The following is a 55,500-nucleotide window of genomic DNA, read 5'->3' on the forward strand; positions in this document are numbered from 1 at the left end:
CCCCGTCGCTCACGATCCCACCGCCTCCCGGAACCCCTCCTCGACGATCGTCACGACCTCGTCGATGTCGTCGGTGAGGTGCACGAGCTCGACGTCCCGGCGGCTGATCGTGCCGGCGTCGAGCGCCGGCCCGGCGAGCCACTCGAGCAGGCCGCTCCAGTAGTCGCGCCCGAGGAGCACGACCGGGAACCGCGTGACCTTGCCGGTCTGCACCAGCACGAGGGCCTCGAAGAGCTCGTCGAGCGTGCCGAACCCGCCCGGCAGGCACACGAACGCCTGGGCGTACTTCACGAACATCGTCTTGCGGGCGAAGAAGTAGCGGAAGCCGACGCCGAGGTCGACCCACGGGTTGAGGCCCTGCTCGAACGGCAGCTCGATGCCCAGGCCCACCGAGAGCCCCCCGGCCTCCGAGCACCCGCGGTTGGCGGCCTCCATGATCCCGGGGCCGCCGCCGGTGATCACCGCGTAGCCGGCGCGGGCGAGGGCGCCGCCCAGCTCCACCCCTGTCTCGTAGTCGCGGTGCCCGGGCCTGGTGCGCGCCGAGCCGAAGACGGTGACGGCCCGCGGGATCTCGGCGAGGACGCTGAAGCCCTCGACGAACTCGGCGTGGATCCGCTGCAGGCGCCACGCGTCGGAGTGGACCCACTCGGCGGGACCGCGGGAGTCGAGCAGGCGCTGGTCGGTGGTGGAGCTCAGGCGCGCCGGGTCCCGGTGCTCGGGACGCCGCTTGTCGATGGTCGTCGGCCGCGGCGTCGTGAGGTCGTCGTCGTAGTGGGGCCCGGTCATGGTCGCCAGCGTAGGGAGGCCCGTCGGTGGCGCATGCCGTGGTGGCCGCGAGGCCACGCGTTGTTCGCCTGCTCGCTCCACGTGTCCCGACGCCGTCCTCGGGTAACCGGTTGAAGAAGCAATCATTTTCCGTCGAGGAGGGCATCCCCCGTATGGCCACGAAGGTCGCCGTCATCTACTACAGCCAGACCGGCACGATCCACCAGCTGGCCCAGGAGCACGCGGCAGGGGCCGAGAAGGCCGGCGCCGAGGTGCGGCTGCGCCACGTCGCCGAGCTCGCGCCGCAGCAGGCCGTGGAGTCGAACGAGAAGTGGAAGGCCCATCGCGAGGATTCCGCGGACGTGCCCGAGGCCACCGCGGACGACGTGCTCTGGGCCGACGCGGTGGTCTTCGGGTCGCCGACGCGCTACGGCAACGTCGCCGCCCAGCTCAAGCAGTTCATCGACCAGCTCGGGCCGCAGTGGGCGCAGGGCCAGCTCGCCGACAAGGTCTACAGCGGGTTCACGTCGTCGGCGACGCTGCACGGCGGCCAGGAGTCGACGCTGCTCGCGCTCTACAACACCATCCACCACTTCGGCGGGTTCATCGTCTCTCCGGGGTACACGGACCCGGTGATGTTCCAGGTCGGCAACCCGTACGGCGTCTCGCACGTCGACGGCCAGGGCTCGATCCCGATCGCCGACGAGACCCGCCAGGCCGCCCGGTACGCCGGGGAGCGCGTCGCCGGGGTCACCGCGCAGCTGCTCGCGGGTCGGGACGCGGCGCTCGCCGCCAGCTAGGTGCGCTCCGCGCTCGGCGGCACCAATCCGCCCTATGACACGGATCAGTGCTCACGAGCCGAAGGCACCCAGGTAGCGGCGCAGCGTCTCCGCCCCCGCCGTGATGCGCCGGACGTCCACGTGCTCGTCGCGGGTGTGGGCGAGGTTCGGGTCGCCGGGGCCGAAGTTGACCGCCGGGATGCCGAGCGCCGAGAACCGGGAGACGTCGGTCCAGCCGTACTTGGCCACCGGCGTCTCCCCGCTCGCCGCGACGAACTCCGCCGCCGCCGGCGCCGAGAGCCCCGGCAGCGCGCCCGGGGCGGCGTCGGTCACCCGCAGGTCGAACCCCTCGAGCACCGATCGCACGTGGGCCTCGGCGTCGGCGAGCGACCGGTCCGGCGCGAACCGGAAGTTCACCGTCACCTCGGCCTCGTCGGGGACGACGTTGCCCGCGACCCCGCCGCCGATCCGCACCGCCTGCAGCCCCTCGCGGTAGACGCAGCCGTCGATGTCCACGCTGCGCGGCTCGTACGACGCCAGCCGCGCGAGCACCGGGGCCGCCGCGTGGATCGCGTTCTCCCCCAGCCACGACCGCGCCGAGTGCGCCCGCCGCCCGTGCAGGGTCACGACGACGCGCATCGTGCCCTGGCAGCCGCCCTCGACCAGGCCCGACGTCGGTTCCCCGAGGATCGCGAGGTCCGCGTCGAGCCAGTCGCGCCGCTCGCGCTCGACGCGGTTGAGGCCGTTGCGGACGGCCTCGACCTCCTCGCAGTCGTAGAGCACGAGCGTGACGTCGTGGGCGGGCTCGGCCAGGGCCGCCGTCAGGTGCGCCATCACCGCGACGCCGGCCTTCATGTCCGAGGTCCCGCAGCCGTAGAGGAGATCGCCGTCGCGGCGCGAGGGCACGTTGTCGGCGATCGGCACGGTGTCCAGGTGCCCGGCGAGCAGGACCCGGCGATCGCGCCCGAGCGCGGTGCGGGCCAGCACCGTCTCGCCGCAGCGCACCACCTCGAGGTGCGGCTCGCGCCGAAGCGCGGTCTCGACGGCGTCCGCGAGCACCTTCTCCTCGCCGGAGACGCTGGCGACGTCGACCAGCGCCGCGGTGAGGTCGATCGGGTCGGCGTGCAGGTCGAGGGCTGCGCTCACGGCGCCACCCTAGGAGGCGCCTCGATAGGCTGGACGGCGATGAGCACCCCGACCGCCCAGACCCCCACCCGCGCCGTCGGCGTCGGCCTCGCGACCGTGGCGCTCGACGGCACCGTCCTCGACACCTGGTACCCGCTGCCCGAGCTGGCGGAGCACGACCCGGTCACCGAGGAGCCCGGCACCGTCGTGGTCCCGGCCGGGGAGCTCGAGCCCTCGCTCGTTGACGCGCTGGGCACCGACCAGGACCGGGGCGTCGAGGTCGTCGCGGTGCGCACCGTCGCCGACCTGTCCGGTCCCCCCGCCAGCGCCTACGACGTCTACCTGCGCCTGCACCTGCTCTCGCACCGCCTGGTCCGCCCGCACGGCGTCGACCTGACCGGGACCTTCGGGCTGCTCGCGAACGTGGTGTGGACCAACCACGGCCCGTGTCCCGTGCCGGGCTTCGAGCAGGTCCGGGCGCGGCTGCGGGGGCGCGGGCCGGTGACGGTGTACTCGGTCGACAAGTTCCCGCGGATGGTCGACTACGTGATCCCCTCCGGGGTCCGCATCGGCGACGCCGACCGGGTCCGCCTCGGCGCGCACCTCGCCGAGGGCACCACCGTGATGCACGAGGGCTTCGTCAACTTCAACGCCGGCACCCTGGGCGCCTCGATGATCGAGGGCCGGGTGTCGGGCGGGGTGGTCGTCGGCGACGGCTCCGACGTGGGCGGCGGCGCCTCGATCATGGGCACGCTCTCCGGGGGCGGCAAGGAGGTCATCTCGCTGGGCGAGCGCTGCCTGCTGGGCGCCAACGCGGGGATCGGCATCTCGCTGGGCGACGACTGCGTGGTCGAGGCCGGCCTCTACGTCACCGCCGGCACGCGGGTGACGCTCGAGGACGGTGCGGTGGTCAAGGCCGTCGAACTGTCCGGCCGCTCCGGCCTGCTGCTGCGCCGGAACTCGACGACGGGCGCCGTCGAGGCGCTCCCGCGCACCGAGGGCGCCGAGGTGGAGCTGAACGAGGCCCTGCACGCGAATTAGGTGCGCTTCGCGCTTGTGAGCACAAGGCCGAAGGCCACCTATTCACGCCACGCCAGCGCCAGCATGAGACGCGCCCGGACCGCCGGGTCGTCCAACGATTCGCCGTAGAGCTCCTGGAGCCGGCCCATCCGGTACCGGACTGTCTGCGGGTGCACGTGCAGCTCCTCGGCCATCGTCTTGCGGTCCCCCATGTGCCGCAGCCACGAGCGCAGCGTCTCGCGGAGGCGGTCGCGGGAGGACGGCGGGGACTGGTCGAGCGGGGCGAGGACCTGGTCGCCGAGCGCGTCGAGCAGCCGGCGGTCGCGGTGCACGATGATCGCGTCGAGGTGGTCGGCGACGAAGACCGGGTCGTCGGAGAGCAGGTGCTCCTTGGTCAGGCGCGCCGCGATCTCGGCGAGGTCGAGGCTGCGGGCCAGCTGCTCGGGCGGCACGGCGGCCCCGACGGTCGCGTGGGCGCCGCGCAGCAGCCCGGACAGGGCCGCCCGTTCGGCCGACCGCGCTCCGCGGGGGACCACGGCCCCGAGCAGCGGGGGCCGCCGGATCGGCAGCGAGCGGCCGTCGAGCCGGGAGAGCGCGCGCCGCCCCGAGGCGTCGTCGGGCTCGACGAGCACCACCGACACCTTCTCCGGCATCGGCCAGTCCGCCCGCCGGGCCGCCGCACGCACGGCCGCCGGGTCGCTCGACTCGGAGAGCATGAGGTCGACGAGCTCCTCGCGGTGGCGTTCGCGCAGCGCACCCGCCTCCTCCTGCTCGAGCACGTAGCCGTGCGCCGAGGCCGAGGAGAGCTGGTCGACGAAGAAGAAGACGGTCTCGGCGAGCGCGGCCAGGGCGTCCGGGGCCAGCCCGACCTCGAGCGCCGCCGCGGCCACGTGCCGCCAGAAGACCCGGGTCCCGATCTGGTAGACCGCGAGCAGGTCGGGGAGGTCCCGGCCCTCCCGCCACTGCGACCGGCCGAGGTCCTCGAAGAACTCCCGCTCCGCGCTCCGGTCGGTGGTGTGGTCGTTCGCCTGCGAGACGACCCGCCCCAGCATCGCGAGGACCCCCGCGGTCACCTCCTGCTCGTGGTGGGCGAGGAAGTCCGCGTAGTCGGGCACCCGCTGCGCCAGCGCCTCGCGCACCTCGACCATGAGATCGGGCACACGTCGCCCCACGGCCGCCGTGAGGGCGTCGAGCGACGGCGCCGAGATCTCGGTCAAACCCCACCCCTGCCTTCCGACGGGCCGCTGAGCTGCGGCGGCCCTGCCGCAGCCGACGATAATCCGCTGCTCCCTGTGTCGCGATGACAAAAACGGGCGTTCGAACTGATCGTCCGGGTCAAGACTTGTCGCGTCCCCCACAAGCAACATCGGGCCCATGGAGGATCGCTCGTCGGCCCTCGTCGACGGGGTGTCGCGATTACGTGCCGCGGAACGGGGGGAGAACTTTCCCGTCGCGCTGCGCGTGATCCCCGCCCGCCACCGCGCGGTGCTGCGCAGCATCTACGACGTGGTCCGTACCGTCGATGACCTCGGCGACGAGGGGGACCTCACCCCGCTCGACCGGCTCGCGGCCCTCGACACGCTCGACGACGACCTCGATCGGGTGTTCTCCGGGGCGCCCGCGCACGTCCGGGTGATCGGCGCCCTGGGGCCGCACGTCGGCCTGCTGCCCGCGGCGCCCTTCCACGACCTCGTGGAGGCCAACCGCGTCGACCAGACCGTCACCCGCTACGCCACGCGCGAGGAGCTCCTCGGCTACTGCCGGCTCTCCGCGGTCCCGATCGGCCGGCTCGTCCTCGCCGCGTTCGAGGTGGATGCCACGCCCGAGATGCTCGACGAGTCCGATCGGGTCTGCACCGCCCTGCAGCTGCTCGAGCACCTCCAGGACGTCGCCGAGGACCGCGCCCGGGGGCGGGTCTACCTCCCGGCCGACGCCCGCGACGCGGCCGGCGTCACCGAGGACGACCTCGACGCCCCCGACGCCTCCCCGGCGCTGCGCGGCCTCGTCCTGCGCGAGTGCGCCGCCGCCCGCGCGCTGCTCGACGAGGGCACCCCGCTCGTCGGGCGCCTCCACGGCGCGGCCCGCCTCGCCGTCTGCGGTTACGTCGCCGGCGGCGCCGCGGCCGCCGACGCCGTCGACCGCACGGGGGGCGACGTGCTCGCCCGGACCGCCCGCACCCGCCGTCGGGACGTCGCCCGTCACCTGGCCCGGCTCGCGCGCCCAGCCCGCGGCACCCGCAGACGAGGAGGTCCCCGCCCGTGACCATCGTCGAGTCCGACCCGCGCACCGCCCGCGCCTACGCGACCTGCGAGGCGATCACCCGGACCCAGGCCCGCAACTTCCACTACGGCATCCGGCTCCTGCCCCCGGAGCGGCGCGCCGCCCTCTGCGCGGTCTACGCGCTGGCCCGCCGCGTCGACGACCTCGGCGACGAGCACGGCGAGACCGCCGCCAAGCAGGTCGCCCTGGCCGACCTGCGGGCCCGGCTCGCGACGCTGCCGGACCAGCCGGCGCCCCGGGACGGCGACGACCCGGTGCTGGTCGCGGTCGCCGACGCGGCGCGCCGCTTCCCGATCCCGCTCGGTGCCTTCGACGAGCTGGTCGACGGCGTCGAGGCCGACGTCGCCGCCGACGACGCCCACGCCCGGACCGGGGTCCCCTCGGCGCCGTACCGGACCTTCGACGACCTGCTCTGGTACTGCCGCTGCGTGGCCGGGTCGGTCGGGCGGCTGTGCCTCGGAGTGTTCGGCACCCGGCCCGACGCGGACCCCGACGGCCGGGCCCCGCAGCTCGCCGACGCGCTCGGGCTCGCCCTGCAGCAGACGAACATCCTGCGCGACGTCCGCGAGGACCTCGTCCACGGCCGCATCTACCTGCCGACCGCGGAGCTCGACGCGGCCGGAGTGACGCTGCGGCTGCGCTCCGACGGCGCGCTCGACGACCCGCAGGGTGCCCTCGCCGACCTGCTGCGCGACGCCGCCGTCCGCGCCCGCGGCTGGTACGACGAGGGGCTGCAGCTGGTCGGGATGCTCGACCGCCGCAGCGCCGCCTGCACCTCGGCGATGGCCGGCATCTACCGGCGCCTGCTCGACGACATCACCGCGGACCCACGCGCGGTCTACGACCGGCGGCTCTCGCTGTCCGCGCCGAAGAAGGCGCTGGTCGCCGTCCGCGCCCTCACCGGTCTCGACGCGCCGACCGTCGGGAAGGGGCGACGGTGACGGGCCCCGGGGCTCCCCGGGTCGCCGTCCTCGGCGGTGGGCTGGCCGGGGTGGCCGCCGCGCTGCGCAGTGCCGACGCCGGGTGCGAGGTCACCCTGCTCGAGCGGCGCGCGCGGCTCGGCGGGCTCGCCGGGTCGTTCCGGCGCGGGGACGCGCAGGTCGACACCGGCCAGCACGTGTTCCTGCGCTGCTGCCACGCCTACCGCGGCCTGCTCGACCGGCTCGGCGTCGCGGGCTCCACGACGCTGCAGGACCGGCTCGACGTCACCGTCCTGCGCCCCGGCCGCCCGGCGGCCCGGCTGCGCCGTGACCGGGTCCCGACGGCGTTGCGGGTCCTGCCCGGCGCGCACCTGGCGCGGGCGCTGCTGCGCTACGACGCGCTGCCCTGGCGCGAGCGGCTCGCCCTGCCGCGGGCCGCGGCCGCGCTGCGCCGCCTCGACCCGGCCGACCCCGCGCTCGACGCGCGGGCGTTCGGGGACTGGCTGCGCCGCCACGGCCAGGGTCCGGCGGCGATCCGCGCGCTGTGGGACCTGATCGGCACCCCGACGCTCAACGCCGGCGCCGACGACGCGTCCCTCGCGCTCGCCGCGACCGTGTTCCGCATCGGGCTGCTCGGCGACGCCGACGCCGCCGACATCGGCTGGTCGGCCGTTCCGCTCGGCGACCTCCACGACATCGCGGCCCGGCGCGCCCTCGACGCGGCGGGGGTGCGGGTGGCGCTGTCCTCCCGCGTACGGGACGTGGCCCGGGTCGACGGCGGCTGGCGGGTCGCGGTCACGGGTCGCGACGGCGCCGGGGACGCCCTCACCGTCGACGCCGTGGTGTGTGCCCTGCCCCCCGAGGTGGCCGCGGCGGTGCTGCCCGAGCCCGTCCGGGGGCCGGTCGCGGAGGCCGCCGACGCGCTCGGCGCGAGCCCGATCGTCGACGTCCACCTGGTGCTCGACCGCCCGGTGCTGCCGGTCCCGTTCGCGGCGGGGCTCGACACGGAGGTGCAGTGGGTGTTCGACCGATCGGGGGCACACGGGGCCCTGCCACCGGGCGCGCAGTACCTCGTCGTGTCACTGTCGGCCGCCGACGCCTACCTCCCCCTGGGGGCGGAGGCGCTCGTCGACCGGTTCATGACCGAGCTGGGTCGGCTCCTGCCCGCCGCGGCCGGGGCCCGACTCCTCGACGGCTTCGTCACCCGGGAGCCCCGGGCGACGTTCCGGCCGGCTCCGGGCACCGCCGCCCACCGCCCGGCCGCCAGGACCGCGCTGACCGCGCTCGCGCTGGCCGGCGCGTGGACCGACACCGGATGGCCCGCGACGATGGAGGGTGCCGTGCGCAGTGGAGAAGACGCGGCGGCGGTGGTGACCGGAGGGCCGGGCGCCGACGACCGGGCCCGGGCCACCGACCGGGCGGGGGCCGCGGCGTGACCGCGGCGGCGACCGGGGGTCGCGCCCCGGAGGGGACCGTCACCGACCCGACGACGGTGGACGTGGCGGCGGTGCTGCGTCGCTGCCGGGACCTGGTGGACCCGGCGCTGCGCGCAGCAGTGGGGCGGCTGGACGCGACCAGCGCCGCGCAGAGCGCCTACCACCTGGGCTGGGCCGACCGGGACGGGAAGCCGGCCGAGGGCGGGGGCAAGGCGCTCCGCCCGGCGCTGGCGCTGCTCACCGCCCGGGCCTGCGGCGCGCCGGAGACGGTAGCCGTCCCCGGCGGGGTCGCGGTGGAGCTGGTCCACAACTTCTCGCTCCTGCACGACGACCTCATCGACGGCGACACCGAGCGCCGTCACCGCCCGACGGTGTGGGCGGTCTGGGGCGCGGCGTCCGCGGTGCTCTCGGGCGACGCGATGCTCGCGCTGGCCCAGGAGGTGCTGCTGGAGGCGCCGTCCGCGGGGGCCGCGCCGGCCGCGCTGCTGCTCGCGCGGACGGTGCGCGAGCTGGTCGGCGGCCAGGTCGCCGACGTCGCCTTCGCCGAGCGCGACGACGTCGGTGTGCAGGAGTGCCTGACGATGGCACACGGCAAGACCGGGACGCTGCTCGGCGCGAGCACCGAGGTCGGCGCCGTGCTCGCGGGAGCGCCCGCCGCGGCCCGCGCCGCGCTGCGCACCGTCGGCGAGGAGCTGGGGCTCGCGTTCCAGCTCGTCGACGACCTGCTCGGCATCTGGGGCGACCCCGCCGTCACCGGCAAGCCGGTCCTCGCCGACCTGCGCGAGCGCAAGAAGTCCCTGCCCGTCACCTGGGCCGTCGTGAACGGGGGCGATGCCGGCCGGGACCTCGCGGCCTGGCTCGCGCGCCCCGACTCCGGCCCGGCCGGGGACGACGAACTGACCCTGCGCCGCGGAGCCGCCCTCGTGGAGGCGGGCGGCGGCCGCACCTGGGCGCGCGCCGAGGCCCGTCGTCGGCTCGACGCCGCCGAGGCCGCCCTCGCGACCGTCGCCGACCACCTGCCCACCACCGACCCCGCGACGACGCGGGCCCGTGCCGAGCTCGTCGCGCTCGGCCGTCACCTCGCCGACCGGGAGGCCTGAGTTGACCCTGTCCGTTCCTGCCACCAGTACGGACACCACGACCCGCACCGTCGAGGACGCCCTCGAGGCCGGGATCGCGCACCTCCGCGCGCGCCAGGACGCCGCCGGGTGGTGGAAGGGCGACCTCGACACCAACGTGACCATGGACGCCGAGGACCTCCTCCTGCGGCACGTCCTGGAGATCCCCGACCCGCAGCGGACCGCGGGCGCCGCCCGGTGGATCCGCTCGCAGCAGCGCGCCGACGGCACCTGGGCCAGCTTCCACGGCGGTCCCGGTGACCTGTCGACCACGGTCGAGGCGTGGGTCGCGCTGCGGCTCGCCGGCGACGCACCGACCGCGCCGCACATGCTCTCGGCCGCGGCCTTCGTCCGGGAGCAGGGTGGGGTGGAGCGGACGCGGGTGTTCACCCGCATCTGGCTGGCGCTGGTCGGGCTGTGGTCCTGGGACGACCTGCCCGCCATGCCCCCCGAGCTGATCAACCTGCCCCGCTGGTTCCCCTTCAACGTCTCGGACTGGGCGTGCTGGGCCCGCCAGACCGTCGTGCCGCTCACGGTCGTCTCGACGCTGCAGCCCGTGCACCCCGTCGACTTCGACATCGAGGAGCTGCACGTCCGGGGACCGGCGCCGGCGCGGGACCCGATCTGGACGTGGGGCGGCTTCTTCGCGCGCCTCGACGTCGGGCTGCACGCCTACGCGCGGGCGGCGCGCAGCGGTCCGTTGCACTGGATCCGCCGCGGCGCGATGCGCAAGGCCGGCGAGTGGATCCTCGCCCGGCAGGAGGCCGACGGCGGGTGGGGCGGCATCCAGCCGCCCTGGGTGTACTCGGTGATGGCGCTCGTGCTGCTCGGCTACCCCCGCGACCACCCCTCGGTCGTCGCCGCGATCGCCGGGCTCGACGGGTTCACGCTGACCACCGACTCCCCCGACGGGCCGATCATCCGGCTGGAGGCCTGCCAGTCGCCGGTGTGGGACACCTGCCTGGCGGTCAACGCCCTGCACGACGCCCGCGTCCCGGCGCACGATCCGGCCGTGGTCGCGGGGACCCGCTGGCTGCTCGACGAGCAGGTGGTCGCCACCGGCGACTGGGCGGTGCAGCGCCCGACGCTGACCCCGGGCGGCTGGTCCTTCGAGTTCGCCAACGACGTCTACCCCGACACCGACGACACCGCCGAGGTCGTCCTGGCGCTGCGCCGATCCGAGCACCCCGGCCTCGACGACGCGGAGCGGGCCCGGCTGCGCACCGCGGTCGACCGCGGCCTGGACTGGATGGCGGGCATGGTGTCCGCCGACGGCGGGTGGGGCGCGTTCGACGCCGACAACACCCGCGAGCTGGTGAACAAGCTCCCGTTCTGCGACTTCGGCGAGGTGATCGACCCGCCGTCGGCCGACGTCACCGCGCACGTCGTCGAGGCGCTCGCCGCCGAGGGCCGCGCCCACTCCGAGGTGTGCCGGCGGGGGGTCATGTGGCTGCTCGAGCACCAGGAGGCCGACGGGTCGTGGTTCGGGCGCTGGGGCGCCAACCACCTCTACGGCACCGGTGGCGTCGTCCCGGCCCTGGTCGCGGCCGGGGTGGATCCGGGCTCGGCCCCGATCCGCCGCGCGGTGCGCTGGCTGCACGCCCACCAGAACGACGACGGCGGGTGGGGCGAGGACCTGCGCTCCTACGTCGACCCGGCGTGGATCGGCCGCGGGGAGTCGACCCCGTCGCAGACCGCGTGGGCGCTGCTGGCGCTGATCGCGGCGGGCGACCGGTCCGAGGCGACCGCGCGCGGCGTGCGGTGGCTGGTCGACACCCAGCGCCCCGACGGCGGCTGGGACGAGGAGCAGTTCACCGGCACCGGCTTCCCCGGCGACTTCTACATCGCCTACCACCTCTACCGGGTCGTCTTCCCGATCTCCGCGCTGGGCCGGTGGGTGCACGGCTGGGACGGCGCCGCATGACCGGCACCGGACCCGTCGTCGCCACCCCGCTCGCGATCGAGCGGCGCGCCCTCGCGGGCCCGGGCGACGTCCGGGTCCCCACGGCGGAGGTGGTCACCACCGGCCCGGGGCCGCGTCGCTCGCGGGAGGCCGCGCGGGGACTGGCCGGGCGGGCCGTGGTCGTGGCCGGGGTGGCGGGCGCGCTCGTGCGCGGTCTCGCGCCCGGGGACCTGGTGGTCGCCGACGAGGTCCGCGACCGGCACGGGCGGTCGGTGCGGCTGGCGAGCGCACCGTTGCTCGCGGCGGCGCTGCGGGCGGCCGGGTTGACGGTGCACGTCGGGCCGGTGCTCTCGGCCGATCACGTGGTCACCGGGGCCGAGCGGGCGGCGCTGGCCCGGCCGGGGGCGCCACGGGTGAACGGCGCCGTTCTGGCATCTGACGCCAGCAATGTGCCGTTGCTGCCACGGGACAGGTCGGGCCCGGCACGGAACGGGTCGGCCCCGCCGCGGGTGAACGGCGCCGTTCTGACGTCAGATGCCAGGAACGTGCCGTTGCTGCCACGGGACGGGGAGCCGCCGCCCCGGCAGCCCCTCGTCGTCGACACCGAATCCGCCTGGCTCGTCCCCGACGACGCCCCCGCCGCCGTCGTCCGGGCCGTCGTCGACACCCCGGACCACCCCCTCGTGCGCCCCGGCACGATCACCCGCGGGATCGCCGCCCTCACCGCGCTGCGCCGCGCGGCCCCGGCGATCGCCGCCTGGTGCGCCGCGCTCGGCCCCCGCGAGGTGCTGCTCGCCGAGCCCCGCTCGTTCTGCGCGGGCGTGGACCGGGCCATCGCGACCGTGGAGCAGGCCCTCGAGCGCCACGGCGCCCCCGTCTACGTGCGGCGCCAGATCGTGCACAACAGCCACGTCGTGGCCGACCTCGAGCGCCGCGGGGCGGTGTTCGTGCAGGAGGCCGACGAGGTGCCGGCGGGCGCGACGCTCGTGCTGGCCGCACACGGCGTCGCACCGTCCGTGCGGCGCACCGCCGCCTCGCGCCACCTCGCCGTCGTCGACGCCACCTGTCCCCTGGTCACCAAGGTCCACGCCGGGGTCCGCCGCCACGCCGTCCGCGGCGCCACCGTCTTCCTCATCGGGCACGCCGAGCACGAGGAGGTCGAGGGCACCGTCGGGGAAGCGCCGGAGCACGTCGTCGTCGTGGGCACCGAGGCGGAGGCCGAGACGGTCACCGCCGCCGATCCGGCGCGGGTCGCGTCGGCGGTGCAGACCACGCTCGCCGTCGACGAGGCCGAACGGATCGCCGCGGTGCTGCGCCGCCGGTTCCCGGCGCTGGCCGAGCCCCGCTCGGCGGACATCTGCTACGCCACCACCAACCGCCAGGCCGCGGTGCGGGCGGTGGCCGCCGAGGCCGACCGTCTCGTCGTCGTCGGCTCGGCGAACTCCTCGAACTCGGTGCGGCTGGCGGAGGTCGGCTTGCGCGCCGGCACCGACGCCCGCCGCGTCGACCGTCCCGACGAGCTTGACCTGTCCTGGCTCACCGGGGCGCGGCGCGTCGCCCTCACCGCGGGCGCGTCGGCTCCCGACCACCTCGTGGACGGCGGGGTCGGCAGCGTCGTCGACCTCCTGCGCGGGCTCGGGCCCGTGACCGTCACCCCCCGGCCGACCACGACCGAGGACATCCACTTCACCCTCCCCAAGGAAGTGAGCTGACGATGGGTTTCCCCCTGCGTCAAAGCATCCGACTCGGCACCTACCTCATGGAGCAGCGGATCCGGGGGCGGAAGAAGTTCCCCATCCTGGTGGAGCTCGAGCCGCTGTTCGCGTGCAACCTCAAGTGCGCGGGCTGCGGCAAGATCGCCCAGCCGGCGTCGCTGCTCAAGCAGCGCATGCCCGTCGAGCAGGCGGTCGGCGCCGTCGAGGAGGCCGGCGCGCCGATGGTCTCCATCGCGGGCGGTGAGCCGCTGATGCACCCGCAGATCGACGAGATCGTGCGGCAGCTGCTCGACCGCAACAAGATCGTCTTCCTGTGCACGAACGCGCTGCTGCTCCCGAAGCACCTCCACAAGTTCTCGCCGCACAAGAACTTCGCCTGGATGGTGCACATCGACGGGCTCCGGGAGCGCCACGACGCCTCGGTGCGCAAGGTCGGCGGCTTCGACGCCGCGGTCGAGGCGGTCAGGCAGGCGCAGGCGGCGGGCTTCAAGGTCTACACGAACACCACGTTCTTCGACACCGACACCCCGCAGGACGTCATCGACGTCCTCGACTACCTCAACGACGACCTCGGCGTCGACAACATGCAGATCTCGCCGGCCTACGCCTACGAGCGCGCCCCCGACCAGGAGCACTGGCTCGGCGTCGACCAGACCCGCGAGCTGTTCCGCAAGGCGTTCGCCGACGGGCGCCGCAAGAAGTGGCGGCTCAACCACTCGCCACTGTTCCTCGACTTCCTCGAGGGCAAGCAGGAGTTCGACTGCACCGCCTGGGCGATCCCGTCCTACTCCCTGCTCGGGTGGCAGAAGCCCTGCTACCTGCTCGACGACGGCTACGTCCCGACCTACCGCGAGCTGATCGAGGACACCGACTGGGACTCGTACGGACGCGGCCGCAACGCCAAGTGCGAGAACTGCATGGCTCATTGCGGGTACGAGCCGTCAGCCGTCTTCGCCACCATGGGGTCGCTCCGGGAGTCGATCCGTGCCGCGACGGATACGATCGGTGTGCGGTAACGCGTGAACACGCCGTGAAATCGGGGGGGCCGGGCACGCGGCGTCATCGGCCTCGCTACCGTCGACGTCGTCCGTTCCCCGGCGGAGAGGCGCACCCGCATGGCGCAGCACCACGGCACGACGATCCACCTCCCGCACTGGCGGGAGATGGCCCGGCACGCGGTGGTCCCGCTCTGCGAGTCGATCCTCGTCCCGCTCGGGCTCTTCGCGCTGCTGCTGCACACCGCGGGCTTCGACGCCGGCCTCTGGGCCGCGCTGGGGTGGTCGGCGCTCGCGGTGCTGGCGCGCCTGCTGTGGCGCCGCGCGCTGCCGGCGATCCTCCTGATCTCCACGGCGATCCTCGTGGTGCGCACGGTGGTCGGGCTCTGGACCGGCAGCGCGCTGGTGTACTTCCTGGAGCCCTCCGCGCAGAACTTCATCTTCGCGGCCGCGCTGCTGGTGACCCTGGTCGGCGGGGGGCGTCCACTGCTGGCCCGGCTCGCGGACGATTTCGTGGCCTTCCCGGAGGCGCTGACCTCGCGCCCGAAGGTCCAGCAGTTCTTCCGGCGGGTGTCGCTGCTGTGGGCGCTGGTGTTCCTCGTGAACGGCGCCACCACGCTCCTGGCGCTGGCGGTGGCCACCGTCGAGGCCTACCTGGTGGTCGCCACTGCGGGGTCGTTCGCGCTGGTGGGCGTGGGGATCGCCATCTCGCTGTGGTGGTTCCGCTCGTCGCTGGCCGGCGAGGGCGTCCGGCTGCGCTGGGGTCCCGCGACCGCCTGATCGGGCCGGGCCGATCAACCGCCGGCCGTCCGGGCGGCGAGCCCGGTGAGGGCCCCGTCGAGGTCCCGGGCCGAGAAGGCCCGCGCGGCCGCGGCCAGCCGCTCCCGGTGCTCCGGGGCGTCGCGCAGGTCGACCACGGCGGCCGTGACGTCGGGCGGCCGCGGGCAGACGACGGCGAGGCCGGCCCGGGCGAGCGCGGCGGCGCCGGCGCGGCCGTGGCCGGGCACCGGGGTCGCGAAGAGCACCGGGCGGCCGACGGCGAGCGCCTCGTTGGCGATCATCCCCCCGCCGGTGGTGAGCACGACGTCGGCCGCGGCCATCTCTGCGGGCACGGTGTCGGTCCAGCCGAGGGCACGCAGCCGCGGGTCGCGGCGGGCGGCGAGGCGGGCGCGCAGGGTGCCGTTGCGCCCGCAGAGCACGACCGCGCGCACGCCCTCGCCGGCGGCGATCACGGCGTCCACCGCGTCCTCGAGCGCACCGAAGCCCAGCGAGCCGCCGGTGACGAGGACGGTGAGGCCGTGGTGCTCGGGGGCGGGGGTCGGCGCGAAGCGGGGGTCGACCGCGGGCGGGACGACGCGGACGTCGGTGGCGCCGAGCCGGCGGGCCACCTCGGCGGCCTCGTCGAGCATCACCCAGGTCTCGTCGACGTCGGGCCAGACCCAGAACGGGTGCACGGCCGGGTCGGTGACGACGGCGAGGGCGCGCGCGGCGAGCTCGCCGCGGCGGCGCAGCAGGGCGAGCCCGCCCGAGGTCACCGGGTAGGTGCAGACGACGAGGTCGGGCGTGTGGCGGCGCAGCACCGGGCGCAGCGCGCGGGCGGTGGCGGGCGCGCCGAGGCGCTGGAAGAACACGGCGACGCGGGGCAACCGGCCCAGGACGTCGTAGGCGACGCCGTAGAGCCCCGGCGCGGCGCGCATGACCACCCGGTAGGCGTCGGCGAGCAGCCGGGTGCGGACCGGGCCGCCCGCGACGGTCTCCACCACGGTGACGACGGCGTCGGGCCAGGCCGCGCGCATCCGGGTGGCGAGCGCCCGGGCGCCGGCGACGTGTCCCTCCCCGACGGGGGCGGACAGCAGCAGCACACGCGAGGGGGTCCGGGATGACGGCGACGGAGCAGGTGGGGCGGCCCGGGCCGGATCCCACCGTTCCCGCCGCGACCGGCGCGGGTGCTCCGACGTCCGCTGCTTGCGGCTCACCGCCGCACGCTAGCGCCGCCGGCGCCGTCGGTGCCGCGGGAGCCCCTCGCCGGGTGCTGCTGCTCTCCGGCTCGATCGGCGCGGGACACCACGCGGCGGCCGCCGCGGTCGCCGAGGCGATCGGCGCGGCGTGGCCGGAGGCCGAGGTGGTGACGAGCGACGTCCTCGCGGGGATGGGCACCGGCGCCCCGCGGACGTTCTCCGGCATCTACGCCACCTGCGTGCGGGCGCTGCCGTGGCTCTACGGGCTCTACTACTGGCTGCTCGTCCACGTCGGGTTCTTCCGGGCGGGGACGCGGACGGTGCTGGGCCGCTGGAGCGCCCGGTCGATCACGCCCCTGCTTGCCGGCCACCGGCCCGACCTCGTCGTCGCCACCTTCCCCGAGGGGGTGGCGGGGCTCGGTCACCTGCGCCGCACCGGGCGGTTGCCGGCCCGCGCGGTGGTCGTGCCCTCCGACCCGGCGCCCCAGCCGCTGTGGTGCGACGCCGACCTCGACGCCGTGCTCGTGACCACCGAGGAGGCGGCGCGGCGGGTCCGCCGGTCGGCGCCCGGGGCGACGGTGCCCGTGGTCCGGTGGCCGGTGCGCGCGGCGTTCTCGCCGCCCGCCGTCGATCCGGCCCGGAGCCGGCTGCGGGTGCTCGTCGCCGCCGGCTCGTTCGGCTTCGGCGACCTCCCGACCGTGGTGCACGCGGTGCTCGCCGCCGGGGCCGACGCCGTCGTCGCCACCACCGAGGAACCCGTCCGCGCCCGTCTGGACACCGTCGCCGCCGCCCACCCCGGCCGCGTCGAGGTGCACCGCTGGATCGACGACCCGGCCACCGCGACCCGCTCCGCCGACGTCGTCGTCACCACCGGCGGCGGCGCGAGCGCGTTCGAGGCGCTGGCCTGCGCGCGCCCGCTGCTCGTCGTCGACCCGATCCCCGGCCACGGCCGCGACAACGCCCGCCTCCTGCACCGCGCCGGGCTCGCGCGGCTCTGCCGCGGGCCGAGCGACCTTACCGCCGCCCTGCGCCGCCTCGCCGACCCCGACGTCCACGCCGCCCGGGTCGCCGCCCTGCGCGCCCGGGCGCCCGGCGAGGACCTCGCCGCCGCCCTCGCCGGCGTCCGGGGCACGGCACGGATGCGCTCGGAGGACGCGCTCTTCTGGCACGCCTCGACCGAGCGGGTGCCCCAGGTGCTCGGCGCGCGGATCACCATCGCGACGACCGCCAGCGATCCCACCGACTGGCCCGCCCTCGTCGCCGACCGCGTCCGCGAGCGGGCCGCCGCGATCCCGCTCCTGGCGCGCCGACTCGACGAGGCCGGCATCCCGCGGTGGGTGCCGACCGTCCCGGACCCCCACCGGCACCTCGACCTGGTCCTGCACGAGGGCGACGCCGACGCGCTGACCACGGTCCACGTCGTCGGCGCCCCGGTCGACCCGCGCGACGTCGGGTGGCGCCTGACCGTCACGCGCCAGGGCCCCGACCGGGTGTCGGTGCTCGCCGCGGTGCACCACAGCCTCGGCGACGGCCTCGCGGTGACCGACGCCCTGGTGCGCCTGCTCACCGACGAGGGCGCGGGCGTCCCGGTCGGTCGACGGGCCCCGGACTCACCCACCACCGACGACGCCCGGACCCGCCATCGGGACCGGGTCCGGCGCGGTCGGCGCAGCCTCGTCGGGATCGCCGCGCTCGCCCGCGCGGGCGGCGCCCGCCGCGGGGCCCTCGGGGACCGCTCCCGCGGCGGCGCGGCGAGCACCCGGATCGTGAGCCGGGTCCGGGACGCCGCGCAGGTCCGCGCCCTGGCGCGGGCGCTCGGGACGAGCACGACGGTCGTCGTCGCCGCCGCCGTGGCCGAGGCGCTCGCCGCGCCCGGGGCGACGACGGTGCGGGCGATGGTCCCGCTCACGGTGCGGCTGCGCGCCGACGCCGACCACGGACAGACCGGCAACCGCACGGCCGCCGTCGCCGTCGACCTGCCGGTGGCGCCCGGGCCGGTCGGCCGGCGGGTCGCGGCGGTCGCCGCGGCCCTCGAGCGCGGCCGGGCGTCCGGGCAGGCCGAGGGCTCGGCGGCGGTGCTGGCGGTGCTCGGCCGGTTCCCGCGGTGGGCGCAGCGCGGGTTCGCGCACCTCACCTACGGCGGCCGGTTCTTCCACCTCATCGTCTCGGTGATGCCGGGTGTCCGGCGCCCGATCCACATCGGCGGCGGACTGGTGGCCGAGGTCGTCCCGGTGCTGCCGCTCGCCGAGGGCGTCGGCGTGGCCGTCGGGGCGATCGCCTGGGGCCGGACCCTGGGCCTCGGGCTCGCGCTCGACGACGCCATGCTGGGTGACGTCGACCTCACCGAACGTGTGGACGCGGCGTGGGCGGCACTGATTCGTGAAGCGGGTGTTGCGTTCGAGGAGGAGAATGGGGCCCACTCGAAGGGTTGACAGTGACTGACCAGGCCCCCGCACACCCGCGGGGCCGGCACGGAGGCGTATCGCGGTGATCGAAGCCGTCTCGCTGCTGGTCGCCGTCCCCGCCGCCGTCGTCGGGGCCGCCGGTTTCGGCATGGCCAGCGCCGCGCAGCAGCGCGCCACGCACGAGGTCCCGGTGTCCTCGACGCTGAGCCCCCGGCTCGTCCTCGACCTCATCCACCACCCCTGGTGGCTGCTCGGCCTGGTGATGACGGTGCTCGCGCTGGCGATGCAGCTCGTCGCGCTCGCGTTCGGCCCGCTGACGGTCGTGCAGCCGCTGCTCGTCACCGGCGTCGTGTTCGCCGGCGTCTTCTCCGCCCTGCTGCACCACCGCAGGCCGGACCGCTGGGTGCTCGTCGGCGGCCTGCTGACCGCGGCGGGGCTGGCGGCGTTCCTCCTGCAGGCCCGGCCGGTGGCCGGGCCGGGCTCGGAGCACCTCGACGTCACCGACTCCCCGGCGTTCCTGATCACGATCGTCGTGCTGGTCCTCGGGTGCCTGGTCTTCGCAGGGATGTCGAGCCACCCCACCCGGATCCTCGCCCTCGCCCTCGCCACCGGGATCCTCTTCGGGATCACCGCGGCCCTGATGAAGGCCGTCACGACGGCGGTGCGTGGCGGGGTCGGCGAGCTGTTCACCACGCCCGCGCTCTACGCCGCCTGCGTGGTCGGCCCGATGGGCTTCCTGCTCAGCCAGAACACCTTCCAGCAGGGGCGTCTGGTCTCGCCGTCGGTCGCCGTCATCACCACGGCCGACCCCATCGTCGGGGTGTTCGCCGGCATCGCGTGGCTCGGTGAGGACCTCGACACCTCCGCGCCGCTCATCGCGGGGCAGGCGCTCGCCGGCCTCGTCGTCCTGCTCGGGATCGCGTTCGTGACGCTGCGCAGCACGATCCTGCTGCGCCGCGGCGAGGCCCCGGAGGACGCCGCGATCTGGGAACGCCCCGACCCCGCTCCCGAGTCGTCGGCCTCCAGCAGCTGCCCCGGATGACTCCGGACGGCGCGCCCGCCCTGGTGACGGGGGCCTCGTCGGGGATCGGGGAAGCGCTCGCACGGCGGCTCGCCGGGCGCGCGGCGCCGTTGGTGGTGACCGGGCGCGACTCCGACCGTCTCGACACCGTGGCGAGGGCGACCGGCGGCCACGGCGTCGTCGCCGACCTCACGACGACGGCGGGTCGCGCGGCGGTCGTCGAGGCCTGCGGGCAGCGCGGGGTGGGGCTGGTCGTACACGCCGCCGGGATCGGCGCGGCCGGGTCGTTCACGGACGCCGACGAGGCGACGGTGGGCGCGGTGCTGGCCGCCGACCTCGTCGCCCCGGTCCAGCTCACCCGCGCGCTGTGGCCGGCGGTGTGCCGCGCCGGAGGGCACGTGGTGTTCGTGGCGTCGATCGCCGCGCTGGGGGTGGCGGGCGAGGCGGCCTACTCGAGTGCCAAGGCGGGCCTGCGGACCTTCGCGGACGCGCTGCGCCTCGAGGAACCCGGCGTCGGGGTCACGACGGTGCTGCCCGGGGTCGTCGACACGCCGTTCCTCGCGCGCCGGGGCTACGACCGACGGGTGCCCCGCCCGGTGCCCGCCGACCGGGTCGCGGCGGAGACGCTGCGGGCCGTGGAGCACGGCCGGGCGGAGGTGTTCGTGCCGCGCTGGCTGCGGGTGGCCTCGGTGGTGCAGGGCGCGGCGCCGGGGTTCTACCGGAGGTGCGCTCCGCGCTCGTGAGCACTTTCCGGGGCTATAGCCCCGGAAAGTGCTCACGAGCGACGGAGTCGCACCTGTCCGCCGCCGCCGAAATCCGCTCGTCGGACGCCGTCAGCGCCACCCGCACGTGCCGCGCCCCGGCCGGCCCGTAGAACTCCCCCGGCGCCACGAGGATCCCGCGCTCGGCGAGCCACCCCACGGTCTCCCGGCACGGCCGGTCCGCCGTCGCCCACAGGTAGAGGCCGGCCTCGGAGTGCTCGATCCGCAGCCCCGCCCGCTCGAGCGCCGGACGCAGCACGGCCCGGCGCGCGTCGTAGCGCTGCCGGGTCTCGGCCACGTGCGCGTCGTCGGACAGCGCCGCCGTCATCGCCTCCTGCACGGGGCGCGGCACGATCATCCCGGCGTGCTTGCGGACGGCGAGCAGCCCGGCGACCAGCTCCGGGTCCCCGACGACGAAGCCCGCGCGGTACCCCGCGAGCTGCGAGGTCTTCGACAGCGAGTGCACCGCGAGCAGGGAGTCCATCGACCCGCCGTGCACCCGCGGGTCGAGCACCGAGACCGGGTCCGCGCCCGGCGCGGGCAGGCCGAGGTAGCACTCGTCCGACGCCACGACGGCGCCGACCCGGCGCGCCTCGGCGACCCGCGTGGCCAGCGCCTCCACGCCGAGCACCCGCCCGGTCGGGTTGGACGGCGAGTTCAGCCAGACCAGCCGCGTGCCCTCGGGCAGCGGCTCGTCGTCGGCCACCCGCGCCGGGGACGCCCCGGCGAGCAGCGCCCCGACCTCGTAGGTCGGGTAGGCCAGGTCCGGGATCGCGACGACGTCACCCGCGCCCAGCCCGAGCTGCGTGGGCAGCCACGCGACCAGTTCCTTGGATCCGATCGTGGGCAGCACGGCGTCCGCCACGACGCCCTCGGCCCCGTAGCGGCGCTCCAGCGCCTCGACCGCGGCCGCCCGCAGCCGCGGCGTCCCCCAGGTCTGCGGGTAGCCCGGTGAGTTCCAGGCCGCCCGCAGCGCCTCGGCGACGACCGCGGGCACCGGGTCGACGGGGGTGCCGACGGAGAGGTCGACGACGCCGTCGGGGTGCGACCGCGCCGTCGCCGTCTCCGCCGCCAGGCTGTCCCACGGGAAGTCGGGCAGCGACGGGAACCGGATCCCGGGAGCCGTCACTCCCCCTGCGGCGGGAGCTCCGGCACCGGGCCGGCGTCGCGGTCGACCTTGCCGACCTTCGAGGCCCCGCCCGGCGAGCCGAGCTCGTCGAAGAAGTCCACGTTGGCCTGGGTGTAGACCGACCACTGGTCGGGGACGTCGTCCTCGTAGTAGATGGCCTCGACCGGGCACACCGGCTCACAGGCACCGCAGTCGACGCACTCGTCGGGGTGGATGTACATCATCCGACCGCCTTCGTAGATGCAGTCGACGGGGCACTCCTCGATGCACGCCTTGTCGAGCACGTCCACACACGGTTCGGCGATCACGTACGTCACGTCGGCTCCTGCTCCTCGCTCTCGTCACCGTCACGGGGCCCGGCTCGGCCCGCCGGTGGTGGTCGGCGGCACCCGGTCCTGCGACGTCGGTGAAACCGACACGCAGTATCCCGTTCGGCGGCGCGTCGCGCCCGGGCGGGTCGCCTCCCGGACGACGTGGGTGACACCACACCCGACGCGCCCCGCGACGCGGGCCGGATCAGGCGCCGCCCTGCGCCGCCAGCGCGGCTGCCCGCCGCGCCGCCCGCTTCAATCCCGACCGCTCGCTCTTGTACGACGCGAGGGCCCCGACGACGGGCACGTTCGCCAGGGTGCGCCACCACCAGCGGCCCCGGGGACGCCGGTCGAGCTCCTCGTGCAGCCCGAACAGCGAGCGCCCCATCCGCCAGACCGCGGGGGCGAGGGCCCGCAGCTTGCCGTCGTGCTGGTCGCCGCTCGTGGTCGTGAGCTCGGCGGTGAGGTCGCGGGCGTCGCGCTCGACGCCCTCGTCGTGCGGGTCCCCGTACTCCCCCGGACGCAGGTCGCGGCCGAAGAGGACCGTGCCGAGCAGCCGGACCTGGTCGTCGCGCTTGGTCAACCCGTGCTCGCCCGCGATCGCACAGATGACGAGGCCCTGCGCGGCCAGCCCGAGGATGTCCGAGACCGGGAGCCGACGGGCCAGCGCGCCCCCGATCCCCGGGATCGACGCGACCGCGGAGGTGAACCGGCCCACCCGGCCGACCCACCAGTCGTCGCGCTCCTGCGGGGACATCACCGACCAGCGCGGCGTGCCGGGCAGCCGCGAGGTGGCCAGGCGGTCGAGCGCCCGGTGCCGCAGTTTCCGCACCCCACGCCGGATCTTCTGGCCCCGGGTGCGCGCGGGGGTCTCCGGCGGCGGGTCGGCGGGGGCGTTCTCGAGCTGGATCGCCCGCCGTCGGGCGAGCCGCCCGAGCCGGAACGGGTCCGCGTCGCGCAGCCCACCCAGCACCGGTCCGGTCGCCGCGACGAACGGGCGTAGCACGCTGATCATGTACTGGTCGGAGACGTGGGCCATGTCCGCCTCGTTCCCGGTGGGCGTTCCTCCTGAACCGGCCGATCCGTCTGGCTCGCCGCGATGACGCATGTCACAGTGCGGGCCGGGGGGTGGGTGTCGTGACCGGTGGCCCGTGGGCGAACGCGGTGCGCGCGGAGGTGGGCCCGCAGCTGGCCGCGCTCGGCGCCCACTACGGCGCGTGCCGCACCGCCCGGGACGGCACCCGCTCGGTGTCCTGGTGGTTCCCGCCCGGCGGACGGCGACGCGAGCGCCGGCTCGTGTTCCGGGCGCTGGACGGGCGTCTCGACGAGTGGGAGGTCGAGTACGCCGAGCTCGCGGCCGCCGACCACGGCCGGGCGTCGCTGGTGCACGCCTCCCGGGCGGTGCGGGCGCCGCGTGACGGCCTCGGGAACGCGGTGAGCGACCTGCTCGGCGCGGGACTGCCCGGACGCGGCCGGCCCCGGCTCGTCGCCGACGACGGCGGGTCCGGCGTGCCGATCCCGGACGGGCCCGCGCCCGGTCCGCACGCCGCACGGGCCGCCGCCTCGGCGCACCGACCCCCGCCGCCACCGCGGGGCATCCGGATCGCCGACGGGCTGCTCGGGGTGGTCGTGGCGGTCGCGCTGCTGCTGGCGTGCCGGGTCGACATCGATCTGGCGCCCTCGATCGCGTCGTTCGCGGCGCCGCTGCTCGGTGTCTCGGCAGTGTGGACGGTCATCGGGCTGGTCGGCGCCGAGCGTCGTCGCTGAGGGTCGTCGCCGGGTCAGCCGGCCCGGCCCGGGGCGGCCGGGTCAGGCGGACGGGTCCGGGGCAGGCTGCCGCTCCGGGCGCACCGGGCGGGCCGCCACCCACGCGCCCGGCAACAGGCCCGCGCCCACGAGCACGATCGGGCGCCAGTCGGGCGGGAACATCCCCGGGCCCGCCGGGCTCCACAGGCCCGGCACGACCACGACGAGCAGCCACACCACCAACGGCGCGAGCGCGGCACGCGTCCCCGGCCGCGCCCGGTCGGCCGCCCGGACGAGCAACGGCGTCGTCACCGCCGCGACCAGCACCGAGATCGGCGCCGGCACCGGCCCGACACGCAGCGAGAGCCACGCGACCTCGGTCCACGCCAGCAGCGCCGCGTCGAGCACCAGGACGGCGACCGCGATGCCCGCCACGACGGTCCGTGCCCTCACGCCGACAGCGCCTCCAGCGTGCCCGTCGCGTCGACCGGGCCCCGCAGCAGGACGAAGCACTCGGCCCGCAGGACGGGCTGGGCCAGGTCGTTGGAGAGGGCGAACGCGGGCGGCTCGTGCCCGTCGTCGAACACCCGGATCTGCGTCGCGTGCGCCCGCAGCGCGGCGAGCTTGCGCACCCGCGCCGGGCCCAGCGCGACCCGCGCGGTAACGGCCGCGTCCGGCACCGTCGGGAGGTCCTCGACGGGCGGGACGGGCAGCGGCAGCCACGCCCGGCGGCGCAGCGCCCCGAGCCCGGCGGCGACCTCGTCGTGCGCGGCCGCGGTCGCCCAGAGCCCGACCCGCTCCCCCAGGGGATCCACGCGTTCCACCGCGCCGCCCGCGATCTCGTGCGCCCGGACGTGGTCGGGGTGCCCGTAGCCGCCCGCGGCGTCGTAGCTGACGACGACGTCGGGCTCGACCTCGGTGAGCACCTCGACGAGCTGGGCGACCTGGAGGTCGACGTCCGCGCGGCGGGAGAACGCCCCGTCGCCGAGGTCGGCGGGGGCGGCGGCGCGGATGCCGTCGCCGGTGGCGACCATCCCGGAGTCGTGCCAACGACCGCGGCCGCCGAGCAGGCGGTGGTCGGTGACCCCGAGCGCGGCGCAGGCCCGCTCGAGCTCGCCGGCGCGGTGCCCGGCCAGCTCCGCGGCGCCCTCGAGGGACTTCAGCTCCGGCGGGATCACCTCCCCGAGCTCGCCGAGGGTGCACGTCACCAGCGTGACCCCGACCCCCGCCTCGACCGCCAGCGCCATGAGCCCGCCGCAGGTGATCGTCTCGTCGTCCGGGTGGGCGTGGACGAGGACCATCCGACGGGGCAACGGCACGCCGCGCACCCTAGCCGCGGGCGGATCACCCGGCCCGGCTACTCGTGCCGGGCGTCCTCGGGCAGCGCCCCGAGCGTGGCGAAGGCGTCGAGCACCGGCTCGACGTCGCCCGACCGCGTCCAGGACCGCAGCTGGTCCGCCGAGCGACGCGCCAGCAGCGCGCGGGCGAGCTCGAAGTCGGGCGCGGCGAGGACGACGTCCGCCTGCTCGGGGTCGCCGCCGTCGGAGGCCCACGACCAGGTGTCCCCGACGAGCCCGAGGGTGGTGCCCTCGGGCAGGCGGGCGCCGACCCGGGGCGCGAAGCGGTCGCGGATCGCGGCGATCCCGGCGGTGTCCTGCCCGCCGGAGACGCCGAGCGCCCCGCGGAGGTCCTGCTCGTGGATGATCACGTCGCCGAGCGGACGGGTGCCGTGCTCGGCCATCCACGCCCGCAACGGCTCCGCGGTCTCGCGCCACTCGGTGACGAGGTCGGCGACCGAGCGGTCCTCGCGCTCGCGGACCTGCTTGGCGGTCCAGTCGGGGTTGTGGTCGTCGGGCTCGTCACCGGCGACGACGTCGGTGCCCAGCCCGACCATGTGCGAGAACAGGTCCCGCGCGGTCCAGTCCGGGCAGGCGGGGACGGTGGTCGCCACCTGCTCGTCGGTCGCGGCCTCCATCAGGGCGATCACCCGCGCCTGGGCCCGGCTCCACTCTGCTATCTCGTCCTCTGGGGCGATCTCGTCCACGACCGCTCCTGTACCCCGAACCGGCGCGTCGTGATCGCGCCGACCGGCGTGCGGGCGTCGAGAGGACGCTCGTGCACGCGGAGCCGGGCACGGACGGTGCACGAGCGTCCGCTCGGTGTCGTCCCCGGCCGAAACCGGGTCGCCACCGCCGGGACGGCACGCCACCCTGGGGCGGTGATCGAGATCCCGGACGGGCCCGGCGCCGGCTCGCGGAGCGGTTCGGCCCCGGGGTGGCGGCGTGACTCGAGGGGGTGCCCGCGCTGGTCGGGTCCCTGGTGCGGCGCTGGGACCTGCGGCTCGACGGCGCCGTGCTCTCCGGCAACTCCGCGCTCGTCCTGCCCGCCGACCACGGCGTGCTCACGCTGCACCCCGACGCCGGGATCGTGGCCACCGAGGCCGCCGCGCTTGCACACTGGGCGCCCGCCGCGCACGTCGTCGCTCGCCATGCGGGATGAGTGAGCGGCGCCGTTCTCGCGTTGGACGCCAGGAACGTGCCGTTGCTGGCACGGGGCGGGGCGCGCCGACGACGAGTGAACGGCGCCGTGCTGGCGTTGGACGCCAGGAACGTGCCGTTGCTGGCATGCAGGTGGAGGCGGCGGGGACCTACGCGGCCGAGTCGGGGTCGCCCTCCGGGAAGTGGCAGGCGAAGGTGTGCCGCCCGGCCGAGTCGGACGCCCGCAACAGCGGGACCTCGTCGGCGCACCGCTGCTGCGCCTTCGGGCAGCGGGTGCGGAACCGGCAGCCCGACGGCGGGTTCGCGGGGCTGGGGATCTCGCCGGAGAGCACCACCCGGGACTTCCGGCGGCGGCGCTCCGCAGCCGGGTCGGGCAGCGGCACCGCCGAGAGCAGGGCGCGGGTGTAGGGGTGCCGCGGGTTGTCGTACACCGAGGCGGCGGCACCCACCTCGACGACCTTGCCGAGGTACATCACGGCGACCCGGTCGGAGATGTGGCGCACCACCGACAGGTCGTGGGCGATGAACAGGTAGGAGAGCCCGAGCCGCTCCTGGAGGTCCTCGAGCAGGTTGACCACGCCGGCCTGCACCGAGACGTCCAGCGCGGAGACCGGCTCGTCGAGCACGATCAGCCGTGGGTTCGCCGCGAGGGCCCGGGCGATCCCGATGCGCTGGCGCTGTCCGCCGGAGAACTCGTGGGAGTACCGGCTGCGGTGCTCGGGCTTGAGGCCGACCAGGCCCAGCAGCTCCTCGACCCGGGCCCGCAGGGCCGACTCGTCGGGATACACCTTGTGGATGCGCAGCGGCTCGGCGATGAGCTCGGAGACCGGCAGGCGCGGGTCGAGCGAGCCGAACGGGTCCTGGAACACCATCGCGAGGTCACGGCGCATCGGCCGCATCTCGGCAGCCGACAGGCCGACCAGCTCGCGACCGGCATAGCGCACCGACCCGGAATCGGGGCGGACCAGCTGCAGGATCGACCGGCCGGTCGTGGACTTGCCGCACCCGGACTCCCCGACCAGCCCGAGGGTCTCCCCCTCGTCGACGTCGAACGACACCTCGGTGACGGCCTCGACCTTCCCGACGACGCGCCGGACGATGCCCTGGCTGCGGACCGGGAACGTCGTCGTGAGGTCCCGGACCTGCAGCAGGGCGCCGTCGCGGGAGTCCCCGGTCGTGGCCATGGTGGTCTCGGCGGGGGCGGAACTCATGCGGACACCTCGAAATCGTTCCCCGTCGCTTCGCTCGCCCCGCCACGGGCGAAGAGATCGGTCGCGGAGCCGTCAGCGAGGACCTGCCAGCGCCGGCACCGCGTCTCGTGGTCGGCGGCCACCGTCTCCAGGGCGGGCTCGACCTCCCGGCATGCGTCCTCCACCAGCGGGCAGCGCGGCGCGAAGGAGCACCCGGGCGGTAGAGCCACCAGCGACGGCGGGGCGCCCGGGATCGGCTGGAGCCGCCCGCCGAGCTGGTCGACGACGGGCAGCGAGGACAGCAGGCCGACCGTGTAGGGCATCCGCGGCCGCTCGAAGACCTCCTCGGTCGGCCCGGTCTCCACGATCGTCCCGCCGTACATCACCTGCACCCGGTCCGCGGTGCCGGCGACGACGCCGAGGTCGTGGCTGACGAGCACCATCGAGGCGCCCGACTCCACCCGCACCTGGTCGAGGACCTCGAGCACCTGCGCCTGGACGGTGACGTCGAGGGCCGTCGTCGGCTCGTCGGCGATGATCAACCGCGGCTTGTTGACCATCGCCATGGCGATCATGGCGCGCTGGCGCATGCCGCCGGAGAACTCGTGCGGGTACTGCTTCGCGCGCGCCTCGGGCTGGGGGATGTCGACGAGGGCGAGCGCGGCGACCGCGTCCGCCCACGCCTCGTCCTTCGAGACCGCACCGTGGGCGCGGCGCGCCTCGGCGATCTGCCGCCCGACGGTGTGCACCGGGTTCAGCGAGCTCATCGGGTCCTGGAAGATCACCGCGACGTCGGCGCCGCGCAGGCCCCGCAGCGTGTCCTGGCCGGCTCCGATCAGCTCGGTGCCGTCGAAGCGGATCGAGCCGGTGACGCGGGCCGAGCCCGGCAGCAGCCGCGGCACCGCCATCAGCGACACCGACTTCCCCGACCCCGACTCGCCGACGACGCCGAGCACCTCGCCCGCCTCGACGGCGAAGCTCACGCCGCGCACGGCGTGGACGTCGCCCTCCTCGGAGCCGAACGTGACGGAGAGGTCCTCGACCTCGAGCAGTGGCGCTGCGCGATCGCTCATGGGCCGCGTCACCTCCGCGTCTGGCGGGGGTCGAACGCGTCGCGCAGCCCGTCGCCGATGAAGTTGATGGTCAGGGAGATCAGCACGATCGCCACGAACGGGGCCCAGAAGAGCCACGGCCGCGTCGCGAGCTGGGTGTAGTTCTGGTTGAGCACCAGCCCGAGCGAGGTGTCGGGGATGCGGACGCCCAGGCCGATGAACGACAGGGCCGCCTCGGTCAGCACCGCCAACGAGAGCGTCAGCGTCGCGTTGACGACGATCGTCCCGACCATGTTGGGCACGAGGTGCCGGGACACGATCCGCCAGGTCGTGGCCCCGGACGCCCGGGCCGCCTCGACGAACTCGCGCTGGGACAGCGACAGCGATTCCGCACGGGTCACGCGCGCGATCGGCATCCACAGGAAGAAGCCCAGGACCAGACCGACGAGCCACCACGAACCGCCGACGCCGTTGATGAGCACGGCCGCCGCGGCCTGCAGCGGGACGACGAGGAACAGGTCGGTCACGCGGGAGATCGCCGTGTCCGCCCCGCGGCGCAGGTAGCCCGCGAGCGTCCCCATCAGGACCCCGATCACGGTCGCGATGGCGGTCGTCAGCAGCCCGATCTGCAGCGAGAACTGCGACCCCTTCATGACGAGGGAGAACACGTCCGCGCCGACCTGGTCGGTCCCGAAGACGTGCGCCGAGCTCGGGTCTTCGTACGACCCGGCCGACAGGTCGGTGAGCGAGTAGCCGAGGAACGGGGGCGCGAGGTAGACGAAGAGGACGAACAGCACGAAGATCGTCAGGCTCGTCATCGCCGCGCGGTGACGCAGGAAGCGGCGCAGGACGAGCTGCCCCTGCGACAGGAACACCCCTTCCGGCTCGCCGCCGTCCCGTTCCCGGTCGGGCGCCGGGACCTTTCCGGGGTGAGTCGTCCGCGCGACGTCGGTGGTCTCAGCCAAGGCGAATCCTCGGGTCGAGGTAGCTGTACGCGATGTCCGCGAAGAGGTTGAACAGCACGACGATGGTCGCGGTGACGAGCAGCCAGCCCATGAGCATGTTCGGGTCGTACTGCTGGATGGAGCGCACGAGCAGCGAGCCCATGCCGTTCCAGCCGAACACCTGCTCGGTGACGATCGCGCCGCCGAACACCGCGCCGAAGTTGTAGGCGAAGTAGGTCGTCACCGGGAGCAGCGCGTTGCGCAGCGCGTGCCGCAGCACCACCTGGCGTTCGGAGAGCCCCTTCGCCCGCGCTGTGCGGACGTAGTCCTGCCGCATGACCTCGAGCATCGAGGCGCGCTGGAAGCGGCTGTAGGCCGCGAAGCTGATCGCGGCCAACGCGATCGTCGGGAGGAGATAGGTCCCGGTGAACGTGAAGAACATGTGCCCGGGGCTGCCGGTGAACCCGCCGTCGGGGGGACCCGCCGTCGTCAGCCAGCGCTCGCCGCCGAGGTCGATCAGCAGCAGGTTGAACTGGATGCCGTAGGTCTTGAGGATGATCGCGATGCAGAAGACGGGCATCGAGAACAGCACGAACGCGAGCGTGGTCGCGACGTAGTCGGTGACCGAGTACTGCCGCAGGGCAGCGATGGCGCCCACGGCTCCCCCGACGAGCAGCGCGAGGACCTCGGCGATCACGACGAGCCGGATGGTGACCCACAGCGCGTGCATCACCGTCGAGAACACGGGGGCCTGCGCCTGCCCCAGGGCGACGCTGGTGCCCCAATCCCCGGTCAGCACGCCGGTGAGCCAGTTCCACCACCGCACGACCACGGGCTGGTCGAGCCCCAGGGAGCGCGCGGTGGCGTCGATGGCCGACTGGGTGATGCCCGGCCGGGCCTTGAGGGAGGCGAGCGGGTCCCCGGAGCTCGCGACGGCGAGGTACAGCAGGAACGACGCCACGAACAGCACGCCGATCGAGATCAGGACGCGCCGCACGATGTAGGCGGGCACGTGTCACCTCTCATTCGCTGCCGCCCGCGCCGGTCCGGGATCACCGGACCGGCGCGGGCGTGGACAGTGACGGGACGGATCGTCCCCTACTGGCTGACGACCCACTCGTTGGCGTGCAGCGCCGCGCCCAGGTTCGGCTGGTACCACACGTTGTCGATCTTGTCGGTGTAGCCGACCGTGTTGGGCTGGACGTACAGCGGGACCGACGCCACGTCCTGGGCCATCAGCTTGTCGGCCTGCTGCCACTGCTGGAGGTAGCCGTTGGGGTCGAGATTCGACGACCCCTGCGTCATCAGCGCGTCGAGCTGACGGTTCGAGTAGTTCTGGTGGTTCTGTCCTCCGCCGGTCTGATAGATCGACTGGTGGGAGGAGACGAACGGGTCGTTCTGCCAGGCGTACAACGCGACGTCGAAGTCGCCGGACCCGACGCGGGTGTCGAGGAAGTTCGGGTCGTTGTCGTCGACGACCTTCATGCCGGCCTGGCCGCAGGCCGACTGGATCAGCTGCACGGTCTGCTCGCGGCGCGGGACGTTGGTGTGGCTGATCCGGAAGGTCAGCGGCTTGCCGGCCTTGGCGTAGACGCCGTCGGGACCCTTGGCCCAGCCGTCGGCGGCGAGGGTCTGGTTGGCCTGCGCCAGGTTGCCGGTCGCGATCTGGGAGTACGAGTCCTGGTAGCCCTGCTGGGTGGGCAGGAACATCAGGCTCTGCAGCGGGGCGGCGTCGGGCTGGATCCCCTTGATCAGCTTGTCGACGATCTCCTGCCGGGGGACGCACTGCGCGAACGCCTGCCGGACGGCCTTGTCGGCGAACAGCGGGTTCTTGAAGTTCATGTCCAGGTGCTCGTACGACGCCCCCGAGGTCGCCTGGAACTTGACGCCCTGGGCCGCCAGTCCGCGCATCAGGTTCGCGGAGTTGACGTCGGGCTGGTTCGCCGCGACCTGGACCTCGTTGTTCTGCAGCGCCTGCGCCGCCGCGGTGGCGTCGGCGATGTTGCGGTACGTGATGGTCGCGGGGCCGCCCGGAGCGCCCTTCCACGCGGGGTTGCGGGTGAGCTTCACCGACTGGTCCTGCACCCAGCTGTCGAACTGGTAGGGGCCGGACGCGGGCATGACCGACTTGTCGAAGCCGTTCCAGCCGGTGTTCCAGAACTGGGTCAGCTTCGCGAGCTGGTCGGGCGGCGACTGCGGCGTGATCTTGGTGATGTCCGGGATCCCGGTCTTCTGCTCGAGGATGTGAGCCGGGAGCAGGTCGCCGTTGTTCTGGCTGAACAGCCCGATGTAGTCGGCATAGGGCTGGGCGAAGGTCGCCTGGAACGTCGTGTCGTTCAGGCACTGGGCCTGCCCGATGTTGCCGTAGCCGTTGGTGCTCGCGGCGGTGAAGCCGGGGATCTTCCCGCTGCCGGCGAGGTAGGCCAGGTAGAAGTCCTTGCAGTTCCAGGGCTGCCCGTCCGACCAGGTCACGCCCGGCTTGATCTTCCACTGGACGACCTGCGGCGACTTCGAGACCTCGTCGATCCCGTCCATCATGTCGCCGTTGATCAGCGGGGTGCCGTCGTTGTCGAGGACGGTGGCGGCCGCGAGGACCGGGAGCAGCGGGTAGAGGTTGTAGACCGAGTTCGCGGCCGCGGTGTCGTTGTTGTAGGCGGTGTAGGCGGTGTCGGCCGCGACCACCACACCCGGCCCCTGCGCGACCTGGGTGGAGCGGTAGACGTTGCCCTGGCGTCCCTTCGCCTGCGGCGCCTGCGTCGAGCCGAAGCTGTCGCCGCCTCCGCCGCCGCCACACGCGGCGACGAGCGCCAGGAGCGCCGCCGTGCCCGCAGCGAGAATCCAGCGCGACCGACCGCGCCCGGTGATCCTGGTCACCACACCTCCCGGGGATGTTTACCGCGACGAGATCGCCGTCGCCGCGGGCAACGTAAGTGGTTCACACCTCTACCGCCACCCCGGGCTGTTTCCGCAGTGTCACGAGTTGCTCGCCCGGGGTACACGCCGCACCCGAACGGGCGCTTCACTCCTCAACGACCGCGAACGCGGTCAGTTGTTGGCGTCGCCGTTCGCCTGCGCCTGGCGGGCGGGGGGTGTCCAGGTGTTCGCCGAGGCGAACGGGCTGACGCCGAGCGGGGGCACGACGACGTCGGTCCGGCCGGTGGGGCTGACCAGGGTCGTCGCGGCCTGGAACAGCGGCACCACCGGGGTCGCGCGCCACAGCAGCGGCTCGGCCAGGGCGAGGGCGGTGTCCTCGCCGATCGCGCCGGACGAGGCGCCGTCGAGCACGGACTGCAGGGCCGGGTCGCAGAACCCCGTCACCGACAGCGCCTCGGAGGTCTCCGGGGTGCCGTCGGCGTCGAGCGGGGTCGTGGTCGCCCCGGCCCCACCCGGCGGCGGGGCGGGGCTCGTGCTGGTCGGGGCCGCCGCCGTCGTCGGCCCGGCCGGGCGCGGCGCGGGGGCGCCCGGCGCGACCGTCGTGGTCGTCGCGGGCGGGCTCGCGGTGGTGGTCCGCGGGACGGCCGGCGAGCCGCCCGACGTCGTCGGGGCCTGCCGCCCCGGACAGCCGACGATCGAGTCGAGGTCGGCGATCCGGTCCCCGCCCACCGGCAGCGCGAGCACGGTGATGTCGGCGACCGCCATGTCGGAATCCGACTTCGGGATCGGCGGGACCGACGTGGTCGTCCCCGGGGTGCTCGTCGTGGTCGGGATCGACGACGGCGGGGCGGGCGAGGTCGTCGTCGTCCCCGGCACCGCCGAGGAGGTGAGCGGGCCCGGCGTCGAGGGCGTGGCGGGCGCGGACCCCGTGCTCGACGGGATGGGGCCGCGCCCGGCCGGGAAGGGGTTGGCCCCGGAGTCGGCCACGATCGTCGTCGCGACCCCCGCGGCGTTGAGCTCCGCGACGACGGTCCCGAGCAGCCGACCGTAGGGCGAGACCTGCGGGGGCGCGGCGAGCCGCAGCCGCAGCGGCCGCCCGTCGCGGCTCCAGCGCCCGTCACCGCCGCGGGCGTATCCGGCGGTGGTGAGCAGGGCCGACGCCGCGGCGGGGTCGGGCGCCCGCGCGGGCGAGTCGGACGTGAGGGTCGGCGCATACCCCGGCTCGGACGGCGCGGTGGCGAACGCGTCGGCGGGCAGCCGCGACGCGGGGCCGCCGCCGGTACCGGCGGCCACGAGCGCGTCGCGGTCGAGCAGCGACACCACGGCGCGACGGACCCGGGGGTCGGCGAGCGGCCCGTCGTCGCTGCGCAGCGCGAGCTGCACCTCGCTCGCCTCCGGGACGGTGCGCACGGCGAGGGGCCCGGCCGCGCCCGGCGGCCCGGCCGCGAGCGCGTCGAGGGCCGTCAGGTCCGAGGAGTCCGAGCGGAACTGGGTGGCCTGGACGTCGCCGGTGCGCACCCGGTCGATGAGGGAGGCGTGGTCGGCGGCCTGCAGCACGATCTGGTCCGGGACGCCGGGCGTGCCCCAGTAGACGCTGTTGCGGGCCAGGGTGACCTGACCGCGGATCCGGTCGACGAGCCGGATCACGTAGGGCCCGCCGGAGACCGGGATGTTGTCCTGCAGGGCCCCGCCCCAGGACCCCGGGGCGTCCTTGAGCAGATGTGCGGGCAGCAGCGCGTCGAACAGCGTCGGCCACGCCGGGTAGGGCCGGTCGAAGACGACGTCGACGGCCTTCCCGCCCGCACGGGAGCGGACGTCGGAGATCGCCCGGTAGCCGGCCGCGTCCACCACGCCCGGCTGCGAGCGCATCTGCTGCCACAGGTAGACGAAGTCCTCCGCCGCGATCGGCGCGTTGTCCGACCACGCGGCGGCCGGCGCGATCTCATAGGAGACGGTGTAGGGCCGCGTGGAGGTGACCTTCGCCGAGGTCACCACGGTCGTGTCGGGGCGCCGCACGCCGTCGGTCCCGACGCGGAAGGCCGAGGGCAGGACCAGCGCGGCCGTCGTCCGGCTCGTCGGGGTCAGGTCGGCGATGCGGTGCACGTTGAACCCGATACCGAGGTCGTCCACCCCGATCCGCAGCTGCGTCGGGTTGGGCTCGAGCTGCGGCTTGGCCGGCGCCGGGGTCGGGGCCTGCCCGACGACCGGCGGCGGCGACGTGCTGCACCCGGCGAGCACCACGAGCAGCGCGAGCACCGCGGCGGCGAGCACCCGGAACCCCCGGAGCCGGGTCCGCCGACACGGCCGCGCGCCACGGCGGACGGCTCGGGATGTCGGGGCCATGTCGGGCTCGGGGGGAACCTCTCCGCCGCGCCCGGCGGCCGTTGCCATCGGGCCCGCGGCCTGCTGGGGTGCGGGGCGGTCATCGTGACACGGCGGCCGGGCGGGAACACCGTCGGCCCTTCCGTGGCGGCCGAGGCTCAGGTTAGCCTCACCTCATGGGAGCACCGTCCGCGACCACGAGCTGGGTGGACGCCCTCGCCCGTCTCCGGCCGCGCGACCGGGTCCGCGTGGTGCCCGACCGTGCGCCCGAGCGGATGAGCCCGCAGCAGGCGTGCGCGATCACCGGTGCCAAGCGGATCAAGAGGAAGTGCTGCCGCTCGACGCCCCGCTGCAAGGGCTGCCCCGTCGTGCTGATGCGGGCGGCTCGCGCCGCCGAGTCCGGCCTCACCGGCAAGGACCTGGCGAAGGCGGTCAAGCGGGCGCGGGCGGCGTAGTCCCTCACGCTGCGGTCCTCAGGGCTCGAGGGCCGGCTCCTCGCCCGGGGCGACCGCGCTGTCGGCCAGGGCGGCACGCAGCTCGGGCAGCAGCGCCCGGTCCGAGGGCAGCCAGTCGAGGTCGTCGAGCTCGTCGGGACCCACCCAGCGCAGCGCGAGGTGCTCCAGCGCCTGGGCCTGCACGCCGTCGAGCGGGGTGCAGCGGTAGAAGCGGAGCAGCAGGGCCATCCCGCGGCGTCCCTCCACCGGCATGTCCGGGCCGAGCCGCTCGCCGACCGCCACCGGCAGCCCCAGCTCCTCGCGCATCTCGCGGACCAGCGCGTCCCGCTCGGTCTCCCCCGGCTCGACCGATCCTCCGGGCAGTTCCCAGCGGCCCCGCATGTCCGCCGGCTCGGCGCGCTGCGCCGCGAGCAGCCTCCCGTCGGCCACGACCGCCGCCCCCACCACGACCTGCACCCGACCATGGTCGCCCGGCCCGCTCCGGCGCGCTGCCCGAAGCGGCCGTGACGTGCCACGATGGCGCCATGGCCGATCTCCTCTCCGACGACGCCGTCGCGAACGCCCTCTCCGGCCTCCCCGGGTGGGAGCGCGACGGGAACGCCATCGCGCGGACCGTGACGCTCCCGTCGTTCCGGGCCGCGATCGCGACCGTCGACGCCGTCGCCGAGGCGGCCGAGGACGCGAACCACCACCCCGACATCGACATCCGGTACGACACGTTGACCTTCCGGCTCTCCACGCACTCCGAGGGCGGGCTCACCGCGAAGGACCCGGACCTCGCCGGGAAGATCTCCGCGGCGGTGGACGCGCACTCCTGAGCGTGGCCGGCGGATCGCCCCTGGTCTCCCGCCCGTTCGTCGAGGTCCTGGCCGCCACCCTGGCGGCCTTCGGCGGCTACGCGCTGCTCCTGCCGGTGGTGCCGCTGTGGGTGGCCTCGGGAGGCGCGGGGCCCGCGCTCGCCGGGGCGGTGACCGGGGTGTTCATGGCGGCCACGGTGATCACGCAGCTCGGGGTGCCCGCGTTGCTGCGCGCGGTCGGGCACCGGACGGCGCTCATCGGCGCCGCGCTCGCCCTCGGCGCCCCGGCGGCCCTGCTCGTGCTGACCCCCTCGCGGGACGTGGGCCGTGGTGTCCGGCGCAGGGCTGGTGGGGCTCGGCTTCGGCGGGGTCCAGAACGACACCCTGGTCACGCTCTTCACCCGCGCCGGGCCGGGACGCTCCGGGCCCGCCAGCAGCGTGTGGAACACCGCCTACGACACCGGGACCGGCATCGGCGCGACCACCCTCGCCGCGGTGCTGGGGGCCGCGGGTGCCTCGTGGTCCTTCGTCGTCGCCGCCGCCGCGTGCACGCTCACCCTCGGATGCGCTCCGTGGTTGACCAGCCGCGTGGATGAGACACCCGGGTGACGGTGCCCCGGCGTCCGGGTGGCGCTCGCCGTCGTCGCTGACATCTCCGCGGTGTCCGACGATCACGGGGTCGCGCCCGTGCGGGCGTGTGTCGAGCGGGAGGGACAGCGCGTGCGCCGGATGCTGCTCGCCGTCGCCACGGGCGCGGTGGGGATGATGCTCGTCGCCCGGCTCGCGACCATGCTGACGCTCGCCCCGGTCGGCTTCCCGGAACCGTGGGAGCTCGACGGGCCGTCGAGCGCCGTCGCGCCGTCGGGCCCGGCCGTTCCCGCGGTCGACGGGCCGGTGCCGGCACCCGCCGTCGCCGCCGTCGTCACGGGTCTGCCCGCTCCGCCTGCCGCGTCGTCGAGCGCCGTGCCGGCTCCCTCCCGGGCGGCCGGTCCGACGAGTTCCCGGCCGGCTCCGAGCCCGACCGCGTCCCCGGCAGCCGGGGCGGCCGGCTCCCCGGCGTCTGGCTCGTCGTCGGGGGCTCGGGCGGCGCCGGCGCCGGCGGCGGTGTCCTCGGGCTCCGGGTCGGCGGGGTCGGACAGCGCGGTGGCCCGGAGCTCGTCGGCCGGTTCCGGCAGCCCGGGCTCGTCCGGCGCCCCCCTGGTGCACACCTGCGTCGGCTCGCTCGCCTGCCTGACCGTGCCCTGAGCGCGGCTCCCCCCGCGCCCTTGTCGCGGCCTCCGGCGACCGCCGCCCGCACCTGTCGTCGGGAATCACCACGACAAGGCAGCCGGCCGACCGCGAATCACCGCGACAAGCCCGATCGGGCTGACCGCCACCAGTGCGGCCCGCCCGCCGCCCTCAGCCGGCCGGCACCACCGTCGGCGAGGGCACCGTCCCGGAGCGCGCCGAACCGAGGCAGTCGTCGAGCAGGTCGACGAGCATGGCGTCCCGCGCCGCCGTGTCCAGCCCGGCGGCCCGCGCTGCGACGAGCAGGTGGGCGCAGGCGTGGTTGACCGGACCGACGTGGAGCAGCGTCGCGACGCGCCCGCCGGACCCGTCACCGGGGTCGCGCCCCTCGGCGCGGCGCCGGGCGGCCTTGCCCTGGGCCTCGTCGACGCGGCGGGCCAACCGGGTGAAGAAGCGGCTGCCGGGGTCGAGGCGCAGCCCCGCGCGGGCGATCGCGGCGAGCACGACCGGGCGCACCGGGCCCTCGACACCCCGGCCGGCGCCGACCAGGTCGACCGCGCGCAGCCCCAGCAGCTGGCGGGCCTCGTGCGACACCGCGTCGTTCACCTGCCAGGCGAGCGCGGCCACGGCCGGGTGGGTGCAGCGCGGCCGGTCGGTGAAGCGCTCGCCGGCGAGCACGGACACGTACTCCATGACGCAGCTTCCCGAACGCGCGTCGCGGTGGGCGCCCGCCTCGAGGACGGGCATCCCGTCAGGTGCGGCGTCGGTGGGTGGGACGAACGGCGACGACGGGTGGTTGATCGGCATGGCGTGCCCCCTCGGTCCGGGCGCTGCTCGCGGAACGGTCCGAGCCTAGACCGCTCAGCGCCCGATCGGGACCCGTCGGCGCCTCGGGATCCGTCTCGCGAGGGTCAATGACCCGAGCTGAGGACCTCGGTGGCCGTGAGGGCGGCCAGGACCGCCTGCACCGTCGGGCTCACGAGCCGGATGATGTCCTGGTCGATGCCGGCCGGCACGAACCGTCCGTTCGCGATCGCCCGGGCGCGGGCGACGGCGGCGTACACGTCCTGCGGGTCCAGGGCCCGGACGCGGCGCCCGTGGTGCAGGAGCACGGCGATCATCGCGGTGTCCTCGTCGGCGTCCGCCCCGTCGAGCACCGCGCGGACGGCGGCACGGTCGTGGTGCAGGGCGTCCGTCTCGTGGACGCGCAGTGCCGAGCCGAAGACCGGCATGGCGAGGTAGCCGAACACGCGGCGCGGCTCGCGGTGGGCCAGGCCGCGCTCGACGAGGCGGTCCATCGTCCGCCGGATCATCTGGGCGCCCCGCGTCCCGGTGACGGCGTGGCCGAGGTCGGCCTTGCGGCCGCCGCCGCGCAGCAGCCCGTCGGCGATCCAGTCGAGCAGGGGGTCGGTCGGGTCGATTGGCCCGCGGCGGTAGGACGACCCGGCGTCGAGCAGCGAGGCGTCGAGCAGGAGCTCGACGAGGGCCCCGGCGACGAGCAGCCCCGCCGGCTCGGTGAGACTGGACACCGGACGGCCGTCCTCGTTGCCCAGCACCCACGCGATGCGCTCGGGAAGCGTCAGTTCCCGGGTGGGGGCCGAACCACCGTTCGGAGCGCACGGGTCACAGCCTAGGCACACGACCCCGTGATTCCTCACCCGGTCGGGCGCCCCCGAGCGGGATCCGTCGCCACGCGGTGTCCACGAGACGACGGACGGCGATGACCACCGCCGGAAGGACCACCCGTCTGGGCCGCCCCGCGAGGAGGCGTCCTCCCGCTGCCCGCGCGGGCCGGCTCCGAACGCTGCCGGCGCACGGTTGACCGGGCGCCCGCCCACCGCTCGTCTCCACGGAGAGGAGCGATGTCCGTCCGGGAATCGGTTGCGCACGATCGGAGTTGCATCCCGGCATGAGCACCCTCGACAAGGCCCAGGCGCTCCAGCGTCTGCACGCGGCGCCGGAACTGCTCCTCGTGGTGAACGTGTGGGACGCCATCACCGCCCGCGTCGTCGCCGACATCCCCGGCACGAAGGCCCTCGCGACGGCGAGCCACGGCATCGCCGCGTCCCTCGGCTACCCCGACGGCGAGGTGATCCCGCGCGACGAGATGATCGCCGAGGTCAGCCTCGTCGCCCGCCAGACCGACCTGCCGGTGACCGCCGACCTCGAGGCGGCTACGGCGACCCGGGCGGCACGGTCTCCCGGGCGATCGACGTCGGGATCGTCGGCGCCAACCTCGAGGACCAGATGAAGCCGCTCGACGCCTCGGTGCGGGCCGGGGTGGCCTTCGCGCTCAACGCCCGCACCGACGCGTTCCTCGAGGCCGGCGGCCGGGAGCCCGAGGACGTCACGGCCGACGCCATCGCGCGCGGGAAGGCCTACCTGGAGGCCGGCGCGACGAGCTTCTTCGTCCCGGGCCTGCTCGACGAGGCCCAGCTGACCCGCATCGTCGCTGAGCTCGGCCAGCGCAAGGTCAACATCATCGGCATCCCGGGCTCGATCTCGCTGGAGGCCGCGCAGCGCATCGGGCTGGCGCGGGTGTCGTACGGACCGTGGAGCCAGATCACGGCGCTCACCGCCCTCGCGAAGCTCGCCGAGGACGTCTACGCCGGCGGCGGGCTGCCCGCGGACACCCGCAAGCTGAACTGACGGTCCACCTCGGCGGCCGACCGTCCTCCGTCGCGAGCGGCGACCTCGACCATCCCGAGCGCGCCGGGCCCGGTCCGCCGAGGCCGCGATGGCACTGGACCGGGTCGCGCCGGCCCGAGTGCCTCACGAGGCGAAGCGGCCCCGGGCCGTCGCGAGCCCGTCGCCGTCGCATGCGCCGAGCCCCGCGACCCGGCCGTTGGCGGCGAGCAGCAGGGCACCCACCGGGCCGCACACCTCGGGGCCCTCCCCCGCGGACCAGTCGGCGTCGCTCGCCCGCAGCCGCAGCCCGGCGAAGCGCTTCGCCGCGCCGACGCACGGGGCGGCCCAGACGTGGCGCAGACATGGCAGCGCCCGCTCGACCGGGAGGTCCCGACGCCGCCCGAGCGGGATCGCGATGTCCTGGGAGTGCACGAGCAGGTCGTTCAGCGGGTCGAGCTCGCCCGACATCGCCAGCCGTCGGTCGACCCCGGCCATCTCCCGGAGCTGGACGAGCAGCTCGGCCGGCCGGAAGGCCGCCGCGCGCTCGCGGGCCATGTCGGCGAACGCCCGCTCGAGATCGCCGCCGGCCCGGGCGACCCGCCACAGCGTCCACGGCACCGACTGGCGGGTGGAGAGGGTCAGGTGCGCGACGACGTCGTGGACCGTCCACCCCGGGCACAGCGACGGGGTGGACCACGCGTCGGGCGTCAGGTCGGCCAGGTCGTCCGCGAGCCCGAGCCGCTCGGCGGCCACGTCGTCGAGCATCCCCACGCGTGCACTCATCGCTGTCTCCTCGTCCCGATGGTCTCGGGAACAGGACCGCCCGGCCGCGCCGGACTCATCGCTCCCGACCGTTCGCGCGGGCGGGACCCCGGAATGTCCCGCGGCCCGGCCGAGTTGATCAAAACGTGAAGAACATCGGGTTCCTGTCCTTCGGACACTGGTCGCCGTCGGGGCGCTCGCTGGTGACCTCGGCCGCGGACTCGCTGCTGCAGTCGATCGACCTCGCGGTCGCCGCCGAGGAGCTGGGCGCCGACGGCGCCTACTTCCGGGTGCACCACTTCGCGCAGCAGCTCGCGTCGCCGTTCCCGCTGCTCTCGGCGGCGGCCGCGCGGACCAGCCGGATCGAGCTGGGCACCGGTGTGATCGACATGCGCTACGAGAACCCGCTGTACATGGCCGAGGACGCCGGGGCCGCGGACCTCATCTCCGGGGGCCGGCTCCAGCTCGGCATCAGCCGCGGCTCCCCGGAACAGGTGATCGACGGGTACCGCTACTTCGGCTACGCGCCGCCCGAGGGGACCACCGACGCCGACATGGCGCGGGAGCACACGTCCGTCTTCCTCGGGGTGATCCAGGGCAAGGGCTTCGCGCAGCCGAACCCGCGGCCGATGTTCGCGAACCCGCCGGGACTGCTGCGGCTGGAGCCCCACGCCCCCGGACTGCGCGACCGCATCTGGTGGGGCGCCGGCAGCCGGGCCACTGCGGAGTGGACGGCCGAGCAGGGCATGAACCTCATGAGCTCGACCCTGCTGACCGAGGACACCGGGGTGCCGTTCCACCGGCTGCAGGCCGAGCAGATCCAGCGGTTCCGCGACGCCTGGGACGCCGCCGGGCACGACCGCCAGGCGCGCGTCTCGGTCAGCCGCAGCATCTTCCCGATCGTGTCCGACCTCGACCGCCAGCTCTTCTGGCGCGAACGGCACTCCACGGACCAGGTCGGTCACCTCGACGGCGGCGACGCCCGCTTCGGGAAGACCTACGCGGGCGAGCCGGACAAGCTGATCGCCGAGCTCGCCGAGGACGAGGCGATCGCCGCGGCGGACACGCTGCTGCTCACCGTGCCCAACCAGCTCGGGGTGGACTACAACGCCCACGTCATCGAGAGCGTGCTGACCCACCTCGCCCCGGAGCTGGGCTGGCGGTGACGGCTGCGGTCAGGACGCGGGCACGAGCGTCATCAACCGAGGTCGTTCTCGCGCCAGAGCACCATCCATCCTGGCCAGCCGCGAGTCGTGGTGGCTCGCTGCCAGACCGACAAGGTAGGCGTCCGTGACCTGTCGGTGCCCGCGCACGTGGCCGAGATCGGCGCTCTCCACGATCGGGCAGACCGCGAAGCGTTCGATCTCGGCGGCCCATTCCGAGGCGCGAGTGTGCTGCTCGTGCTCTGAGAGCGTGAGCGCGATCCGGACGTTCGCGTCGAGCAGGTAGGTCGTCACTCCTCGTCCAGAGGCGAAGCCACCTCGTCGGAGCTGACTGCTCGACCGATGCTGATCACGGGAAACCCCGGACCGCGCGTCGACGCCGATGGCTGCCGGTTCGTCGAGTTGGATCAGGCCACGGACAACGAACTCTGCGACGACGGCCGACAGCGACAGACCACGCTGCTGCGCGATCTCCTTGGCCCGGCGATGCACGACCGGCGGCAGGTCGACAGTGGTGCGCACGGTGTGCATCTCAGCTGCATCACGGTGATGCAGAGTCGGGTGCAGCGGCCGGGTCGGGGCTGAGCGGGCTCAGCTCTCGAGCAGCTTGTCGACAGTCGCGGCGAAGTCCTCGTAGCGACGCAGCGGCGTGACCTTCACGTCGACGAACTGACCCATCTCGACCATGATCGGAAGCGTGAGGACGGCCTCGTCGAGGACGTCGGCGCTCTCGACGTCGAGGATGGCGATCACCCGCCGCTCGCCCGCGGCCTTCCAGAGGTCGACGACGACGCCGGCCTTCTTGGCCTCGAGCGCGGCCTCGGCCTCTCGGGACCAGGTGCCGAAGAGGTCCTGCTGGGACATGGTCGCGCCGTATTCGACGTGGAAGTCGAGGTGGAAGAGCATCGTTGGTCCTCCGCGGGGGGTGTCGGGTGATCTTGACCCTACGGGCTTCCCCGCGGCGGGGACAGCCTTCTCGTACGGCCCTACGGCCGGGCCGACGAGGTGGTCGGCGCTCCCGAGTCCGGCACCCCGGCGTAATCGGGCAGCTCGGGCGCGCGGTGGGTCTCCAGCACGTTCCCGTCCACGTCCACCGTGTGGGCGCCGGCAGTGTCGGTGCAGGCTGCGCGCACCGCCGTGTCCAGCCCCGTGCGGCGGATGACCTCGCGGGTCACCCCGCGTGCGTCCACCGCCTGCCCCCCGGGATACAGCTCGGGGGCCCGCTCCACCACGGTCACCTCGGCCCCCGCCGGTGGAGCCCATGGGCCAGGGCCGGCCCGGCGATGCTCGCCCCCGTCACCAGCACCCTGGTCCCACTCACTGCGCCCCCTGCCCGCCGGTCCGGATCACGGTCCGGGATCGTAGGTGGCTCCGGCCGGTGCGGTGATCGTGCGGCAACGAGGCCCCGGGGCACGACGCCTAGCCGATCTCATAGCCGGGCCGCAGGAGGAGTTGTCCTCCGACGATCAGGGCCACCACGGCGACGAAGACCCAGAAGACCTTCCAGATCACCCCGGGGATCAGGGTCTTGCCGGCCATGGCCCGGGCATCGCCGCCACCGGCCGGGAGGGTGGTCGTGTCGACGACGCCCCCGATCAGGAGGAACCACACCACACTGACCGCCACCGCGGCCTGGGTCGCGGGCGAGCCCCGCAGGAGGGCCGCCACGATCCCGACGAGGAACAGCAACGGAACGGTGAAGGCCAACGCGTTGCGGGCGGGGAACAGCGCGAGGAACGAGAACAGGAGCGCGCTGAGCAGCACCGCGAACGGATTGCCCGCCGCGATCAGGGCCGCGCCGCCGAGGCCGAGCAACGGCGGGCCGAGGTAGCCGGCCACGCCGATCACGAGGTTCGAGAGCGCCCATTTCCTCGCCGAGAACGTGGTCAGTCCTTCGGTGTTGTCCTCGATCCAGTAGCCGGCGAGGCTGCGGAAGGTGAAGACCACAGCGAGCATGTGCCCGCCTTCGTGCGCGTACGTGAGGACGTACTGCGCCAGGAACGCCGACAAGCCCAAGAAGACGAGAACGAAGAATCCCGTCCCGTAGGCGACCGGTTCGCCCACGATCGGGATGTCGTTGACCCCCACCACGGAGTGGATGTCAGCACGTTCCGTGCTCGGATCGCCCGGACGACATGCCGTGTACGCCCATTCGATCCCGTTATCTCGCGGCCGAACGTCGAGAAATCGAGTACTGAGCTACACGTTGAAGCGGAACTCGACCTTCCATTCGCTCAACCGGAGAGCAGCGACGCCCTACCCAGCCAAGCTGTGAAACGCTCGGTTGATTCCGCGACCTTCACACGACCTCCCGGGCCCGCCTCGCTGGCGGCCAGATCGGATGGCTGGTCAGCAGACGACTCGACGAATGCGGGGGCGACCAGCCAAGCGATGCCGAGGCCCAGGTAGCCGTAGAACGCGATGGCGAGAAGGAGTGGCCACCAGTAGCAGGCGACGAACAGCCACTTGATCATGGTGAGCAGCGGGTGGGGGCGTCGGTAGCCGCCGACGACCACCGTGTTGGTGTTGGTGTTGGTGATGTGCACAACCGGCGGTTGGCTCGGCGGCAGGGGTGACTGCTCGGCGGTCACGGGTCCCCCAGAGGTCAAGTAGTGGTATCACCCGATGTGTCGTGACCCGTGCCTCGGATGTCACGACGGAGTGCTCTGCCATTCGGGTGAATCGACTACGGCCCGCCAGCGACATCGGCGCGGTGTGCGCGTGGCTCGGCGCTCGGCTGGTCGTCGGCGCGGCCCGCTTCGCGCAGAGAACTGCGACCCGCGACTCACTCGCTGCTCGGGGGGAAGCCCCCCACAACCCTCGGGTTGTCTCTCGGTCGGCGGGGGTTAGCACCATCGCTCCACGTCGCGGTGGGCGACATGCTCTCTCTCAATCACCGAGCGGGCGATCAGACCCCCAAACACGGAGCAAACGATGACCACACCGCACGACGACAACTCCGAGGGCCCGGGCGGCCTCAGCGGCACCCTGGACCGCGGCTCGGTCTTCCACACCCGCGGCCACCAGGGGACGAACGACAACTCCGAGGGCCCAGGCGGCCTCAGCGGCACCCTGGACCGCGGCTCGGTCTTCCACACCGGCGGCCACCACAGCCCGGGTGCGACCGTCTTCCACGGTGCCGCCGCCACGAGGACCGTGGTCGGCACCGACTCTGGGCGAGGGGCCACAGGCGTCACGCATGACCAAGCGATCGGCCAACACGGGGCCTTCAATGGTGGGCAGCTCGAGCACCATGATCAGACTCCGCACCACCAGGACCACACGACCCACGAGAGCAGCCATGAGGACGCCCACGCCGGCTCACACGGCGTCCACGGGGACGACGGCGGTCATGGGCTCATGCACCACTTCGGCCACCACGGCTGACCATGGGGCCGGGAGAACCCGGACACCGGCCTCACGCGAGTACCTGCTGACCGTGGTGTATTCCGCGGCGGTTCGGACTCTGTCCCTTGCTCCTCTGTCAAGCGGCGAGGGCGAGATCGTCAACAGCGAGGTCGGCTCGCAACGCTCGGTAGACGGCATCGGAGAGACATCTCTTGAGCGCTCGGAGCGCTTCGCGTCGCCTGTCGCGTTCTCGACGCGGCGGGCGATGAACGCCTGTGCCTCGGGATGGCAGCGAGCCTGAGTGAGGGCGATGCGGTGGATCGCCGCGTTGAGCTGCCGGTTCCCGGTCCGGGACAGTCGGTGTCGGGCCCGGTTGGACGACCAGACCGGCAGTGGCGCGGTCCCGTTGTGGCTACGCCCGCGAGCCCGACGACGCCGCCGGTGATGACCGAGGTGAGAGCGACGGGGTCCACGTCGTCAGGACCGTGATGGTGATCCGAAGCGGAACTCGACCACGTCGCCGTCGTGCATGACGTAGTCCTTGCCCTCCATGCGGACCTTGCCCGCGCTGCGGGCGGCGTTCATCGAGCCGGCCTCCACGAGGTCGTCGTAGGAGACGATCTCGGCCTTGATGAAGCCCTTCTGGAAGTCGGTGTGGATCACCCCGGCGGCCTCGGGCGCCGTCGCGCCGATCGGGATCGTCCAGGCGCGCGACTCCTTGGGGCCCGCAGTGAGGTAGGTCTGCAACCCGAGGGTGCGGAACCCGGCGCGGGCGAGCGCGTCGAGCCCCGGCTCGGGCTGGCCGATCGACTCGAGCAGCTCCGTGGCCGACTCGGCGTCCAGCTCGAGCAGCTCCGACTCGACCTTCGCGTCGAGGAACACCGCCTCGGCGGGGGCGACGAGCTCGGCGAGCTCCTTGCGGCGCGCGTCGTCGGTCAGCACGCCCTCGTCGGCGTTGAAGACGTAGAGGAACGGCTTGACCGTGAGCAGGTTGAGCTCGCGCAGCAGCCGGGAGTCCATCCCGGCGCTGAACAGGGTGCGCCCCTCGTTCAGCACCTCCTGGGCCCGGAGGGCCTCGTCGTGCGCGGGGCGGTTCTCCTTCTTGGTCCGCGCCTCCTTCTCCAGGCGCGGGAGGGCCTTCTCCACGGTCTGCAGGTCGGCCAGGACCAGCTCCGTCGCGATGGTCTCGATATCGGCCGCGGCGTCGATCCGCCCGTCGACGTGCACCACGTCGTCGTCGGTGAACACCCGCACGACCTGGCAGATCGCGTCGGCCTCGCGGATGTTCGCGAGGAACTTGTTGCCCAGGCCTGCGCCCTCGCTGGCGCCCGCGACGATCCCGGCGATGTCCACGAAGGACACGGTCGCCGGGACGATCTTCTCCGAGGAGAACATCTCGGCGAGCCGGTCGAGCCGGGGATCCCGCAGCGGCACCACCCCGACGTTCGGCTCGATCGTCGCGAACGGGTAGTTGGCCGCGAGGACGTCGTTGCGGGTCAGGGCGTTGAACATCGTCGACTTGCCCACGTTGGGCAGCCCGACGATGCCGAGGGTCAAGCTCACGGTCGCCCAGTCTAGAGACCGGGTCCGACAGCCCTCGGAAACCGGAGGGAGCCGATCGGGCCCGGGCCGCGTCCAAGCCCCCGAGACACACCGATCACGACCTCTCGGAGGTTCCCGATGCCCGACGACCGCTCCGGCGCCCGCGCCACCCTCGACACCCCCTTCGGCCCCTTCACCGTCGTCGTCGACGCCGACGGCGTCGTCCTCGCGGGTGGCTGGACGACCGCACCCGACGACGAGGTGCTGCCCCTGATCCACCCGAGGCTGCGCCCCGCCGAGCTCGTCGAGCGCCCCGAGCTCGGGGCGGTCACCGCTGCAGTGACGGCGTTCCACGACGGCGACCCGGGGCCGGCGGCGACGCTGCCCGTCCGCCAGTACGGCGGCGAGTTCCTGCAGGAGGTGTGGGCGCGCATGCGCGAGATCCCGGCCGGGACCTCACTGTCCTACAGCGAACTCGCCACGCGGGCGGGGCGCCCGCTCGCGCCGCGCGGGGCCGGGCAGGCCTGCAACCGCAACGCGATCGGGCTGTTCGTGCCGTGCCACCGCGTCCGGCGCGGCGACGGGTCCCTCGGCGGCTTCCGCTGGGGCCTGTCGGTGAAGGAGGGGCTGCTCGCGGCCGAGGCCGCGCAGGCCGCCGCGAGGGCGACCGCGGAGGAGGCGACGACGGAGGGGTCGGTCACGGAGGCCTGACCCGCGGGGCCGCGGTTCCGGCAGGCTGTCGGACCCCTCTGGCAGCGTCCCCGCCATGACGATCACCGGCGAGGGCGTGCTGCTCGGCCTGCTGCTCGGCGTCCTGCTGGGCGCCGTGGGCGGCGCCGTCGTGGCGAGCCGGTTCGCCGCAGCGCGCCAGGAGGCCGCGGTGGCCGAGGCCGTCCGTCGCGCGGGCGCCGCGGCATCCGCGGCCCGGGCCGAGCTGGAGGCCGAGCGCCGGTCCGCCGCCGACCGCGACGCGGCCGAGGCCCGGCGCGACGCCGCGGTCCGCGAGGCGTTCGCGTCGTTGTCGGCCGACGCGCTCGCGGCCAACGCGGAGAGCTTCGCGCGGCTGGCCGAGGCGCGGATGCGGGAGGTGACGGGGGCGCTGGCCTCCTCGGCGGCCGCCGACGCCGGCGCGCGGGAGCGGGCGGTGACCTCGCTGCTGGACCCCGTGACGTCGACGCTGCAGCGCCTGGAGGGCCAGATGCGTTCGGCCGAGTCGGCGCGCGAGGCGGCGTTCGCGGGGCTGCGCGAGCAGGTCGGGGCGGTGGCGGAGTCGGCGCGCGGCGTCGCGGGCGAGGCGCGGGCGCTGACGACGGCGCTGCGCACCCCGCACGTGCGCGGGCGGTGGGGGGAGATGCAGCTCGAGCGCGTCGTGCACCTCGCCGGCATGGTCGAGCACTGCGACTTCACCCGGCAGTCGGTGGCCGGCGCCGAGGGCAGCGCCCAGCGGCCCGACCTCGTCGTGCACCTGGCGGGCGGCAAGCAGGTGGTGGTCGACGCCAAGGTGCCGTGCGAGGCCTACCTCCAGTCGCTCGACGCCGCCGACGAACAGCGGCGCCGCGAGCGCACCCTCGCCCACGCCCGGCAGCTGCGCGCCCACGTCGACGCGCTGTCGGCGAAGGCCTACTGGCGCTCGTTCGACCCGACGCCCGAGTTCGTCGTGATGTTCGTCCCGGGCGAGGTGTTCCTGTCCGCGGCGCTGGAGGCCGACCCCGGATTGCTCGAGCACGCGTTCTCGGCCGATGTCGTCGTCGCGACCCCGACGACGCTGATCGCGCTGCTGCGCACCGTCGGCCATGCGTGGCGCCAGGAGTCGCTCGCCCGCGACGCCGCCGAGATCCACGCGCTCGGGCGCGAGCTGCACGCCCGGCTCGGCACCCTCGGCGGGCACCTCGGCAAGCTCGGCCGCTCGCTCGACGCAGGCGTGCGGGCCTACAACGACACGGTCGGCTCGCTCGAGTCGCGGGTGCTGGTCACGGCACGCCGCTTCTCGGACCTGTCGGTCACGCGCGGCACGTTGGAGGAGGTGGAGCAGGTCGACCGGCGCCCCCGGGTGCCGGGCGCCCCGGAGCTGGTCGACGAGGGTCGGGGCACGGAGGACATCGAGGACGAGGGCGACCGATCCGGCGCCGGGGACATCGGCGACACCACGGACGGCGGAGTGGACGCCCCGGGGCGTCCGGCGAACGCCCCCGGAGTCCACCGGCTCACGGGCTGAGGAGGGGAGGCCGGTCCGACGTGAGGGCGAGCCGGCCACCCGGGCGTGCCGTGCGGTGACGAGGGGGCCCGAACCGGCGAGGATGGACCGCTACCGTTGATCGGGTGACCACCACCCGGGACGACGCGCCGTCGTCGGCCTCGCCCGAGGTCGGCGAGGCGTCCTCGTTCCCGGGCCTCCGCGGGATGCGGTGGTGGGCGGGCCTGCTGCTCGCGCTGGTCCTCACCGCGGGTGGGGTCGCGGTCGACGTGCTCCGGGCGGGCAGCCTCGGCGTGGTCTTCCTCGCCGCCTATCCGGCCGGGTGCGTACTGGCCGCCCTGCTCGTGCAGCGGCGCGACCTCTTCGTGCCGATGGTGCAGCCGCCCCTGCTGCTGGCGGTCTCCGTGCCGGTCGCCGTCGCGGCCACCGGCTCGCTGCCGGCGTCCGGGGGCCTCGTGTCCACCGCGCTGGCCGTGGGCGCCCCACTCATCAACGGCTTCCCGGCGATGGCGCTCACGACGGTGGTCTGCGTCGTCATCGGTGTGATACGCATCCGCGTCCAGCGCTGGAAGCGGAGCGACGACGGGGCGCCGCGGCAGGAACCGGCGCGGTCGGGTCCCGCGAGCGGGGCGGCCCGGGACCGGGGTGCCCCCCGCGACGGCCGGCCGGCCGCCGACCGTGGTCGGCGGGAGCCCGCCCGGACCGAGCGCGACCAGGCCGAGCGGGAGCGGCGGCGCGCCCAGGAACGGGCCCGCGCCGAGCGGGACCAGGCCGAGCAGGAGCGCGCCGAGCGGGAACTCCGGGAACGCGAGCGCGCCGAGCGGGACCGGTCCCGCCGCGAACCCGCCCGCCCCGAACCGGGACCGGAGCGCCGGCCCGCGGCCCAGCGCAGCACCCCCGCGCCCACCGAGCGCGGCGGACCTGACCCGGGCCCCCAGCGCAGCACACCCCCGCCCACCGAGCGCGGCGGACCCGACCCGGGCCCCCAGCGCTCCGCCCCGCCCGGCCCCGCGGGAGGCCGCGAGGCGCGCAGCCGCGAGGACCGGATGCGGGAGGAGCGGCTGCGCGAGGAGCGCCGCAACGGTCCGGGCCCCCAGCCTCCGGGCGTGCACCCGGCCCGGCGACCGGGCGACCGCCCCCGCTGAACCTCGCAGCGAATCGCCGCGAGGCGTCAGCGCACCGCGTCGGGGCGCATGTCGCGCTTGAGCTCGCGCGGCAGCGAGAACGTCAGCTTCTCGTTCGCCGTCGTGATCTCCTCGACCTCGCCGTAGCCGCGGTCGGCGAGCCAGTGCAGCACGTCACCGACGAGGATCTCCGGCACCGAGGCGCCGCTGGTGACGCCGACCGTCGTCACGCCGTCGAGCCAGCCCTCGTCGATCTCCCCGGCGTGGTCGACGAGGTGCGCGTCACGGGCGCCCGCCTGCAGGGCGACCTCGACGAGGCGCACCGAGTTCGACGAGTTCGTCGACCCGACGACCACCACCAGGTCGCACTGCGGGGCCATCGCCTTGACCGCGACCTGCCGGTTCTGGGTGGCGTAGCAGATGTCGTCCGAGGGCGGGTCGGCCAGCGCCGGGAAGCGCTCGCGCAGCGCGGCGACCGTCTGCATCGTCTCGTCCACCGACAGCGTGGTCTGCGAGAGCCAGATGACCTTCTCCGGGTCCCGGACCTCGACCGCACCGACGGCGTCAGGGCCGTCCACCACCTGGATGTTCTCGGGGGCCTCGCCCGAGGTGCCCTCGACCTCCTCGTGACCCTCGTGGCCGATGAGCAGGATGTCGAAGTCCTCGCGGGCGAAGCGCTTGGCCTCCTGGTGGACCTTGGTCACCAGCGGGCAGGTCGCATCGATGGTGCGCAGCTCCCGCTCGCGGGCCTCGGAGTGCACCGCGGGCGACACCCCGTGCGCCGAGAACACGACGGTCGCGCCCTCGGGCACCTCGTCGGTCCGCTCCACGAAGACCGCCCCGCGCTCCGCGAGCGTCGTCACGACGTGACGGTTGTGGACGATCTCCTTGCGCACGTAGACCGGTGGGCCGTAGGTCTCGAGGGCCTTCTCCACGGCGACGACGGCCCGGTCGACCCCCGCGCAGTAGCCACGCGGCTTGGCGAGGAGCACTCGCCGGGTGTCGTCGGCGTGCTCGGCGGTCGTCGTGTCGGGTCCCGGAGAGACGGACATACCCCGAGCGTACGGGCCACCGGCCCGCCCGGCCGCCGCGCACGATCACGCGGGCGACGCGCGGACCGTGGCGATTCGCACAGCCCCGGCGTCGGCTGGCAGGCTGGACGCCATGAGTTCCCTCCCGTTCCCGGTGCGCGTCGCCGCGGGTCTGGTCGTCACAGCGGTCGAGGAGGTGCAGGCCCTCCCCCGCACGATCGTGGGTCTGCCGATCACCGCGGCCAGCCGCGTGCTCCAGCTGTCGATGCGCGCGCAGCAGGTCGTCACGGAGCTGGCCATCAAGGGCGACACCGCGCTCGAGGGCGCGCGCCCGGTGGAGGAGGCCCCGTCCTGGGCCCGCTTCGACGAGGACACCGACGACCGCGTGCCGGTCCTGCGCGCCGGCGGGAACCCCTCGGGTCCGGCCGGCCGGCGGCTACCGGCCGAGTCGAACAACGGTCACGCGCGACCGCTCGACCGGCCCGTGCTCACCGCCGAGGACGTGCCCGACGAGACCCCGGACGCGCTGCCCGGCTACGAGTCGCTGACGATCGCCCAGCTCCGGGCCCGGCTGCGCGGGCTCACGGTCGACCAGCTCACCGAGCTGCTGGCCTGGGAGTCCTCGCACGCGGACCGCCCGGCCTTCGTGACGATGCTGACCAACCGCATCGCCACGCTCACCGCGGAGCAGTGAGCGCCGGGAGACGACGCGGAGCAGAGCTCGACCGATGAGCGCAGCCCCCGACCCGGCGACGACCGCCGAGGCGCCGTGGCCGGTGCGCACGGTCGCCCTCAAGGTCTCGAAGTGGATCGACCGCCTCGGGCCGGTGTGGGTCGAGGGCCAGCTCACGCAGGTCAGCGCGCGTCCCGGGACGGGGACCGCATTCCTGACGCTGCGCGACCCGGCGGCGGACGTGTCGCTCTCGCTCACCGCCCCCGCGGACATCGTCCGGGGCGCCGCCCCGCCGCTGGCCGAGGGCCAGCGGGTCGTCGTGCACGGAAAGTTCTCGTTCTACTTCGCGCGCGGGACGCTCTCCCTGCGGGTCGACGAGGTCCGGGCGGTCGGGGTCGGCGAGCTCCTCGCGCGGATCGAGCGGCTGCGCGCCCTGCTGGCCGCCGAGGGACTGTTCGACCCGGCCCGCAAGCGCCGGCTCCCGCGGCTGCCGCGCTGCGTGGGCCTCGTCACCGGCCGGGCCAGCGCGGCCGAGCACGACGTCGTCTCCGTCGCCACCGGCCGCTGGCCCGGGGTGTGCTTCCGCATCCGCAACACCGCCACCCAGGGCGTGCAGGCGGTCCCCCAGATCCTGGACGCGCTCGAGGCGCTCGACCGGGACCCGGAGGTGGACGTCATCGTCCTGGCCCGCGGCGGCGGCAGCGTCGAGGACCTGCTGCCGTTCTCCGACGAGGCGCTCTGCCGCGGGGTGGCGCGGTGCCGCACCCCGGTGGTGACGGCGATCGGCCACGAACCCGACACCCCGCTCGTCGACCACGTGGCGGACGTGCGCGCGGCGACCCCGACGGATGCCGCGAAGTGCGTCGTGCCCGACCTCGCCGAGGAGACCGCCCACCTGGAGCACCTGCGCACCCGGGCGCGGCGGGCGCTGCACGCCTGGGTCGAGCGGGAGGAGGCGCGGATCGCGCGGTTGCGCTCCCGCCCGGTGCTCGCCGACCCGCTGCGGGCCGTGGCGGTGCTCGCCGACGAGGTGACGGCGCTCGTCGGGCGGGGCCGTCGGGTGGTCGAGGGCGGGCTGCGCGACCGGGACGCCGACGTGCGTCACCTGCGCGCGTCGCTGACCGCGCTCGGGCCGGCGGCCACCCTGTCGCGGGGGTACGCGATCGTGCAGGCCGGGAGCGAGGTGTCGGCACCGGTGCTGCGCTCGGCCGACGACGCCGGGCCGGGGGACGTGCTGCGCGTGCGGCTGGCCGACGGCGCCGTCCGCGCCCGTGTGGAGGCACCGGAGTGACAGCATCAGGAGGAGCACGCCGCCGGGCGGGAGGAGGACCCATGGCCGGAGACGACGCCGCTCCCGCCGACGAGCCCGGCTACGAGCAGGCGCGCGAGGAGCTGGCCGCCGTCGTCGCGAAACTCGAGGCCGGGGGGCTCTCCCTGGAGGACTCGCTCGCACTCTGGGAACGCGGCGAGTCGCTGGCCCGCACCTGCGAGCGGCACCTGGCGGGGGCCCGCGAACGGGTCGAGACGGTGCTGCGCGAGGCCGAGTCGGACGAGTAGGCGCGTGACGGACCTCGCCGTCGGTCACACTGTGCGTCCATGAGCGCCGACAGCGCCGACCCGGGGTGGTCGCGGACGATCCGCGACGCGCACGACGGCTACCACGCCGAGACGCGCGTCCACCGCGATCCCGACGTCCTCGTCGACGACGTCGTCACCTGGCGGATGCTCTCGCCCCACCTCATCCGTGCCCTGCTCTTCCTCGTCTCGCCCACGGTGCTGCTGCTGATCTGGCTGCTGCTGGACTACCTCGCGAGCACGTCCAGCCCGTCGATGACCGGGCGGCTGATCATGAACGTGATCGCCGCGCTCACCGCGGTGCTCTACGTGGCCGGCCTGGCCGCGTTCTTCGCCCCGGCCAAGGAGCCGATCGCCGAGTACTCCCGCCTGCTCGAGGGCCGGGCCGGGGCCGCGCGCGGCGCCTACCAGTGGGTGAGCCGGGCCGCGCAGGCGCGGCGCACCCCCGCCGAGGTCGAGCCGAGCACGGTCGCGGGGGTCCCGGTCCTGGTGTTCCGCCAGCGCAGCGAGCGGGCGATGCTGCTGGTGCAGCCCTACGGCACCGACCTCTACGTCGGCTGGACGATGTGGCGCTCGCGCTCGACGGCCACGCTGCTCGCGCACTTCCTCCGCGACACCTTCGGCCGGTTCGCGCCCCTGCCGGTGTTCTCGTCGGAGCTGCGCGCGGCCTCGACCCGGGCGATGCGCGAGAGCGTGCACTCGCTGGCCCGCGAGGGGGTCGCGGCGGCGGCCCACGTCGACGAGGCCCGCGCGCGGCAGGAGCCGGGGTACGACGACGGGTACGGGGCGCGCGAGGCGCAGGGCCGGTCAGCGGGCGGGTCCCGGTACGACGGCGGGTCCGGGAACGACGACGGGTTCGGGTACGACGACGGGTTCGGGGCGCAGGGCCGGGACGACGACGGCCGCGACCGCTCCGCCCCTGACGACGGGGACCCCTCCGTGACCGGCCGCGCTCCCGCCTCCGGCGCGCTCCCCCGCTCCGCCCCCTCGGCCGACCCGACGGCGGCCTGGACCACCGCGGAGCGCGAGCGGGAACGGGTCGCCCGGCGCAGGACCGAGGGCTGGGGCCCGCCGCCCCGCGACTGACGGTGTCAGCAGGGGTCCGGCGCTGACGCGGCCGGCGACTCCCTACCCCCGCGGTACTACCGGCGACCCCAGCGCCGTCGTCACCAGCTGCGTGAACCGGGCCGGCGTCGCGTCCCCCGTCACCAGCCAGCGCACCCCGCCCACCTCGGTCACCCACACCGCCTCGCCGCGCACCCCGGGATAGCTCGTCCACGTGAGGCCACCGGCCGACACCGGCCCCAGGGCCGGCGCCCCGGACTGCTCGGACGCCACGAGGGCGTCCTCCGGCGCATTCGACTGCACCAGGCGCAGGTACGCGTTCTCCGGGGTCACCCACCCCAGCCGGAAGGCGCGGCCCCCGCCGACGGGGCGCACGTCGGAGGACTGGGCGATCCAGTCGGCCGGCATCGCCGGGGCCCGCACCGCGAAGGGCACCGTCCGGGCGGCGTCGCGCGAGACCTGCGCGACGTCGATGCGCTGGACCGCGCCGCGGTCGACCGACGGCGACGTCGGCGAGAACGAGCAGGCGCGGGTCAGCCCGGTGAGTGCGAGGACGATCACGGCGAGCACGATCGTCCCGATCACCAGCGGACCGATCCCCGACCTGCCCGCTCCACCCCGCGGCGCGCTCACGACCTCCTCCGTTCCATGCCTCCATCGTTCCAGTGGTGGGCACCCCTGACCCGGCCGGTCGATCCCGGTTCCGTGACCGCCCCGTTCTGGGAGACTGACCCTCCCGCCCCATGCCCGAGAAGGAGAGCCTTCGGTGACCTCGCCGCAGTCCCCCGACGCCGTCCGCCGTCCCGAGGCTCCCGACCGCAACCTCGCGCTCGAGCTCGTGCGGGTGACGGAGGCGGCCGCGATGGCCGCTGGGCGCTACGTGGGGCGCGGCGACAAGAACGGCGGCGACGGGGCGGCCGTCGACGCGATGCGCAAGCTCATCGGCTCGGTGTCGATGCGCGGCACGGTGGTCATCGGCGAGGGCGAGAAGGACGAGGCGCCGATGCTCTTCAACGGCGAGGAGGTCGGCAACGGCGACGGCCCGGAGTGCGACGTCGCGGTCGACCCCGTCGACGGCACCACGCTCATGGCCAAGGGCATGCCCAACGCGCTGGCCGTGCTCGCCGTCGCCGAGCGGGGCGCGATGTTCGACCCGTCCGCGGTCTTCTACATGGAGAAGCTCGCGGTCGGGGCGGAGTACGCCGACGTCGTCGACATCGCCGCCTCGGTCCGCGACAACCTGCGTGCGGTCGCGAAGCGCAAGGGCACCGGCATCTCGGACGTCACCGTCTGCGTCCTGGACCGGCCGCGCCACGAGGCCCTGGTGCAGGAGATCCGCGACGCAGGCGCCCGCATCCGCTTCATCACCGACGGCGACGTCGCCGGCGCCATCGCCGCCGCGCGGCACGAGAGCGACGTCGACATCCTGCTCGGCGTCGGGGGCACGCCCGAGGGGATCATCGCGGCGTCGGCGATCGCGTGCCTCGGCGGGTCGTTCCAGGGCCGGCTCTGGCCCAAGGACGACGAGGAGCGGGAGAAGGCGATCGCGGCCGGTCACCAGCTCCAGCGCGTCCTGCACACCGGCGACCTCGTCAACGGCGAGAACATCTTCTTCTGCGCGACCGGCGTGACCAACGGCGAGCTGCTCC

The 55,500-nt window shown here is 74.9% G+C and carries 58 protein-coding genes and 2 pseudogenes (1 of these 60 only partly in view); 30 read left to right on the top strand and 30 right to left on the bottom strand.

Annotated features, from left to right (window positions below; all coding sequences use genetic code 11):
* Positions 1-9: 9 nt before the first annotated feature.
* Positions 10-786: a TIGR00730 family Rossman fold protein gene (locus tag VGH76_RS25815; RefSeq protein ID WP_331559633.1), complete on the bottom strand. Its 777-nt coding sequence runs from the start codon at positions 784-786 to the stop codon at positions 10-12.
* Positions 787-938: 152 nt separating this feature from the next.
* On the opposite strand from VGH76_RS25815, the gene wrbA reads away from it, so the two are divergent.
* Positions 939-1,565 carry an NAD(P)H:quinone oxidoreductase gene (wrbA, locus tag VGH76_RS25820; RefSeq protein ID WP_331559634.1) on the top strand — a complete coding sequence of 209 codons (627 nt, stop codon included), beginning with the start codon at positions 939-941 and terminating at the stop codon, positions 1,563-1,565.
* A 51-nt stretch (positions 1,566-1,616) separates the two neighbouring features.
* Here the strand turns inward: wrbA and dapE are convergent, their stop codons facing one another.
* Positions 1,617-2,690 (bottom strand): succinyl-diaminopimelate desuccinylase, encoded by a 1,074-nt coding sequence (gene dapE / locus VGH76_RS25825; protein WP_331559635.1) that lies wholly within the window; start codon positions 2,688-2,690, stop codon positions 1,617-1,619.
* A gap of 39 nt (positions 2,691-2,729) precedes the next feature.
* Here dapE and dapD point away from each other — a divergent pair, with 39 nt between their 5' ends.
* Positions 2,730-3,710: a 2,3,4,5-tetrahydropyridine-2,6-dicarboxylate N-succinyltransferase gene (gene dapD, locus VGH76_RS25830; RefSeq protein WP_331559636.1), complete on the top strand. Its 981-nt coding sequence runs from the start codon at positions 2,730-2,732 to the stop codon at positions 3,708-3,710.
* A gap of 38 nt (positions 3,711-3,748) precedes the next feature.
* Here the strand turns inward: dapD and VGH76_RS25835 are convergent, their stop codons facing one another.
* Entirely contained in the window at positions 3,749-4,906 is a 1,158-nt protein-coding gene (locus VGH76_RS25835) for a helix-turn-helix domain-containing protein (RefSeq protein WP_331559637.1), read from the bottom strand.
* Between the two features lie 157 nt (positions 4,907-5,063).
* Between VGH76_RS25835 and hpnC the strand changes: the two genes are divergently transcribed.
* The 8 genes from hpnC to VGH76_RS25875 all read left to right on the top strand — a co-directional run bounded on the left by hpnC (position 5,064) and on the right by VGH76_RS25875 (position 14,836).
* The gene (gene hpnC / locus VGH76_RS25840) at positions 5,064-5,951 is read left to right on the top strand and encodes a squalene synthase HpnC (protein WP_331559638.1); all 888 of its coding nucleotides are present in this window, start codon (positions 5,064-5,066) and stop codon (positions 5,949-5,951) included.
* Entirely contained in the window at positions 5,948-6,910 is a 963-nt protein-coding gene (locus VGH76_RS25845) for a squalene/phytoene synthase family protein (RefSeq protein ID WP_331559639.1), read from the top strand. The genes hpnC and VGH76_RS25845 overlap by 4 nt, the downstream gene beginning before the upstream one ends.
* The gene (gene hpnE / locus VGH76_RS25850; protein ID WP_331559640.1) at positions 6,907-8,325 is read left to right on the top strand and encodes a hydroxysqualene dehydroxylase HpnE; all 1,419 of its coding nucleotides are present in this window, start codon (positions 6,907-6,909) and stop codon (positions 8,323-8,325) included. Before VGH76_RS25845 ends, hpnE begins: the two co-directional genes overlap by 4 nt.
* Positions 8,322-9,425 (top strand): polyprenyl synthetase family protein, encoded by a 1,104-nt coding sequence (locus VGH76_RS25855; protein WP_331559641.1) that lies wholly within the window; start codon positions 8,322-8,324, stop codon positions 9,423-9,425. The genes hpnE and VGH76_RS25855 overlap by 4 nt, the downstream gene beginning before the upstream one ends.
* A 1-nt stretch (position 9,426) precedes the next feature.
* Positions 9,427-11,367, top strand: coding sequence for a squalene--hopene cyclase (gene shc, locus VGH76_RS25860; RefSeq protein WP_331559642.1), 1,941 nt, complete (start codon positions 9,427-9,429; stop codon positions 11,365-11,367).
* Entirely contained in the window at positions 11,364-13,058 is a 1,695-nt protein-coding gene (ispH, locus tag VGH76_RS25865; protein ID WP_331559643.1) for a 4-hydroxy-3-methylbut-2-enyl diphosphate reductase, read from the top strand. Before shc ends, ispH begins: the two co-directional genes overlap by 4 nt.
* A 2-nt stretch (positions 13,059-13,060) precedes the next feature.
* Positions 13,061-14,077, top strand: a complete 1,017-nt coding sequence (gene hpnH, locus VGH76_RS25870; RefSeq protein ID WP_331559644.1) for an adenosyl-hopene transferase HpnH — start codon at positions 13,061-13,063, stop codon at positions 14,075-14,077.
* Positions 14,078-14,176: 99 nt separating this feature from the next.
* Entirely contained in the window at positions 14,177-14,836 is a 660-nt protein-coding gene (locus VGH76_RS25875) for a VC0807 family protein (protein ID WP_331559645.1), read from the top strand.
* Positions 14,837-14,850: 14 nt separating this feature from the next.
* Here VGH76_RS25875 and VGH76_RS25880 read toward each other — a convergent pair whose 3' ends face one another.
* Positions 14,851-15,918 (bottom strand): MGDG synthase family glycosyltransferase, encoded by a 1,068-nt coding sequence (locus VGH76_RS25880; RefSeq protein ID WP_331559646.1) that lies wholly within the window; start codon positions 15,916-15,918, stop codon positions 14,851-14,853.
* Between the two features lie 167 nt (positions 15,919-16,085).
* On the opposite strand from VGH76_RS25880, the gene VGH76_RS25885 reads away from it, so the two are divergent.
* From VGH76_RS25885 to VGH76_RS25895, 3 genes are read left to right on the top strand one after another with little or no spacing between them, the layout of a single operon-like run.
* Positions 16,086-18,446 carry a WS/DGAT domain-containing protein gene (locus VGH76_RS25885; RefSeq protein ID WP_331559647.1) on the top strand — a complete coding sequence of 787 codons (2,361 nt, stop codon included), beginning with the start codon at positions 16,086-16,088 and terminating at the stop codon, positions 18,444-18,446.
* Between the two features lie 55 nt (positions 18,447-18,501).
* Positions 18,502-19,461 carry a DMT family transporter gene (locus VGH76_RS25890; protein ID WP_331559648.1) on the top strand — a complete coding sequence of 320 codons (960 nt, stop codon included), beginning with the start codon at positions 18,502-18,504 and terminating at the stop codon, positions 19,459-19,461.
* A complete protein-coding gene (locus VGH76_RS25895; RefSeq protein ID WP_331559649.1) occupies positions 19,458-20,183 on the top strand; it encodes an SDR family NAD(P)-dependent oxidoreductase in 726 nt (241 codons plus the stop codon). Before VGH76_RS25890 ends, VGH76_RS25895 begins: the two co-directional genes overlap by 4 nt.
* 13 nt (positions 20,184-20,196) lie before the next feature.
* On the opposite strand, the gene dapC is transcribed toward VGH76_RS25895, so the two are convergent.
* From dapC to VGH76_RS25910, 3 genes are all read right to left on the bottom strand, one after another.
* Positions 20,197-21,330 carry a succinyldiaminopimelate transaminase gene (gene dapC / locus VGH76_RS25900; RefSeq protein WP_414637822.1) on the bottom strand — a complete coding sequence of 378 codons (1,134 nt, stop codon included), beginning with the start codon at positions 21,328-21,330 and terminating at the stop codon, positions 20,197-20,199.
* Positions 21,327-21,647, bottom strand: a complete 321-nt coding sequence (fdxA, locus tag VGH76_RS25905; RefSeq protein ID WP_331559650.1) for a ferredoxin — start codon at positions 21,645-21,647, stop codon at positions 21,327-21,329. The genes dapC and fdxA overlap by 4 nt, the downstream gene beginning before the upstream one ends.
* A 199-nt stretch (positions 21,648-21,846) precedes the next feature.
* Positions 21,847-22,680, bottom strand: a complete 834-nt coding sequence (locus tag VGH76_RS25910) for a hypothetical protein (protein ID WP_331559651.1) — start codon at positions 22,678-22,680, stop codon at positions 21,847-21,849.
* A 98-nt stretch (positions 22,681-22,778) separates the two neighbouring features.
* Here VGH76_RS25910 and VGH76_RS25915 point away from each other — a divergent pair, with 98 nt between their 5' ends.
* Complete coding sequence (locus tag VGH76_RS25915; RefSeq protein WP_331559652.1) at positions 22,779-23,408, top strand: hypothetical protein; 630 nt, start codon at positions 22,779-22,781, stop codon at positions 23,406-23,408.
* 42 nt (positions 23,409-23,450) lie between these two features.
* Here the strand turns inward: VGH76_RS25915 and VGH76_RS25920 are convergent, their stop codons facing one another.
* The 3 genes from VGH76_RS25920 to VGH76_RS25930 are packed head-to-tail and all read right to left on the bottom strand — an operon-like array spanning position 23,451 to position 25,431.
* On the bottom strand, positions 23,451-23,840 hold the full coding sequence (locus VGH76_RS25920; RefSeq protein WP_331559653.1) for a hypothetical protein: 390 nt from the start codon (positions 23,838-23,840) through the stop codon (positions 23,451-23,453).
* Positions 23,837-24,706, bottom strand: coding sequence for an N-acetyl-1-D-myo-inositol-2-amino-2-deoxy-alpha-D-glucopyranoside deacetylase (gene mshB / locus VGH76_RS25925; RefSeq protein WP_331559654.1), 870 nt, complete (start codon positions 24,704-24,706; stop codon positions 23,837-23,839). The genes VGH76_RS25920 and mshB overlap by 4 nt, the downstream gene beginning before the upstream one ends.
* A gap of 38 nt (positions 24,707-24,744) precedes the next feature.
* Complete coding sequence (locus VGH76_RS25930; RefSeq protein ID WP_331559655.1) at positions 24,745-25,431, bottom strand: maleylpyruvate isomerase family mycothiol-dependent enzyme; 687 nt, start codon at positions 25,429-25,431, stop codon at positions 24,745-24,747.
* A gap of 251 nt (positions 25,432-25,682) precedes the next feature.
* Here VGH76_RS25930 and VGH76_RS25935 point away from each other — a divergent pair, with 251 nt between their 5' ends.
* Positions 25,683-25,886 carry a hypothetical protein gene (locus VGH76_RS25935; RefSeq protein WP_331559656.1) on the top strand — a complete coding sequence of 68 codons (204 nt, stop codon included), beginning with the start codon at positions 25,683-25,685 and terminating at the stop codon, positions 25,884-25,886.
* Positions 25,887-26,034: 148 nt separating this feature from the next.
* Here VGH76_RS25935 and VGH76_RS25940 read toward each other — a convergent pair whose 3' ends face one another.
* From VGH76_RS25940 to VGH76_RS25965, 6 genes are all read right to left on the bottom strand, one after another.
* Positions 26,035-27,096: an oligopeptide/dipeptide ABC transporter ATP-binding protein gene (locus VGH76_RS25940; RefSeq protein ID WP_331559657.1), complete on the bottom strand. Its 1,062-nt coding sequence runs from the start codon at positions 27,094-27,096 to the stop codon at positions 26,035-26,037.
* Positions 27,093-28,148 carry an ABC transporter ATP-binding protein gene (locus tag VGH76_RS25945; protein ID WP_331559658.1) on the bottom strand — a complete coding sequence of 352 codons (1,056 nt, stop codon included), beginning with the start codon at positions 28,146-28,148 and terminating at the stop codon, positions 27,093-27,095. Before VGH76_RS25945 ends, VGH76_RS25940 begins: the two co-directional genes overlap by 4 nt.
* A gap of 8 nt (positions 28,149-28,156) precedes the next feature.
* Positions 28,157-29,002, bottom strand: coding sequence for an ABC transporter permease (locus VGH76_RS25950; RefSeq protein ID WP_331559694.1), 846 nt, complete (start codon positions 29,000-29,002; stop codon positions 28,157-28,159).
* Positions 29,003-29,084: 82 nt separating this feature from the next.
* On the bottom strand, positions 29,085-30,083 hold the full coding sequence (locus VGH76_RS25955) for an ABC transporter permease (protein ID WP_331559659.1): 999 nt from the start codon (positions 30,081-30,083) through the stop codon (positions 29,085-29,087).
* 86 nt (positions 30,084-30,169) lie between these two features.
* On the bottom strand, positions 30,170-31,945 hold the full coding sequence (locus tag VGH76_RS25960) for an ABC transporter family substrate-binding protein (RefSeq protein WP_331559660.1): 1,776 nt from the start codon (positions 31,943-31,945) through the stop codon (positions 30,170-30,172).
* A gap of 171 nt (positions 31,946-32,116) precedes the next feature.
* Positions 32,117-34,216: an ABC transporter substrate-binding protein gene (locus VGH76_RS25965; RefSeq protein WP_331559661.1), complete on the bottom strand. Its 2,100-nt coding sequence runs from the start codon at positions 34,214-34,216 to the stop codon at positions 32,117-32,119.
* Positions 34,217-34,443: 227 nt separating this feature from the next.
* Between VGH76_RS25965 and VGH76_RS25970 the strand changes: the two genes are divergently transcribed.
* On the top strand, positions 34,444-34,722 hold the full coding sequence (locus tag VGH76_RS25970; protein ID WP_331559662.1) for a hypothetical protein: 279 nt from the start codon (positions 34,444-34,446) through the stop codon (positions 34,720-34,722).
* A gap of 18 nt (positions 34,723-34,740) precedes the next feature.
* Here the strand turns inward: VGH76_RS25970 and VGH76_RS25975 are convergent, their stop codons facing one another.
* Positions 34,741-35,178 carry a (deoxy)nucleoside triphosphate pyrophosphohydrolase gene (locus VGH76_RS25975; RefSeq protein WP_331559663.1) on the bottom strand — a complete coding sequence of 146 codons (438 nt, stop codon included), beginning with the start codon at positions 35,176-35,178 and terminating at the stop codon, positions 34,741-34,743.
* Positions 35,179-35,246: 68 nt separating this feature from the next.
* Between VGH76_RS25975 and VGH76_RS25980 the strand changes: the two genes are divergently transcribed.
* Positions 35,247-35,540 carry a 4a-hydroxytetrahydrobiopterin dehydratase gene (locus VGH76_RS25980; RefSeq protein ID WP_331559664.1) on the top strand — a complete coding sequence of 98 codons (294 nt, stop codon included), beginning with the start codon at positions 35,247-35,249 and terminating at the stop codon, positions 35,538-35,540.
* A gap of 76 nt (positions 35,541-35,616) precedes the next feature.
* Here the strand turns inward: VGH76_RS25980 and VGH76_RS25985 are convergent, their stop codons facing one another.
* Positions 35,617-35,778: a hypothetical protein gene (locus tag VGH76_RS25985; RefSeq protein ID WP_331559665.1), complete on the bottom strand. Its 162-nt coding sequence runs from the start codon at positions 35,776-35,778 to the stop codon at positions 35,617-35,619.
* Positions 35,779-35,846: 68 nt separating this feature from the next.
* On the opposite strand from VGH76_RS25985, the gene VGH76_RS25990 reads away from it, so the two are divergent.
* Complete coding sequence (locus VGH76_RS25990) at positions 35,847-36,128, top strand: hypothetical protein (RefSeq protein WP_331559666.1); 282 nt, start codon at positions 35,847-35,849, stop codon at positions 36,126-36,128.
* A gap of 18 nt (positions 36,129-36,146) precedes the next feature.
* A complete protein-coding gene (locus VGH76_RS25995) occupies positions 36,147-36,764 on the top strand; it encodes a hypothetical protein (RefSeq protein ID WP_331559667.1) in 618 nt (205 codons plus the stop codon).
* A gap of 153 nt (positions 36,765-36,917) precedes the next feature.
* Here VGH76_RS25995 and VGH76_RS26000 read toward each other — a convergent pair whose 3' ends face one another.
* Both VGH76_RS26000 and VGH76_RS26005 read right to left on the bottom strand, forming a co-directional pair.
* Complete coding sequence (locus VGH76_RS26000; protein ID WP_331559668.1) at positions 36,918-37,553, bottom strand: hypothetical protein; 636 nt, start codon at positions 37,551-37,553, stop codon at positions 36,918-36,920.
* A gap of 104 nt (positions 37,554-37,657) precedes the next feature.
* Positions 37,658-38,635 carry a GPP34 family phosphoprotein gene (locus VGH76_RS26005; RefSeq protein ID WP_331559669.1) on the bottom strand — a complete coding sequence of 326 codons (978 nt, stop codon included), beginning with the start codon at positions 38,633-38,635 and terminating at the stop codon, positions 37,658-37,660.
* A gap of 20 nt (positions 38,636-38,655) precedes the next feature.
* On the opposite strand from VGH76_RS26005, the pseudogene VGH76_RS26010 reads away from it, so the two are divergent.
* A pseudogene (locus tag VGH76_RS26010) lies at positions 38,656-39,395 on the top strand (isocitrate lyase/PEP mutase family protein).
* A gap of 123 nt (positions 39,396-39,518) precedes the next feature.
* On the opposite strand, the gene VGH76_RS26015 reads toward VGH76_RS26010, so the two are convergent.
* Positions 39,519-40,157 carry a maleylpyruvate isomerase family mycothiol-dependent enzyme gene (locus tag VGH76_RS26015; protein ID WP_331559670.1) on the bottom strand — a complete coding sequence of 213 codons (639 nt, stop codon included), beginning with the start codon at positions 40,155-40,157 and terminating at the stop codon, positions 39,519-39,521.
* A 125-nt stretch (positions 40,158-40,282) separates the two neighbouring features.
* On the opposite strand from VGH76_RS26015, the gene VGH76_RS26020 reads away from it, so the two are divergent.
* Positions 40,283-41,302 (top strand): LLM class flavin-dependent oxidoreductase, encoded by a 1,020-nt coding sequence (locus VGH76_RS26020; protein WP_331559671.1) that lies wholly within the window; start codon positions 40,283-40,285, stop codon positions 41,300-41,302.
* Positions 41,303-41,311: 9 nt separating this feature from the next.
* On the opposite strand, the gene VGH76_RS26025 is transcribed toward VGH76_RS26020, so the two are convergent.
* The 5 genes from VGH76_RS26025 to VGH76_RS26045 form a co-directional block, all read right to left on the bottom strand.
* Positions 41,312-41,821, bottom strand: coding sequence for a hypothetical protein (locus VGH76_RS26025; RefSeq protein WP_331559672.1), 510 nt, complete (start codon positions 41,819-41,821; stop codon positions 41,312-41,314).
* A 69-nt stretch (positions 41,822-41,890) separates the two neighbouring features.
* Positions 41,891-42,205 (bottom strand): muconolactone Delta-isomerase, encoded by a 315-nt coding sequence (locus VGH76_RS26030; protein ID WP_331559673.1) that lies wholly within the window; start codon positions 42,203-42,205, stop codon positions 41,891-41,893.
* An 80-nt stretch (positions 42,206-42,285) separates the two neighbouring features.
* Complete coding sequence (locus VGH76_RS28095; protein ID WP_414637824.1) at positions 42,286-42,528, bottom strand: hypothetical protein; 243 nt, start codon at positions 42,526-42,528, stop codon at positions 42,286-42,288.
* Positions 42,529-42,718: 190 nt separating this feature from the next.
* Positions 42,719-43,390 (bottom strand): M50 family metallopeptidase, encoded by a 672-nt coding sequence (locus tag VGH76_RS26040; protein ID WP_331559674.1) that lies wholly within the window; start codon positions 43,388-43,390, stop codon positions 42,719-42,721.
* A 143-nt stretch (positions 43,391-43,533) separates the two neighbouring features.
* A complete protein-coding gene (locus tag VGH76_RS26045) occupies positions 43,534-43,890 on the bottom strand; it encodes a hypothetical protein (protein ID WP_331559675.1) in 357 nt (118 codons plus the stop codon).
* Positions 43,891-44,233: 343 nt separating this feature from the next.
* Here VGH76_RS26045 and VGH76_RS26050 point away from each other — a divergent pair, with 343 nt between their 5' ends.
* Positions 44,234-44,686 (top strand): hypothetical protein, encoded by a 453-nt coding sequence (locus VGH76_RS26050; RefSeq protein WP_331559676.1) that lies wholly within the window; start codon positions 44,234-44,236, stop codon positions 44,684-44,686.
* On the opposite strand, the pseudogene VGH76_RS26055 reads toward VGH76_RS26050, so the two are convergent.
* Positions 44,621-45,076 (bottom strand): annotated as a pseudogene (locus tag VGH76_RS26055) (transposase); the annotation flags it as partial. The gene VGH76_RS26050 and the pseudogene VGH76_RS26055 overlap by 66 nt on opposite strands.
* A 48-nt stretch (positions 45,077-45,124) precedes the next feature.
* The gene (ychF, locus tag VGH76_RS26060) at positions 45,125-46,210 is read right to left on the bottom strand and encodes a redox-regulated ATPase YchF (protein WP_331559677.1); all 1,086 of its coding nucleotides are present in this window, start codon (positions 46,208-46,210) and stop codon (positions 45,125-45,127) included.
* A 117-nt stretch (positions 46,211-46,327) separates the two neighbouring features.
* On the opposite strand from ychF, the gene VGH76_RS26065 reads away from it, so the two are divergent.
* From VGH76_RS26065 to VGH76_RS26075, 3 genes are all read left to right on the top strand, one after another.
* A complete protein-coding gene (locus tag VGH76_RS26065; RefSeq protein WP_331559678.1) occupies positions 46,328-46,900 on the top strand; it encodes a methylated-DNA--[protein]-cysteine S-methyltransferase in 573 nt (190 codons plus the stop codon).
* A 55-nt stretch (positions 46,901-46,955) separates the two neighbouring features.
* Positions 46,956-48,404 carry a DNA recombination protein RmuC gene (locus VGH76_RS26070; RefSeq protein WP_331559680.1) on the top strand — a complete coding sequence of 483 codons (1,449 nt, stop codon included), beginning with the start codon at positions 46,956-46,958 and terminating at the stop codon, positions 48,402-48,404.
* Positions 48,405-48,508: 104 nt separating this feature from the next.
* On the top strand, positions 48,509-49,528 hold the full coding sequence (locus VGH76_RS26075) for a DUF6542 domain-containing protein (RefSeq protein ID WP_331559681.1): 1,020 nt from the start codon (positions 48,509-48,511) through the stop codon (positions 49,526-49,528).
* Positions 49,529-49,554: 26 nt separating this feature from the next.
* Here the strand turns inward: VGH76_RS26075 and VGH76_RS26080 are convergent, their stop codons facing one another.
* The gene (locus VGH76_RS26080) at positions 49,555-50,559 is read right to left on the bottom strand and encodes a 4-hydroxy-3-methylbut-2-enyl diphosphate reductase (protein WP_331559682.1); all 1,005 of its coding nucleotides are present in this window, start codon (positions 50,557-50,559) and stop codon (positions 49,555-49,557) included.
* A gap of 112 nt (positions 50,560-50,671) precedes the next feature.
* Between VGH76_RS26080 and VGH76_RS26085 the strand changes: the two genes are divergently transcribed.
* From VGH76_RS26085 to VGH76_RS26100, 4 genes are read left to right on the top strand one after another with little or no spacing between them, the layout of a single operon-like run.
* Positions 50,672-51,232 (top strand): lipid droplet-associated protein, encoded by a 561-nt coding sequence (locus tag VGH76_RS26085; protein WP_331559683.1) that lies wholly within the window; start codon positions 50,672-50,674, stop codon positions 51,230-51,232.
* 34 nt (positions 51,233-51,266) lie between these two features.
* Positions 51,267-52,502, top strand: coding sequence for an exodeoxyribonuclease VII large subunit (xseA, locus tag VGH76_RS26090; RefSeq protein WP_331559684.1), 1,236 nt, complete (start codon positions 51,267-51,269; stop codon positions 52,500-52,502).
* A gap of 41 nt (positions 52,503-52,543) precedes the next feature.
* Positions 52,544-52,768 (top strand): exodeoxyribonuclease VII small subunit, encoded by a 225-nt coding sequence (locus tag VGH76_RS26095; protein WP_331559685.1) that lies wholly within the window; start codon positions 52,544-52,546, stop codon positions 52,766-52,768.
* A 39-nt stretch (positions 52,769-52,807) separates the two neighbouring features.
* Positions 52,808-53,872, top strand: a complete 1,065-nt coding sequence (locus VGH76_RS26100; protein ID WP_331559686.1) for a hypothetical protein — start codon at positions 52,808-52,810, stop codon at positions 53,870-53,872.
* A gap of 42 nt (positions 53,873-53,914) precedes the next feature.
* On the opposite strand, the gene VGH76_RS26105 is transcribed toward VGH76_RS26100, so the two are convergent.
* The gene (locus VGH76_RS26105; RefSeq protein WP_331559687.1) at positions 53,915-54,484 is read right to left on the bottom strand and encodes a DUF4245 domain-containing protein; all 570 of its coding nucleotides are present in this window, start codon (positions 54,482-54,484) and stop codon (positions 53,915-53,917) included.
* A 133-nt stretch (positions 54,485-54,617) separates the two neighbouring features.
* On the opposite strand from VGH76_RS26105, the gene glpX reads away from it, so the two are divergent.
* Positions 54,618-55,500, top strand: the 5' portion of a protein-coding gene (glpX, locus tag VGH76_RS26110; RefSeq protein ID WP_331559688.1) for a class II fructose-bisphosphatase. Its footprint extends 176 nt past the window's final position; the window shows 883 of its 1,059 coding nt (coding positions 1-883); the start codon lies at positions 54,618-54,620; its stop codon lies beyond the right edge, outside the window.

The sequence above is a fragment of the Actinomycetospora sp. genome (assembly GCF_036497585.1).
GTDB lineage: Bacteria > Actinomycetota > Actinomycetes > Mycobacteriales > Pseudonocardiaceae > Actinomycetospora.

Bases quoted from the DNA above. Each gene is read 5' to 3' on its own strand.
- VGH76_RS25815 (WP_331559633.1), bottom strand. From the start codon at position 786: ATGACCGGGCCCCACTACGACGACGACCTCACGACGCCGCGGCCGACG.
- wrbA (WP_331559634.1), top strand. From the start codon at position 939: ATGGCCACGAAGGTCGCCGTCATCTACTACAGCCAGACCGGCACGATC.
- dapD (WP_331559636.1), top strand. From the start codon at position 2,730: ATGAGCACCCCGACCGCCCAGACCCCCACCCGCGCCGTCGGCGTCGGC.
- hpnC (WP_331559638.1), top strand. From the start codon at position 5,064: ATGGAGGATCGCTCGTCGGCCCTCGTCGACGGGGTGTCGCGATTACGT.
- ispH (WP_331559643.1), top strand. From the start codon at position 11,364: ATGACCGGCACCGGACCCGTCGTCGCCACCCCGCTCGCGATCGAGCGG.
- hpnH (WP_331559644.1), top strand. From the start codon at position 13,061: ATGGGTTTCCCCCTGCGTCAAAGCATCCGACTCGGCACCTACCTCATG.
- VGH76_RS25875 (WP_331559645.1), top strand. From the start codon at position 14,177: ATGGCGCAGCACCACGGCACGACGATCCACCTCCCGCACTGGCGGGAG.
- VGH76_RS25895 (WP_331559649.1), top strand. From the start codon at position 19,458: ATGACTCCGGACGGCGCGCCCGCCCTGGTGACGGGGGCCTCGTCGGGG.
- VGH76_RS25910 (WP_331559651.1), bottom strand. From the start codon at position 22,680: ATGGCCCACGTCTCCGACCAGTACATGATCAGCGTGCTACGCCCGTTC.
- VGH76_RS25940 (WP_331559657.1), bottom strand. From the start codon at position 27,096: ATGAGTTCCGCCCCCGCCGAGACCACCATGGCCACGACCGGGGACTCC.
- VGH76_RS25945 (WP_331559658.1), bottom strand. From the start codon at position 28,148: ATGAGCGATCGCGCAGCGCCACTGCTCGAGGTCGAGGACCTCTCCGTC.
- VGH76_RS25970 (WP_331559662.1), top strand. From the start codon at position 34,444: ATGGGAGCACCGTCCGCGACCACGAGCTGGGTGGACGCCCTCGCCCGT.
- VGH76_RS25980 (WP_331559664.1), top strand. From the start codon at position 35,247: ATGGCCGATCTCCTCTCCGACGACGCCGTCGCGAACGCCCTCTCCGGC.
- VGH76_RS25985 (WP_331559665.1), bottom strand. From the start codon at position 35,778: ATGAGCGCCGTCCGGTGCCCGACCGCGCGCAGCAACGCGGGCACCCCG.
- VGH76_RS26000 (WP_331559668.1), bottom strand. From the start codon at position 37,553: ATGCCGATCAACCACCCGTCGTCGCCGTTCGTCCCACCCACCGACGCC.
- VGH76_RS26015 (WP_331559670.1), bottom strand. From the start codon at position 40,157: ATGAGTGCACGCGTGGGGATGCTCGACGACGTGGCCGCCGAGCGGCTC.
- VGH76_RS26030 (WP_331559673.1), bottom strand. From the start codon at position 42,205: ATGCTCTTCCACCTCGACTTCCACGTCGAATACGGCGCGACCATGTCC.
- VGH76_RS26050 (WP_331559676.1), top strand. From the start codon at position 44,234: ATGACCACACCGCACGACGACAACTCCGAGGGCCCGGGCGGCCTCAGC.
- VGH76_RS26065 (WP_331559678.1), top strand. From the start codon at position 46,328: ATGCCCGACGACCGCTCCGGCGCCCGCGCCACCCTCGACACCCCCTTC.
- VGH76_RS26070 (WP_331559680.1), top strand. From the start codon at position 46,956: ATGACGATCACCGGCGAGGGCGTGCTGCTCGGCCTGCTGCTCGGCGTC.
- VGH76_RS26080 (WP_331559682.1), bottom strand. From the start codon at position 50,559: ATGTCCGTCTCTCCGGGACCCGACACGACGACCGCCGAGCACGCCGAC.
- VGH76_RS26085 (WP_331559683.1), top strand. From the start codon at position 50,672: ATGAGTTCCCTCCCGTTCCCGGTGCGCGTCGCCGCGGGTCTGGTCGTC.
- xseA (WP_331559684.1), top strand. From the start codon at position 51,267: ATGAGCGCAGCCCCCGACCCGGCGACGACCGCCGAGGCGCCGTGGCCG.
- VGH76_RS26095 (WP_331559685.1), top strand. From the start codon at position 52,544: ATGGCCGGAGACGACGCCGCTCCCGCCGACGAGCCCGGCTACGAGCAG.
- VGH76_RS26100 (WP_331559686.1), top strand. From the start codon at position 52,808: ATGAGCGCCGACAGCGCCGACCCGGGGTGGTCGCGGACGATCCGCGAC.